The following is a 57,149-nucleotide window of genomic DNA, read 5'->3' as shown; positions in this document are numbered from 1 at the left end:
CTGGAGCGCGAGCGGCAGGAGGAGGCCCGACGCAAGGCGGAGGCGCGGGCCAAGGCGGAGGCGGCCGCGAGGGCGGCGGCCGAGGCCGAGCGCGAGCGGCAGGAGCAGACCCGGCCGGCGCCGGATCCGAGCACCCCGCCGCCGTCCGGTTCGGGCACCACGTACGCGGCGAAGGCCGCCGACGCCCTGGCCTTCGCGCGCGCCCAGATCGGCAAGCCGTACGTGTGGGGCGCGACCGGCCCCAGCTCGTACGACTGCTCCGGGCTCACCCAGGCCGCCTGGCGGGCGGCCGGGGTCGACCTGCCCCGGACCACCTGGGACCAGGTGAAGGTCGGCGACCGGATCGCCACGGAGAACCTGCTCCCCGGCGATCTCGTCTTCTTCTACGACGACATCAGTCACGTCGGCCTCTACATCGGCGACGGCAAGATGATCCACGCGCCGAAGCCGGGGGCGTACGTGCGCGAGGAGTCGATCTACTACATGCCGATCTACGGGAGCGTGCGCCCGGTGTGACGGCCGCGCGCCGGCGGCCGGTGGTCACGCCGTCATCGCGCCGTCACACCGCCACACCGTCACGCCGGCGCTGTCGCCGTCACGCCGGCGCTGTCGCCGTCACGCCGGCGCTGTCGCCGTCACGCCGGCGCTGTCGCCGTCACGCCGTCGGCGTCGGCGTCGGCGTCGGCGTCGGCGTCGGCGTCACACCGTCACACCGTCACACCCAGAGCGTGGCGATGAGGATGTTCGTCACGGTCAGGCCGCCGACCGTGCCGAACAGCGCCTTGTCGATCCGCTCCTCGTCGCGCTTGACGTAGACGAGGCCGAGGATCACGACGAGGAGGGCGAGCTTCACGCCGACCTTGATGTTGTTCACCGTGTGGTCGTCGGCCTGGTGGAGGCCGACCAGAGCGACGCCGGTGACCAGCATGGTCAGGGCGCCGTGCAGCATCGCCGGGGTGAAGCGGGCCGTACCCGCGCCCATCGCCTTCATCTGGGTCAGGAATCCACCGAGCAGCGCGCCGATTCCGATGATGTGCAGGGCGACGAAGACATTGATGAGTACGTCCATGGGGCGGAGCCTAACCGGGGCCATAGCACCGGCCCCGGGGCGGGTCCACCTTCTCCCTGGCTTCGGTCAGGGGGCTGCCGGAAGCACCGCCGGGACCTCGCCCGGCGCGAAAGAGAACGGTCCCGGAAGGCCAACCGGCGCCAATAGCGGTCAACGCACCGCCGACGGACGGCCGCCAGGTTTAGCGTCCTCCCCCAGGTGACCGGCTCCCCACCACCGCCGGACTCCGACGGCTGTCGGTCACCCCCGCCGAGAAAACCGGCGGCGGCGCGTTCCCCTGTGCGGGCCGCCGCCGGCCCCGGCGGGCGGAGTCGCCTACAGGGAGAGGATGTGACCCGCCCTCGTGGCAGCGCACCGCAAGCCCAAGCAGTCCCCGCTCGGCGGCCAGGCCGCCCGCACGGCCGCCACCCTGGCCCTGGCCTCCGCGGCCACCGCGACCGTCTTCGAGGGCTCCGGGCAGGCCGCGCCCCGCCCCACTCCCGCGCAGGTCAAGGCCGAGGTCGACCGGCTCTACGAGGAGGCCGAGGTCGCGACCGAGAAGTACAACGGCGCGAAGGAGCAGGCCGGCCGGGCGCGCGCCGCCTTCGACCGGCTGCGCGACGAGGCCGCCCGCAGGACCGACCGGCTCAACCGCTCACGCGAGGTCCTCGGCGCGTTCGCCGCCGCCCAGTACCGCTCCGGCGGGCTCGACCCCGCCATCCAGCTCGCCCTCACCTCCGACCCGGACCAGTACCTGGAGCGGGCCGCGCTCGCCGAGAAGGCCGGGGACCGCCAGGCGGCGGCCATCGCCGCCGTACGGCGCGAGCTGACCGCCGTACGGCAGCTGCGCGGCGAGTCGGAGGGCCGGCTGCGGGAGCTGCGGACGCACGAGGCCGAACTGCGCCGGCAGAAGGCCGCCGTGCAGGGGAAGCTGAACGCCGCTCGCGCCCTGCTGGCGCGGCTCACCGCCGAGGAGCGGGCCCGCTACGAGGCCGCCGTGGCGGCCGGAGCGCATGACGCGGCCCGCGCCTCGGGCGCCTCCGGGACCGCGGACCGGGCCGACCGGGGCTCGCTGCCCCGCGGCCCGATCACGGCGCCCACCGCCCGCGCCGCCGAGGCGATCGCCTTCGCCCAGGCGCAGCTCGGCAAGCCGTACGTGTGGGGGGCGACCGGGCCGTCCGCCTACGACTGCTCGGGGCTCACCCAGGCCTCGTGGCGGGCGGCCGGAGTCTCGCTGCCGCGCACCACGTACACCCAGATCAACGCCGGCCGCCGGGTCTCCCGCTCCGAGCTGGCCCCCGGCGACCTGGTGTTCTTCTACTCCGGCATCAGCCACGTCGGTCTCTACATCGGCGGCGGACAGATGATCCACGCCCCGCGCCCCGGCGCCCCGGTGCGGATCGCCCCGATCGACGAGATGCCCTTCGCGGGCGCCACCCGCGTCGGCTGACCGACACCCGGGCGCGAGGGCGTCGCCGGGCGCGCGCCGAGGGCGTCGCCGGCGGCCGGCGGCTCACCCGGCCGGCGCCCGCGCCCGGCCTCCGTCTCCGGCGCCCCCGCCCGGCCTCCCTCTCCGGCGGCCGCGCGCAGCCCCGTCCCCGGCCCGCGGCCGGTTTCCGTCCGGGCCCGGGACCGGCCTCGGTCCCGGCCCGCGCCCGAGCTCCGTCCGGCGCTCGCGCCCGGCCTCAGTCCCGGCCCGCGGCCGGCCTCAGCCTCGGCTGGCGCCCAGCCTCGGCGCCCGACCTCCGTCCTGGCCCGGGCGGCCTCAGTCCCGGCCCGCAGCCGGCCTCCGCGCCCGGCATCCCTCCCGGCCTTCGCCCCCGGATTCCTCCCCGGGCGCTCAGACCAGGCGGCGGGCGGTCGCCCAGCGGGTCAGCTCATGGCGGTTGGAGAGCTGGAGTTTGCGGAGCACCGCCGAGACGTGCGACTCGACCGTCTTCACCGAGATGAAGAGCTGCTTGGCGATCTCCTTGTACGCGTAGCCGCGGGCGATCAGCCGGAGCACCTCGCGCTCCCGCTGGGTGAGCCGGTCCAGGTCCTCGTCGACCGGCGGGGCGTCCGTCGAGGCGAAGGCGTCGAGGACGAAGCCGGCCAGGCGCGGCGAGAAGACGGCGTCGCCCTCCTGGACCCGGAAGATCGAGTCGACCAGGTCGGTGCCGGTGATCGTCTTGGTGACATAGCCGCGGGCGCCGCCACGGATGACCCCGATGACGTCCTCGGCCGCGTCGGAGACCGACAGGGCCAGGAAGCGGACCGGGTTCTCGGTCGCCGCCATGAGGCTCGCGCAGCGGCGCAGCACCTCGACGCCGCCGCCGCCCGGCAGGTGCACGTCGAGGAGGACGACCTCGGGGCGGGTGGCGATGATGACCGTCACCGCCTGGTCCACGTCGGCGGCCTCGCCGACCACCTCGACGCCGGTCACGTCGGTCCGGCCGATCTCGGCCTGCACCCCGGTGCGGAACATCCGGTGGTCGTCGACGAGCACGACCCGCACCCGGCGCTCCGCGTCCCGCGCCGCCGCCCCGCTCCCGGTCCCCGTCTCGTCGCTCATCCGTCCGCCCTCTCCATCTCCAGCTCCACTTCGGTACCCCCGCCGGGCACGGATCTCAGCCGCGCCGTTCCGCCGTTGCGCTGCATCCGGCCGATGATCGATTCTCGTACGCCCATCCGGTCGTCCGGTACCGCGTCCAGGTCGAAGCCGGGCCCGCGGTCCCGCACGGAGACGAAGACCGTCCGGCCCTCCACCTCCGCGTAGACCTGCACCGGCCCGCCCTCGCCACCGTACTTGGCGGCGTTGACCATCGCCTCGCGCGCGGCCTGCATCTGGGCGCCCAGCTTCTCGTCGAGCGGGCAGTCGCCGACCACCACGACCTCCAGCGGGACGCCGTGCTTGTCCTCGACCTCGGCCGCGGCCCGCTTGACCGCCTCGGCGAGCGTGGCCGGCTCCTCGTCCTCCTCCTTGCCCGTGCCCTCCGGCTTGTAGAGCCAGTTGCGCAGCTCCCGCTCCTGGGCGCGGGCGAGCCGGCGGACCTCGCCGGCGTCGTCCGCGTTCCGCTGGATCAGCGTGAGGGTGTGCAGCACGGAGTCGTGGACGTGGGCGGCGACCTCGGCGCGCTCCTGGGCGCGGATGCGCAGCGTGCGCTCCTCGCTCAGGTCCTGCGACATCCGGACCAGCCAGGGCCCGGCGAGCAGGGCGATGCCGGTGAGGACGGCGACGGTGGCGGTCAGCGCCGTTCCCAACTGGGCGACCGAGCCGCGGACCACCAGGAAGACGGCGAGGCCGGTGCCGACCAGGGCGACACCGACGAGCCCGCGCACGAGCTGGAAGGCGCGGCGCCGCCGGTCGGGATCGGTCCAGCTGGCCCGGCGGGCGTTGTCCGCCTGCCGCCAGACGAGGACGACACCGACGCCTATCAGCAGGAACGGCCAGAGGTAGCGGCCGGCCTGCCGGTCGACGTCGAGATTGCCGATGAACGCGCTGATCCCGATGGCGAGCGCGACGAGGGCGAAGACCTGGCCCCGGTCGGGCTTGCGGAGGCGTCTGCGGCCGTCCGGCGTGGTCTCGAACATGGGGCGCGGGGCGGAGCGGCCGCCGACGCCGAGCGGCACGACGATCCAGAACACCGCGTACAGCAGCGCGCCGAGGCCGTCCGCCAGCATCAGGGCCACGAAGAACGCCCGCACCCAGATCACGGGCAGTCCGAGGTGCCCGGCGAGACCGCGCGCGACACCGCCGAGCCACCGCCCGTCGGCGCTGCGATACAGCTTGCGCACGGGCGGTTCGTCGAGCTCGGGGACACGGGCTGCTACGGGCATGCACTGATCGTCACACGTTCGGCCGTCCCCGGACATCAGGGTCGGCCCGGATATCGACCCTGGAACCGTCTCGGGGTCCGGGCCGGCCGGAAGATCAGGGTCAAGGCAGGGTCGGTCCCGGTGCCGCGGGGCGTCACGGGCGGTCACCATGGACGCATGACGAGTACGACGCCTTCGCCCCCCGAGGCCCCGCCGCCGGCGGAGGCCCCGCCCGCCCCGCCGCTGCGGCGCTCGCGCGGGCAGAAGGTCGTGGCCGGCGTGTGCGGCGGTCTCGGCCGGCAGTTCGACCTCGACCCGGTGATCTTCCGGATCGCGCTCGGCGTGCTCTCCGTGACCGGCGGCGTCGGGCTGATCTTCTACGGCTTCGCGTGGCTGCTGATACCGCTCGCGGGCGAGGAGGAGAGCGAGGGCCGCCGGCTGCTGACCGGCCGGGTCTCGGGCTCCTCGCTGACCGCGGTGCTGATGGCACTCGTCGGCTGCGGTGTCTTCCTGTCGATGCTGCACAGCGGGGGGACGCTGGCGTTCGCGCTGATCCTCTCCCTCGGGGTGAGCGGCGCGGCGGTCTGGTCGCAGCGCCGGCAGTCGGTCGTGGCGACCGCCGAGGAGGGCGGCCGGATAGACGGTGCGGCGGCGCTCGCGGTGGCCGAGGCGCCGCCGGAGACGAAGGCGCCGCCGCTGGTGGAGTTCCCGTCGTGGTGGCGGGACCCGATCGTCAAGGACGGCTCGACCGGCAAGGTGGCCGTCGGCTATCTGTGGGGTCCGCACGGCGTGCTCGACGAGGACGGCACGATCGACGGCGTGGTGCCGACGCCGGGCAGCCAGTGGGGCCCGGATCCCGGGCGGCCGAGCCGGCCGACGCCGTCGGCCCGGGTGCGCACGAGCCCGCCGTCCATCGGCGGCCTGGTGTTCCTGCTCGCCCTGATCGCGGGCGGCCTCGGCACGGGCCTGTCGTGGGACGGGCATCCGCTGGGCACGAGCCTGCAGATCGGTCTCGCGGCGGCCCTCGCGGTGTTCGGGCTCGGCCTGGTCGTCAGCAGCCTCGTCGGCCGGACCGGGTTCGGCACGGTCTTCCTCATGCTCGTGACGGCGGGACTGCTCACGGTGGCCTCGGTGCTGCCGAAGGAGATCTCCACGGTCTGGGCGCGCGAGACCTGGCGTCCGGTGACGGTCGCGGCGGTGCAGCCGCGGTACGAGCTGGGCACGGGCGTCGGCACGCTCGACCTGTCGGGCCTCGTCGTGCCGGCGGGGACGAAGGTGACGACGCGGGTGGAGGTCGGTGCCGGGAAGCTGGAGGTGATCGTGCCGCGGAACGTGACGGTGACGCTGCGCGCCCAGGCGGGCCTCGGCGACCTCCGCCTGCCCCCGAACGGCCCGGCGCCGGCCCCGGCCACACCGCCGGCTCCGGCCACCCCGGGCGAGCCGTCGGCCACGGCCTCGCTCCGGCCGTCCGGGCAGTCGCCCGTGCCGCCGGCGGCGTCCGCCGTACCCTCGCAGCGGGGCGACATCGACATCGCGCCGGACCTCGACGAGACCCGTACGCTCACGCCGCCGCCGGGCGTCGCCCCGGGCGGCACCGTCGACCTCTTCCTGGAGGTCGGCCTCGGACAGGTGGAGGTCATCCGTGCTGGTTCATGAGTTCCGCCCCGGCCGGCTGATCCTCGGCATGGCCGCGCTGACCCTCGCCGCGCTCTTCGCGGGGGACGCGGCCGGCGCGTGGTCCGTCGCCTGGTACGTGGTGTTCCCGGTGCTGGGCGGGTCCCTCGGCCTGGCCGCGTTCTCCTCGTGGGTCGCCTATCTGATACGCCGGCGGTCGGCGAGGAGCGCGTCCAGCGACAGCACGGGCGCACCGGCCAGCAGCAGCGGGAGCCAGGCCATGAGATAGGCGAGGTCGTTGCCGAGGTAGTACGGGTTCACCTGCCAGCTGACGGTCGTCCACAGGCTCAGCGAGATCAGCGCCCCGCCGAGCGCGGCCACGCGGGCGAAGAGGCCGAAGAGGGTGCCGATGCCGACGGCCAGCTCGCCGAGGGCGATGGCGTAGCCGAAGCCGACCGGGTTCTTGAGGGCCAGGTCGACGAGGGCGGGCAGCGCCGAGGTGTCCCGGACGCCCCGCATGACCTCGCCGATCGACCCGGAGCCGGTGTCGGCGAGGAAGCCGGGTTCGGTGAGCTTGTCGAGCCCCGCGTAGATGAAGGTGATGCCGAGGAAGATCCGCAGCGGCACCAGGGCGTAGCGGGAGGCGAGGGCCTTCCAGCCGTCGAGGCCGCCGACGCCGGCGGGGGCCTCGTCACCACCGGTGCTCCCGGAGCCCCGGCCCGTCGTTCCGTCCGTCCGTCCCGTCATCTCCGGCCGCCTCTCCACGCCCCTACCTCTGATACGGGGAACGATTCTCCTCGGATTCCCCGCGCGGGCACATACCCGGTGGGAGGCGAGGGGCGCGGGCGGCCGAGGTGGCTCGGGCGGGTCAGTCGAGGACGTCGATCGCGACCCGGTTGGTCTCCACGCCGGCGGCCGTCACCACCGACACCTCCACCCGGCCCGGTTCCACGTCCGCCGGGAGGGGGACGGTCAGGGCCGTGTCGGTGGGGTTGGCGAATCCGCCGGGGACGGGGACCAGCGGGACATGGGCGTGGACCGGGCCGATCCGGACGACGAGCCGGGTCAGCGGATCGGGGCCCGCCGCCCCCGCCGGGACGAAGCCCGTGCCGCGGATCTCGATGTCGTCGCCGGTGCGGATCGGCGCGTCGAGGTCGCCCGCCTCGCGGGCCCGGACGATCGAGAAGATCTTGGGCCGGCCGCCCTCCGCGCATTTGCCGGCGAGGTAGCAGGCCACGGAGACGGCGACGAGCAGCACCAGTGTCCAGGGCAGCTCGGGCAGCCGGTCGGGGGCGCGGCCCAGCCGCACCGCGGCCACGAGGAGGACGGCGGCGGACACCAGGACGTACTGGACGTCGGTGAGGGAGGCGCGGCCGTCGTCGTCGCAGAGCAGGTCGGCGGGTCGGGGGCGGTCGGCGCGGACCTTCTGCAGCCGCCGGGCGGCCACCCGCAGCGCCACGATCAGCCGGGCCGTGACCGTGGTCAGGCCGAGCAGGGTGAGGACGGTGAGCAGTCCGGCGCCGCGCCGGAGGCCGAGGTCCACGTGCGGCGCGCCACCGGCCAGGCGCAGGGAGAGCAGGAGTACGGCGAAGACGGCCAGGAGGAGCCAGGCGGCGGCGACGGTACGGGAGGTGGAGAGCCGGTTGTCCTCGCCGAGCAGCGGGGCGAGGACCCCGCTCCGGTCGCGGTGCAGCCGGGCGACGGCGGTCAGGGCGGCGGCGAGCAGCACGGCGGTGCCGAGGGCGGCGGTGCGGCTGCCGGTCCAGCCGGTGCCGAGGGCGGTGAGGGCCTGGCCGAGGAGCAGCGCGAGGACGCCGCCCCACACGGCGGCGAGGGTGCCGCGGTACACCCGCCCGTGCCGGGCGCCGCCGGCCTCCCGGCCGCGGGCGGCGACGGTGCGGGCGGACTGGGCGAGTTCGTCGGAGACCCACTGGCGGGAGGCGACCGGCGAGTGCGCGAGGGCGGCGGGCACCCCGTGACCGGCGGCGAGCTCGTCGCGTCGGGCGAGGAAGGCGGCGACCGCCCTCCGGTGGCCGGAGCTTCCGCAGTGCGGGCAGCCGCCGTCCGCCGCGTCCGCCCCGCACTGTCTCGCCTCTTGCACCGCCACGGCGCCGCCCACTTCCCGATCGGTCGACCGGCCTCAGGTGCCGTCGTCGTCAACTGGCTGTTGATTCCTGGGAATTGTGCCGCACCCATTGCCCGCACGGAGGGCTCCGCACCCCTCACGAAAGAGTGATTGAAGAGTCATCACATTGACGTAAGGGCTGCCAAGCGCGCGTACTACGACAACAGTTCGGGCTCCGAGCGGCTGATCCGCCGCCACAGCGGCTGGTAGTTGATCCAGGCCACCAGGTCGCTGCCGATCTGTTCGCGGGTGGCGACGGCGTCGCGGTGGTCGATGAGCACGGGCTTGCCGGCGGCCCGGGCGGTCAGCTGCACCTGGGCGCACCGTTCCATCGCGATGAACCACCAGGCCGCCGCGTCGACCGAGGAACCGACCGTGAGCAGCCCGTGGTTGCGCAGCACGATCCCCTTGAGGCCGCCGAGGGCGATCGCGATCCGGCGGCCCTCCTCGGGGTCGACGGTCACCCCGGTGAAGGCGTCGTAGAGGGCGTGGTCCTGGTAGAAGGCGCAGGCCTCCTGGGTGATCGGGTCGAGCAGTTCGCCGAGGGCGGCGAGCGCCCGCCCGTGCGGGGAGTGGGTGTGCGCGACGGCCACGACGTCGGGCCGGGCGCGGTGCACCTGGGCGTGCACGGTGAAGGCCGCCTGGTTGACGTGGTGGGCGCCGTAGACGACCTGGCCGTCGCCGTTGACCAGGATCAGGTCGCTCGCCGTGAGCTCGGCGAAGGGCGCCCCGAAGGGATTCACCCAGTAGCAGTCGAGGTGCTCGGGGTCGCGGGCGGTGATGTGGCCGGACACCCCTTCCTCGTACCCGAGCTGCCCGAAGACCCGGAGCGCGGCGGCGAGCCGCTGCTTGCGGTGGGCGCGCTCCTCGCCGGCCGTCGCGTGGACGGGCGGCATCGCGAAGTGGAGCTGCTCGACGGGGACGGGGGCCGGGAGGGGCGCCGGTATCTCGGTCATGCGCCGGAAGGTAACGCCCGGCCGGTCAACTCACCAGATCCCGTACGCAGATCCCGTACGCAGATCGCGGCAGGCGGATGCCGCGGCCGGTCCCGTACGGAAAAGGAGCCGCCGCCCCCGATGCGGTCCGGGGGCGGCGGCTTCATGCGCTCAGGGGAGGGGTCACTCCCACTCGATGGTGCCCGGCGGCTTGCTGGTCACGTCGAGGACCACGCGGTTGACGTCGGAGACCTCGTTGGTGATGCGGGTCGAGATCCGGGCGAGGACCTCGTACGGCAGCCGCGACCAGTCGGCGGTCATGGCGTCCTCGGAGGACACCGGGCGCAGCACGATCGGGTGGCCGTAGGTGCGGCCGTCGCCCTGGACGCCGACGGAGCGGACGTCGGCGAGCAGCACGACCGGGCACTGCCAGATCTCGCGGTCGAGACCGGCGGCCGTCAGCTCCTCGCGGGCGATGGCGTCGGCCTCGCGCAGCAGGTCCAGGCGCTCCTTGGTGACCTCGCCGACGATGCGGATGCCGAGGCCGGGGCCGGGGAACGGCTGGCGCTGGACGATCTCCTCGGGCAGGCCGAGCTCCTGGCCGACCATGCGGACCTCGTCCTTGAAGAGCTGGCGCAGCGGCTCGACGAGCTCGAACTCCAGGTCCTCGGGGAGACCGCCCACGTTGTGGTGGGACTTGATGTTGGCGGTGCCGGTGCCGCCGCCGGACTCGACGATGTCCGGGTAGAGCGTGCCCTGGACGAGGAAGGCGACCTCCTCGCCGTCGGCGGCGCCCTCGGCGACGATCTCGGCCTGCGCCTGCTCGAAGACGCGGATGAACTCACGGCCGATGATCTTGCGCTTGGTCTCCGGGTCGGAGACGCCGGCGAGGGCGGTGAGGAAGCGCTCCTGCGCGTCGACGACCTTCAGCTGGACGCCGGTGGCGGCCACGAAGTCCTTCTCGACCTGCTCGGTCTCGCCCTTGCGCATCAGACCGTGGTCGACGTAGACACAGGTCAGCTGCGAGCCGATGGCCTTCTGCACGAGCGCGGCGGCCACGGCGGAGTCGACGCCGCCGGACAGGCCGCAGATGGCGCGCTTGGTGCCGACCTGGGCGCGGATGGCCGCGACCTGCTCCTCGATGACGTTGCCGGTCGTCCAGGTGGGCTCGATGCCGGCGCCGCGGTAGAGGAAGTGCTCCAGGATCTGCTGGCCGTGCGTGGAGTGCAGCACCTCGGGGTGGTACTGGACGCCGTACAGCTTCTTCGCGTCGTTCTCGAAGGCGGCGACCGGCACGACGTCCGTGGACGCGGTGACGACGAAGCCCTCGGGGGCGGCGGAGCAGGCGTCGCCGTGCGACATCCACACCGACTGCTCGACCGGGGTGCCCTCGAAGAGCGTGGAGCCGGCCTTGCTGACGTGCAGCGGCGTACGGCCGTACTCACGGGCGCCGGTGTTGTCCACGGTGCCGCCGAGGGTGGTCGCCATCAGCTGGAAGCCGTAGCACATGCCGAAGACGGGGACGCCCGCCTCGAAGATCTCGCGGTCCAGGCGCGGGGCGCCCTCCGCGTACACGGAGGACGGGCCGCCGGAGAGGATGATCGCCTTCGGCTTCTTGGCCAGCATCTCGGCCACCGGCATGGTGGACGGGACGATCTCGCTGTAGACCCGGGCCTCACGGACTCGACGGGCGATGAGCTGGGCGTACTGGGCCCCGAAGTCGACAACGAGGACTACGTCCGGGTTGGTGACGTCGGGCGCGGCAGCGGGGGGCGCTGAGGACACTACGGCGGCCTTCCGGCGGTAGGAGCGGTTCCCCCGAAGGGGGCTATTTGTCGATTCTACCGGCGCGCCGCCCTTGCGCTTCGTCTCACCATCCGAACCGGGGTGGCTTTCGTCTCACCATCCGGGCCCGGGTTGTCGCCGGGGGCCGGGCGGGGTCCATACTGACGCCATGCGCAAGCTCACGACCTTCGTCTTTACCTATGGCACCGGCCGGTCCGGATGCCATGGTCGTGCTGCTTGAGCAACTGACAAGCGACTTCCCAGGCGCCCCGGGCCGACAAGGCCCGGGGCGCTCTGCGTTTCCCGGGCCGTGTCGCTCCGGGGCAGACCCCGACCACCACGAGGAGCCCCCATGAGCACCAGGACCGCCACCAGGACCGCCGCCGAGCAGACCGGCGCCCGCACCGACGAGGCCGCCGCCCTGATCGGCGACGCCCGCGAGCGCATCGACGCGCTCGACGACCGGATCATCGGTCTGATCCAGGAACGGATGGCCGTCTCGGCCGTCATCCAGGAGGCCCGCGTCTCCTCCGGCGGCCGCCGGGTGAACCTGGCCCGCGAGATGGAGGTGCTCGGCCACTACCGCGACGCCCTGGGCAAGCCGGGCACGGCGCTCGCGATGACGATGCTGGAGCTGTGCCGCGGCCGCATCTGAGAGCACGGACGGGCAGACCCGGGCGCGGGCGCGCCGCCCCGGCGCGGGCGCGAGGCCCCGGCGCGGGCGCGAGGCCCCGGCGCGGGCGCGAGGCCCCGGCGGGCGCGTCGCCCCGGCGCGGGCGCGAGGCCCGGGACGCGGGCGCGAGGCCCAGGCGCGGGCGCGGGCGCGAAGGCACCGGCCCCCGTGCGCCCCGCGCATGTGAGTGCCGTCCCGCACCCGAGTTCGGTCGCATCCTCACCCGTACGGAGCGTGACCGGGCGCCGCGCCGCTTCGTTGGTCGTGGTGTCCGTGCCAGCCAGGGGCGGGCCCGATTGAGACCACGCGTGGCTTCGCTGGGGCGTGTGGCGTACCTCCGGTACGTCGTGGGACCTCGCCTCAGCGCGCGTGACCGGACGGCAGGGGACAGCAGCCCGGTCACCCAGAAAGGGCGGTCGGTCCCGGGGACGCCCGGGACCGACCGCAACCGGCGAACGAACGATCCGAGACCCCGCCGTCCCGCTCCCCCACACTTCCCGCCTCCCCCTCCCACCGCGGCGCCCCACCCCCCGGCGCCGCGTCCTCGGCACCGCTCACAGCCCTGACGCCGGTGCCGCCCCAGGGGCCCCGCGCCCGCGACCGGAATCGCGACGCGGGGCCCCTGTGTTGTGGGCCCCCGACCGACGTGACGCGCGTCACATAAAGATCTCGTGAGAGGGCTACAACCAATCCCCCAGGTCACGGGTCATCTATGCAGCACCACCCAAAAGCTGGAGGGGCGCTGCACTCGGAGGGGGGTGCAGCGCCCTTTCATCTTTTCCGGAGTTCTTCCGGTGCTCTTCCGGAGTGCTTCCGGAGTCCGCCCGGAGGCATGCTCGCCGGCAGCAGCTGCCGGGCCTCGCGACCGTCCCCGGGCCCGGCCTCAGGCCTTCTTGGGCGGGACCGCCGGAATGCCCAGGAACGGCAGCTTCAGCGCGCCGAAGGCCTCCGCCGGGACGGCCGGCGACTTGGGCTCGACCGGGGCCAGCCGCACGTACGCCTCGCCCTGACGGGGGCGCGGGTCCTCGTCCCCCTTGTTGGGCCAGAAGGACATCGCCCGCTCGGCCTGCGCCGTGATGGTCAGCGAAGGGTTGACGCCCAGGTTCGCGGAGACCGCCGCGCCGTCGACGACGGAGATGCCCGGGTGACCGTAGAGGCGGTGGTATGGGTCGATGACGCCCGTGGCCGCGTCCGCGCCGATGGGGCAGCCGCCCAGGAAGTGCGCGGTGAGCGGGGTGCCCATGAGCTCGCCGATGTTGGAGCCGGCGAATCCGTTGATCTCCTCGGCCATCAGGCGGGCGGCCCGGGTCGCGGCCTCGATCTGGGTGGGGTTCGGCGCGCCGTGCCCCTGGCGGGCGGTGAGCAGGCCCTTTCCGAGGCCGCCGGGCTTGCGGTAGGTGGTCAGCGAGTTGTCGAGGGACTGCATGACCAGGCCGATGATGGTCCGCTCCGACCAGCGGCGGTTGGACAGCGAGCGGACGGCCAGCGCGGGGTGCTTGACCAGTTCGAGGAGCCAGTTGCGGACCCGGTGCGCGCCGTAGGGCACCTGGAGGACGGTCATGCCGCCCATGGAGTTGGAGCCTTTGCCGTAGCGGACCGGCTCGATGTGGGTGTTGTCGTCCGGGTGGATCGACGAGGTGATCGCGACGCCCTGGGTGAAGTCGGCCCGGTCCTTGCCGTGCCGCTTGCGGTAGCGGCGGTCGGTGGTCTGCGCGCCGACGAGCGCCTCGGAGTTCGTCCGGGTCAGCTCGCCGAGCCGGCCGGAGACGTGGGGCAGCAGCCCGGTGTCCTTCATCCGGTGGAGCAGGGTCTGGGTGCCGTAGGTGCCGGCCGCGATCACCACCCGGCGGGCGGTGAAGGTCCGGCCCGCCCCCTTCTTCCTGTTGTCGGTCGGCAGCGTCCTGACCGCGTAGCCGCCGCGCGAGTCCTCGGTGACGGCGACCACGGAGGTCATGGGGTGGACGACGGCGCCGGCCTTCTCGGCGAGGTACAGGTAGTTCTCGTTGAGGGTGTTCTTGGCGCCGTGCCGGCAACCGGTCATGCACTCGCCGCATTCGGTGCAGGCCTTGCGGGAGGGGCCCGCGCCGCCGAAGTAGGGGTCGGCGACCTCGCCGCCGGGCCGCGCCTTGGCCGTGCCGGTCCCCTCCCCGGTGACGGCGTCCTTCCCGTCCCCGAAGAAGACGCCGACCGGCGCCATGTGGAAGGTGTCGCCGATCCCCATCGCCTGGGCGGTGGCCTTCAGATGCACGTCGGAGGGCGTCATCGTCGGGTTGAGCCGCACGCCGAGCATCCGCTTGGCCTGGTCGTAGTAGGGCGCGAGCTCGGCGCGCCAGTCGGTGATGTCCTTCCACTGCGGGTCGTCGAAGAACGGCGCGAGCGGCTCGTAGAGGGTGTTGGCGTAGTTGAGGGAGCCGCCGCCCACACCGGCCCCGGCGAGCACCATCACGTTGCCGAGCAGATGGATGCGCTGGATGCCGTAGAGGCCGAGGGCGGGGGCCCACAGGAAGTTCTTCAGGTCCCACGAGTTCTTCGGCAGGGTCTCGCGGGTGTAGCGCCGGCCGGCCTCCAGGACGCCGACGCGGTAGCCCTTCTCGGTGAGCCGGAGGGCGGTGACCGAGCCGCCGAAGCCGGAGCCGACCACCACGACGTCGTAGTCGTAGGCGTCGTCCGAGCCTTCCTCGGCCTGATTCTGGGCAGGGGGTACCGCGGTCATGGCTCTCCTCGTACGAGAAAGGGGCGGGTGGGGCGGTCGGTCAGCGCAGCCGCAGGGCCTTCATGACCTTCAGGGAGGTGCTCATGAAGGCCGCGTACCTCTCGTCGTCCATCCCGAAGGAGGGCGCGAGCGGGATCAGCCGCTGCTGGGCCACGGTCTGGGCCTCGGTGTACTTGAGGATGCCCTCGGAGCCGTGGCGCCGGCCGAGGCCGGAGTCCTTCATGCCGCCCATCGGGGACTGCACGCTGCCGTACGCGGGGGCGTAGCCCTCGTTGATGTTGACGGTGCCGGTGCGCAGCCGGGCGGCCACCGCGTGGCCGCGGCGGGAGTCGGTGGTCCAGACGGAGGAGTTGAGGCCGTACGGGGTGGCGTTGGCGAGCTCGACGACCTCGTCCTCGTCCCTGAAGCGGTAGATCGAGACCACCGGTCCGAAGGTCTCCTCGGCGCAGACGGCCATCGGGGACTCGACGCCGTCGAGGATGGTCGGCTCGAAGAAGTACGGGCCGATGTCGGGGCGGGCCTGGCCGCCGGCGACCAGCTTGGCGCCCTTGGCGACGGCCTCCTCGACGTGCCGGGTGACGGTCTCCAGCTGGCGCTCGCCGACGAGGGAGCCCATGTCGGCCCCGTAGGCGAGGGAGTTGCCGAGCCGCATGGCCTTCGTCCGGGCGGCGAAGCGGTCGAGGAAGGCGTCGGCGACCGACTCGTGCACGTACAGCCGCTCGATGGAGATGCACAGCTGGCCGGCGGAGGAGAAGCAGGCGCGGACGGCTCCGGCGGCGGCCTTCTCGATGTCGGCGTCCTTCAGGACCAGCATGGCGTTCTTGCCGCCGAGCTCCAGGCTGACGCCGACGAGGCGGGCGGCGGCGCCCTGGGCGACCTCGCGGCCGGTGCGGGTCGAGCCGGTGAAGGAGACGTAGTCGGCGTGCCGGACGACCTCGGGGCCGACGACGGGGCCCTCGCCGAGCACGATCTGGAAGACCTCGGCGGGCAGTCCGGCCTCGATCAGCAGGTCGCGGGCCCACAGGGCGGTCAGGGCGGTCTCGGTGTCCGGCTTCATGACGACGGCGTTGCCGGAGACGAAGGCGGGCAGGGCGTCGCCGACCGACAGCTCCAGGGGGTAGTTCCAGGGCGCGATCTGGCCGACGACCCCGCGCGGCTGGCGCAGCTCGGTGACCTTGGTGAGGGTCGGCACGACGCCGGTGTGGTGCCTGGGGCGCAGATAGGCGGGGGCCTTGCGGCCGTAGTGGCGCGCGGCGACGGCGACCGCCTGCACCTCCTCGTGGGCGTGCAGGCGGGCCTTGCCGGTCTCCAGCTGGATGAGGTCGAGGACCTCGCCCTGGCGCTGGAGGACCAGGTCGTGGAAGCGCAGCAGCACGGCCGCGCGGGCCTTGACGGCGGTCGCGGCCCAGGCGGTCTGTGCCGCGCGGGCGCGGGTGAAGGCGGCGGCGACGTCCTCGGGGGTGGCCTCGGGCAGGTCCGCCAGCTTCGCCCCGGTGAACGGGGTGTGGTTGGCGGTACGGCCGGATCCCGCGACCCCGCGGGTGAGCCGGGCGACCAGCTCGGGCGTGACCACGTCCCCGGCCGTGCGCGCCCCGGCAGGCGCGGGGGCGACGGGGTTGGTACGGAGGGGGGCCGCGTCGGCGACCAGGGCCGGGGTGGGAAGTGCCTGCGAGTCCGTCATGAGGGCGAGCGTAGGGCGCATTCCGCCCTTTGGGTACCCGTGAGTAACGCGTTTTCACCACCCGCCCACATCGCGCCAGCGATCACTGGCACATAAGCCCTGATCAGGGGCTTACGGCATCTTCAGGCGCCCTCCAGTACTTCTTCACGATGTCGAACTGCTCCCGGGTCCGCTCCCAGCTCTCCTCCGGCGCGGCCATGTACAGCGCGTACTCGACGCCGTCGTCGCCGTAGTACACCTGGTCGATCGCGTGCCGGGGTCCCGGGAAGGTCTGCTTCTCGATCCAGGTGAACTCCCAGACGCAGGAGTCGACCTGGTCACGGAAGGTGTTCTGGGTGAGCCGGATCCGCTGGTACTGGGCCCGCTTACGCACGATCTTCTCGAGGTCGAGCATGTGCATGTACGGGTTCTCGAAGTCGGGCGACCGGTCGATGCTGATGCGGATGCGGTGCCGTCCGTTGTCCGGCGTGTAGTCGATCTGGTCGCCGTCCATCTGGCGCTTCCAGCCCTTGGGGACCAGCAGGCTGAAGCCCTCCGGGTCCTCGACCCGGATCCAGCCGGCGGGGACGCCGCCCTTGGCCGGATCCTTGCCGTCCTTGCTCGCTTCCTGGGTGGCGGGCGTGTCGCCCCCCTTGTTCCCCTTGTCCCCCATATGGGTCATCGCAGCGAAGACCGCGCCACCCGCGAGCAGCCCGGCGACGACGGCCGCGAGCAGCGCGGCGCGCCAGCGGCCGCGGCCCCCGGAGCCGCCGGAGCCGCCCGTACCGCCCGGCAGACCGGGGACGGTGGCGCCCACGGAAACCGGGGCGGGGTTCGCGGCGGCCTCCGCCGACGCCGGGGAGGCGGGCGTGCCCGCCGGGACGGCCGCGGCGTCGTCGTGCGGCACCGGCAACGGCGTCGTCACCGAGGGGGCGGCGGCGGCCAGCTCCTCCGCGCCCACCCGCTGGGTCGGCACGAAGGCCTGGGCGGCCTGCGGCGCCCGGCCCTCCATGGCGTCGAGCAGCATCCGCTCGGCCTCGTCGGCCCGCGGCCGCTGCTCCGGGTCCTTGCGCAGCAGCGCCACGATGACCGGGGCGAGCGCGCCCGCCTTCTCCGGGTACGGCGGCTCCTCGGTCACCACCGCCTGCATGGTGCTGATCGGCGAGCCGCGGCGGAACGGCGAGCTGCCCTCCACCGCCGAGTACAGCGTGGCTCCCAGCGACCACAGGTCGGACGCGGGACCGGGGTCCCCGCCGCGCACCCGCTCGGGTGCCAGGTAGTCGATGGAGCCGACGAGTTCGCCCGTGCGCGTGATGGAGGAGTCGCCCTCGATCGCGGCGATGCCGAAGTCGGTGATGAGGACCCGGCCGTCGCGCGCGAGCAGCACGTTTCCGGGCTTCACGTCCCGGTGCAGCACCCCGGCGGCGTGCGCCGCGCGCAGGGCGCCGAGCACGTGCAGCCCGATCCGGGCCGCCTCGCGGGGCGCGATCGTGCCGGCCTCCTTCGCCGCGTCCGCCAGCGAGGGGCCGTCCACGTACTGCATGACGATCCACGGCCGGTCGTCGTGCTCCAGGACGTCGTGCACGGTGACCACACCCGGGTGGGTGATCCGGGCCGCCGCGCGCGCCTCCTTCTGCGTCCGGGCGTGCAGGACCAGCCGGTCGGCCTCCGCCACGAACCGGCCCGCCGTCAACTCCTTGACGGCCACGACCCGGTGCAGCACCTCGTCGTGAGCACGCCAAACCTTGCCCATGCCGCCGCGCCCGATGGACTCGCCCAACCGGTAGCGTCCGGCGAGCAGCAGCCCGGTGCCGGTGCTCTCAGAATGTTCCACGTGCCCCCGCCTGTTTGCTTCCGAGGCAAGGGTACGGAGGGGGAAGCGGCACGCGAAACCTCGGGGCGCCTTTGGGAACAAGTCTGTGACCAGCGGCGGTTTTCGGCCACTGGCGGTGCACGGACCCTTACAGGACAGGGGGGTTCGGCGTACCGCCCGGTAGGTGCGGGGGTACGGCGCGGAGGTCAGCGGGGAGTCAGCGGGGACTCAGCGCGTGGCCCGGTAGGCCTTCACCGCCTGGTCGTAGATCTCGGAGACCTTGTCCCGCTCGTTCTCCGGGCCGATGACCTGGACGATGTGATAGCGGCCGCCCTCGATCAGCGCCATATTCCGCACGAACACCTCGCGCCCGGTGCTGTCCTGCCAGGTGAACTGACCGACCGCCATGGCCTGTCGGCCCACGTCGATCCGCCGCAGGCCCGAGGCGCTGGACCAGGAGGAGTCCCGCCAGGGCTGGAGCTCCCGCTCCCTCGTCCGCTGGTACGCCATCGGGTCCGCGCCGTTCGCCTGCACCGTGTCCCGACCGGGCACCACGATGAGCGTGAAGTCGCCGCCCGTCCAGCGAACTTGCCCGGCGTCGTTGATGGGGCTGCGCCGCCAGTCGCGCGGCACGCCGACCTGGAAGCCCTCGGGGTCCTTGCGCAGCACGTAGCCGGCGGCGAGCGCGGGCGCGGAGGGGTCGGTGGCGGGCGGCGTGGTGCCGGTCCGCGGGGGTGTGGGCGAGGGGGACGGGCCGCCGGTCGCGGGCGGAGCCGTACTCCGCGGCGGATTCTGCGCCGGGGAGCCGGACTTCGCCGGCGGTGTCGCCGTACCGCCGCCTTCCTCACCCCGACCGGGCATGAACCAGACGGCGTACGCCACCACCGCGCCGAGCAGCAGCAGGACCAGGAGCAGCAGCGTGCGGCCCAGGGCGCGCGGGGAGCCCGAGGGGCGCCCCGGTGCGCGGGGGGCCCGCGAGGCGCGCTGCGGGATCTCCTCGTGCACGGGCGCGTCGAAAGGCGGCGCCTCGGCGTGCTGCCCCGCGAGGGGCGCGTACGCCGTCGCGCGCGAGGAGCGCCCGCCCCTGCCCTGCCGGTGCCGGCCGCCCGCCGCACCGCCGCGCCGGCGGCGCACCAGCTCGCCGCGGCGGCGCACGATGGGCAGCTTGGTGGCGTCCGAGGACGGCAGCGGTATGACGCCGATCCCGGCCTCCGGCTCGGGCGCCGAACGCACCAGCGAGCGCAGCCAGCCGCTCAGCTCCTCCATGTCGGGGCGCTCGGTGGGGTCCTGACGCAGCAGCGACTCCACCACCGGCCGCAGCGGTCCGCACTCCTCGGCGAAGGCGGGCGGCTCCGCGCAGACCAGCTGGACCAGCTCGGCAGCGCTGTCCTCGGGGTACGGGGCGTGGCCCTGGACGGCCCGGTAGAGCAGCGCGCCGAGCGCCCACAGGTCCGTCGCGGGGCCGATGGGCGGGGCGAGACGCCAGTGCTCGTGCACCGGGCCCGCCTGCTCGGGCGCCCAGCGCTCGGTGACCGCGCCGACGACGGCCATCCGGGTCTGACGGGCCCGCTCGGCGGCGAGCCGGGTCGCCGGGCCCCGGTACGCGTCGCCGGGGCCGCCCGGCGGACGGGACGCGGCGGCGGGCACGAGCGCCGGCTCGGGGGTGGCCGCGGTGTACCCGGCGGGGAGCGCGGGCAGCACGGGACCCTGGCCCCCGCCGCCGGCCGGGACGGAACGCCCGCCGTCGCGCGCGGTGTGCGGGCCGTCGCTCCAGCTGCCGGAGAGGTAGGCGCGCGGCGGCGGCGTGCCGTAGGTGCCGCCCGTCTCGTCCTCGTCCTCGTCGTCGACGTCGTCCTCGTCGTCGCCCACCCGGGACCACCACTGCGGCGCGGACGTCGCGGAGGTCGCGGACCGGGCCGCCGGAGGACCGGCGGGCGGATCCGCGGGCGGGACCTCTGGCGGCCCCTCGGGCGGGGTCGACGGGGTGGGGCGCTGGACCGGAAGGGCGCCGGTCTCCCCGATCCGCGCCGCGGCCCGCGCTCCCGCCCGATAGGCGGCGATGGCCCCGGCCCGCGCCGCCCGTACGTCCGCGGCGGGCGGCACGGCGGGCGCGGCGGGCGTCCTGGTCTCGTCGGGCGTGGGCGAGGCGGGCGACTCCGCCCGGTCGGTGCCGCGTCCGGGGCCGTAGGGGGTGCCGCCGTCGGGGCCGTAGCCGGCGCGGAGCGGCCCGTCGGGGGCAGCGGACTCCGGGCCCTCGGGGGCTTCCGGCTCGTCGTCCCGGGCGGTCCAGCCGGCTCGGCCGCCGTCCACGGGTTCGAGGCGCGCGGGCTCGCGCGCGGCGGGCACGTGGCCGTACGCCTCGTCCTCGTCCTCGTACTCGTACTCGTACTGCTCGACGGACTCGACGGACTCGACCGACTCGACCGACTCGGCGGGCTCCAGCTCGTGGACGTGCGCGCCGAACCCGGCGGCGCCGAGGGCCTCCTGCCCGTCGTGCCCGTGGGCCGCGTACGGCTCACCGAGCTCGCGGTACGTACCGGACTCCCCGTCCCCGTACGACTCGGGCTCCCCGTACGTCCCCGCCTCCGCGTACGCCTCGGGCTCCCCGTACGCCTCGGAGTTCCCATACGCCTCGGGCTCCCCGTACGCCTCGGAGTTCCCGTACGCCTCGGAGTTCCCGTACGCCTCGGAGTTCCCGTACGACCCGACCTCCCCGTACGCCTCCCGCTGCTCGTCGTACGGTGCGTACGGCGGTGGGTCCTCCTCGACCGGCACGGGGGCGTAGCCGCAGAGGGCCTCCTCGGCGGCGCCGGCGGCGAGGCCGGTGAGGACGACACGGCCGTCGTCGCAGACCAGGACCGTGCGGGCGGTGACGTTGCGGTGGGTCCAGCCGTGCGCGTGCAGGGCGCGCAGGGCGGTGAGGAGGTCGGCACCGATCTCGGCGGCGCGGTACGGGGTCAGCGGCCCCTCCGCGAGGAGCTCCGACAGCCGTGTGGCCGCGACGAACTCGCTCACTATCCACAGCGAACCGGCCTCCGCGAACACGTCGAAGACCTGGTCGAGGCGCGGGTGGTCGGGGATGCGGGCGGCGGCCTGGGCCGCCTCGACGGCGCGGCGGACGGCCGGGTCGGCCGGGCTGCGCGTGGCGCGGCCGGGACCCGCGTACGGCTCGTCGTCGACGAGTTCGGCGTCGACGACCTCCGGCAGCGGCACCTGACGGATGCGCACTTCCTGGCCGCTGTACGTGTCGAAGGCGCGCGTCTCGACGAGGTCGTCCGCGTCCGCCGACGGCAGGGGCAGGCGGTAGCGGTCCGCCAGCACTCTTCCCGCGTAGTCGTCCACGACGCCTCCCCACGCGCCCTACGTCCCCCGTGCCCCGCCCTCGCGGACGGGGCCTCTCACGATACGTGCCGCCTGTCAGTCCTTGGGGCTGAACGTGGCGAACGCGGTCTCCCGCAGCGTCTTGCACTCCGCGGCGTCCCAGGCGTCGGCACGGCAGCTCACCATGATCGAGTAGCCGTGGTCGGCGTCGACCTTGAAGCCCCGGTTGAGTATCCGGATGCGCTGGCCGTTCTGGGTGCGTTCGAACTCCCAGTCGGCGACGGTCGGGTAGCCCTTGTAGGCGACCGGGTGGATGCCGATGTGCCGATAGCCGTTGCTGGTCGCGGCGACGGCGGCCAGGGCGGCGCGCCAGGCGGCGGCCGCGTCGTCCTTCGGGCTGTCGTTGAAGTCGACCTGGACGCGGGGGAACGCCCCCTTGGAGGCGTTGAAGATGCCGCCGGAGTTCTGACCGGCTATGTCGGTCATCCGGAAGGACGCGGGCATCGCCATGGTGAAGTGGAAGCGGGCGTTCGTCACCATGACGTAGCCGGGGGGCAGCTGCGGGCCGGTGCCGCCACCGCCGGGCTGGTCGCCCCCGGGCGTTCCGGTGGGCGTGATGCCGCTCTGGCCTCCGCTGTTGGCGGCCGGCTTGCCGCCGCCCTGCTGGGACGCGTCGCCGGGCGACTTGTCGGTGTTCTGGCCGTCGGCCCCGCGGGACGCGCTGCCGGCCGTGGCGGTGGTGCCGCCGGACGTCTTGCCCTTGCCCTGGTCGGCGGCGTCCCGGCCGCCGCCGAGGGCGACGTACAGGATCGTGCCGAGCAGCGCGACGAGCACGACCGCGGCGATGATCACCAGCGTGCGGCGCGGAACGACGTCGGTGAGCGAGGCCCTGCTCGACACCGGCCGGTCCGGAGCCCCGGAGCCGTTCCCGCGCGCGGGGTCGGCCTTGGCCGCGGCGGCGGCGTCGCGCACCGACTTCAGGGCGCCCAGCATCCGCTCGGCGGCCCCGTCGGCGGTCTTCTCCCGGGCCGGCTTCCGCGGCGCGGGCGGGACGGGCGCCGAGGGGGCGCCGATCGGCGGGCCTTCCGGGAGCGGGGGCAGCGGCACGACCCGGGTGGTCTCGGGCGAGGGCTTCGGCGGCGCCTCCGGCGCGTCGAGGACGGCGCGCAGCAGCACCCGCGCGCCGGCGTCGTCGAGCCGCTGGGCCGGGTCCTTGGCGAGCAGGCCGTAGATGACCTTCTCCAGCTCCGGGCCCGCGTTCTTCGGCGGGTCGACGGGCTCGGTCATCACCGCGGTGAGCGTGGCGATGGCGGAGCCCTTGTCGTAGGGCGGGCTGCCCTCGACCGCCGCGTAGAGCAGTCCGCCGAGCGACCAGAGGTCGGCGGCCGGACCGGGCTTGTGACCGCGGGCGCGCTCGGGCGAGATGTACGAGGGCGCGCCGACGAGCATGCCGGTGGAGGTGATCGAGGGGTCGCCCTCGACCTGCGCGATGCCGAAGTCGGTGAGGACGACCCGGCCGTCCTCGGCGATCAGCACGTTGGACGGCTTCACGTCGCGGTGGAGGATGCCCTCGCGGTGGGCGGAGCGCAGCACGTCGAGGATGGCGAGACCGACCTCGGCGGCGCGGCGCGGGGTGAGGGTGCCGTCCTCGCGCACGGCGTCGGCGAGGGACTTGCCCTCGATGAGTTCCATGACGATCCACGGGCGGTCGTCCTCGTCGACGACGTCGTAGACGGTCACGGCGCCGTTGTTGCGGATCCGGGCGATGGCCTTGGCCTCGCGGAGGGTCCGGGTGATGAGGCGTCGCTTCTCGTCCTCGTCGATGCTGTTGGGGAAGCGCAGCTCCTTGACGGCGACCGTCCGGCCGAGCGTCTCGTCGACCGCGCGCCACACCGTGCCCATGCCGCCGCGGCCGAGCACCACGCCGAGCCGGTAACGGCCGGCCAGCAGCCGCCCTTCGGCCGACGACGCGTCAGCGCGCCCGGTCCCCGAGCCGGTCCCGGTGGCGTCCGCCCCGAACCCGGCGGCCGGCGCGGCTCCGTCGGTCGACCCGCTCCGCCCGCTCTTCGCGAGGCCCACGCCCGCCCGGGGATCCCGCCCAAGCGCCCCGTCGGCAGCGCGACCCTCACCCGGCAGCCCCTCCGCGGGCTTCACGTCCGCGGGCTTCACGTCGGCAGGCTTCGCCTCCGCCGGCTTCGGATCCACCGGCTTCGCGTCCCGCGGCTCAGCACCGGTCGACTTGGTGAGGTTCGGCCCGGCGTCCCGCGGCTGCGCGGCCTGCGGCTCCTCCGCGCCCGTCACCTTGCCGGGCCTCGGCTCCGCGTCCTTCGGCTCCGCGTCCTTCGGCTCCGACTGCTTCGGCTCCACTCTGCTCGGCTCCGCCTCCCGCGGCTCCGCCGCGTCCGTGGCACCGTCCGCGGACGTGCCCGCCGACGCGGCGTCACCGGCACCCGCCGGTCCGCTCTCCGCCGTGCCCGAAGACCCGCCCGCGCGCGCCTTCGTGTCCTCGTTCCGCTCCGCCGTGCGCGCGGCCGGGACCGTGCCCCGGTCGCCGTCGGTGGCGGCGCCCGAGGCGGCGTCCCGCCGGGGGGCCTGCCCCGTGTCCCGCGACTGCTCCGCCTCCGACATGCGTCCCCTCTGCGATCCCTTTTTCCCGCCCGCGTCCGGAGCTCCCGCGCAATGCGGCAACCCGCCCTGGAAGAGAGCTCATTGTCCCTCACTCCGCGACCGCTGACTCCCCCGGGTCCGGAGTCCGAGAAGCCCCACTTTCAGATCGGCACGATGTCCGGCGCTCCGAGGCGGGCCGCGTCGGCCGTCAGATCGTCGGGCTGGCGCTGGGATTCGCGCTCCGCCTCGACCCGCTTCTCGTAGTGCTCGACCTCCTTGTCGATCTGGCGGGCGTCCCAACCGAGCACCGGCGCCATGAGTTCGGCGCACTCACGGGCGCTCAACGTGCCCCGGTCGAAGGTCTCGATGGAGATCCTGGTGCGCCGCGTCAGGACGTCGTCGAGGTGGCGCGCGCCCTCGTGCGAGGCGGCGTAGACGATCTCGGCCTTCAGATAGTCCTCGGCGGCCGGCAGGGGCGCCGCGAGCGCGGGGTCGGCGGCGACGAGGTCGAGGATCTCCTCCGTCAGGGAGCCGTACCGGTTGAGCAGATGCTCGACCCGGGCCACGTGGAGTCCGGCGCGGGCGGCGATGCCGGCCCGGGCGTTCCACAGCGCCCGGTAGCCCTCGGCGCCGAGCAGCGGGGTGTCCTCGGTGACGCAGGCGGCGACGCGCTTGTCGAGCGCGTGGACGGCCTCGTCGACGGCGTCCTGCGCCATCACCCGGTAGGTCGTGTACTTGCCGCCGGCCACGACGACGAGGCCGGGCACCGGGTGGGCGACCGTGTGCTCGCGGGACAGCTTGCTGGTGGCGTCCGACTCGCCGGCGAGCAGGGGCCGCAGGCCCGCGTAGACGCCCTGCACGTCGTCGCGCGTGAGCGGGGTGGCGAGCACGCTGTTGACATGCTCCAGCAGGTAGTCGATGTCGGCGCTGGAGGCGGCCGGGTGGGCCTTGTCCAGGTCCCAGTCGGTGTCCGTGGTGCCGATGATCCAGTGGCGGCCCCAGGGGATGACGAAGAGGACGGACTTCTCGGTGCGCAGGATGAGTCCGGTGGTGGAATGGATGCGGTCCTTGGGCACGACGAGGTGGATACCCTTGGAGGCGCGGACGTGGAACTGGCCGCGCTCGCCGATGAGCGCCTGCGTGTCGTCGGTCCACACCCCGGTGGCGTTGACGATCTGATGGGCCCTGATCTCGTACTCGCCGCCGGTCTCGACGTCCTGGACCCGGGCGCCGACCACCCGCTCGCCCTCGCGCAGGAAGCCGACGACCCGGGCGCGGCTGGCGACCTTCGCGCCGTAACTAGCGGCGGTGCGGACGAGCGTGGTGACGAAGCGGGCGTCGTCCATCTGGGCGTCGTAGTACTGCAGGGCGCCGACGAGGGCGTCCTTCCTGAGGCACGGGGCGACGCGGAGGGCGCGCCCGCGGCTGAGGTGGCGGTGGACCGGGAGGCCGCGGCCGTGCCCCGAGGAGACCGACATCGCGTCGTACAGGGCGACGCCGGAGCCCGCGTACAGCCGCTCCCAGCCCTTGTGCTGCAAGGGGTAGAGGAACGGAACGGGTTTGACGAGGTGGGGGGCGAGGCGTTCGAGGAGGAGGCCGCGCTCCTTGAGTGCCTCGCGGACGAGGGCGAAGTCGAGCATCTCCAGATAGCGAAGGCCTCCGTGGATCAGCTTGCTCGACCGGCTGGAGGTGCCGGACGCCCAGTCGCGGGCCTCGACGAGGCCGGTGGAGAGGCCTCGGGTGACGGCGTCGAGGGCGGTGCCCGCGCCCACCACCCCGGCGCCGACGACCAAGACGTCCAGTTCTCGCTCGGCCATGGTCGCGAGCGCCTCGGCACGCTCGGCGGGTCCCAGTGTCGCTGTCCTCACGGTTGTTGCCTCCCGTCGTCCCCCGTCTGTCCAGCACGCGAACCGGGCCCCGTGTGGTCCGGCTCACAGTCGATTCTGTCCCGGGCCTCCGACTTCAGCCACCGCCTCGACCCCACCCTGTGGATAACACTCGGCGACCTTCGGCCGCACAATGCCGCATATCGGTCATATTTACGCCTAGTCTGACATTGCGTTCGCCCCCTTCGGTCCACCGGGCTTGCGCACCGCGTCCCCTCCGGCTACTGGGAAGGACGGCCCACCCCCCATGCCCGCTGATCTCGCCGTCATCGGCCTCGGCCACCACGGACTCCCCCTCGCCCAGGCGGCCACCGCGGCCGGCATCACCACCGTCGGCTACGACACCGATCCCCGCCCCCTCGCCGAACTCGCCGCCGGACGTCCCCCCGTCGACGGCTCCCTCAGCGCCGCCGAGATCCGCCGGATGCTCGCCAGCGGCTTCTCGCCCGCCGGCAACCCGGCCGAACTGGGCCGGGTGCGCACCGCCGTCATCTGCGCCCCCACCCCGCCCGGCCCCGACGGCGGGCTCGACCTCACCGCCGTCACCGACGCCGCCCGCGCCCTCGCGGCCCGGCTGCGCCCCCACACCACCGTCGTCCTGGAGTCCCCGGTGCCGCCCGGCACCACCGAGGGCCCGCTGCGCGACCTGCTGGAAGCGGGTTCGGGGCTGCGCGCCGGACGCGACTTCCACCTCGCCTACTCCCCCGGCCGGCTCGACCCCGGCAGCCGTGGCCACGGCGCCCAGGGCGCCCACGCCCTCGCCGGCACGCCCAAGGTGATCGGCGGCCTGACCCCCGCCTGCACCGAGTCCGCCGCCGCCTTCTACGGCCGGCTCACCGACAAGGTGGTCCGCGCCCGCGGCCCGCGCGAGGCCGAGACCGTCAAGCTCCTGGAGACCAACTTCCGGCACGTCAACATCGCCCTCGTCAACGAGATGGCGGTGCTCTGCCACGAACTCGGCGTCGACCTCTGGGACGTCATCCGCTGCGCCGAGACCAAGCCCTTCGGCTTCCAGGCCTTCCGCCCCGGCCCCGGCGTCGGCGGCCACGGCGTACCCGTCGACACCATCGGCGGCCACCGCCCGCTGCGCCTGGTCGAACTCGCCGGCCAGGTCAACGAACGCATGCCGCAGTACGTCGTCCAGCGCTGCGCCACGCTCCTCAACGAGCACGGCAAGTCCGCCCGGGGCGCCCGGATCCTGCTGCTCGGCGTCACGTACAAGCCCGATCTCGCCGACCGCCGGGGCTCACCCGCCGACGAGATCGCCCGCCGCCTCATGGACCTCGGTGCCGCCGTCAGCTACCACGACCCGTACGTCCTCGACTGGCGCGTCCGCGACCTGCCCGTCCCCCGCGCCGACTCCCTCCACGAGGCCACCGCCCACGCCGACCTGACCCTCCTCCTCCAGCACCACCGCACCTACGACCTCCAGGGCCTCGCGGTGAAGGCCCAGCTGCTCCTCGACACCCGCGGCGCGACCCCGGCGGGCGCGGCGCACCGGCTCTGAAGAAGCCTTCCGGAGGAAAACCCCTGGGCGCTGTCACAGCGAGCTGCTAGCCTCCGGGCGCTTGATCGCACACTCGTGCGGCACCGTCCCAGGGGGGATTCCGTTTCATGAGCCAGTCCGTTCCGCCGCCCGGCAACCCGTTCGCGCAGGGTGCCGCGCCCGGTCAGGTGCCGTACGCGCCGCTGCCGCCCGCGCCGCCCGCCCGCTCCAACGTGGGGCTCGGCCTGGTGGCGGCCCTCGTCGCCGCGCTCGTCGCGGGCGGCGTCTACGGCGCCATCGCCGGCGGCATCGAGCGGGAGATCGGCTGGGCGGCCGTCGGCGTGGGCTTCCTCGTCGGCTTCGCGGCCGGCAAGGCCGGCGGCAACAACCCGGCCCTGCCGGTGGTCAGCGCCGTGCTCTCGCTCGGCGCCGTCTACTTCGGTCAGCTGATCGCCCTCGCGATCATCGGCGGCAAGGAGCTGCACGTCTCCGCCACCACGATCTTCTTCGACCACTTCGACGTCCTGACGCAGGCGTGGAAGGAGGAACTGGACCCGCTGAGCTTCCTGTTCTTCGCACTCGCGGCGTTCGCCGCGTTCAGCGGCTCGAAGAAGGCCTCGGCCTGATCCGTACGCGCCCGGGAAGACCCGTACGGGAAGGACGCGTACGAGACGACGCCCGGACGGAGAAGGGCCCCGCACCGACCGGTGCGGGGCCCTTCTCGGGTACGGGGAAGGTCAGCGCTTGTGCTGCGCGTCCGCGACCGTGACCTCGACGCGCTGGAACTCCTTGAGCTCGCTGTAGCCCGTGGTGGCCATCGCGCGGCGCAGGGCACCGAAGAAGTTCATCGAGCCGTCCGGGGTGTGCGACGGACCGGTGAGGATCTCCTCGGTGGTGCCGACGATGCCCAGGTCGACGAGCTTGCCGCGCGGCACGTCCTCGTGGACGGCCTCCATGCCCCAGTGGTGCCCCTTGCCGGGGGCGTCCGTGGCGCGGGCCAGCGGGGAGCCCATCATGACCGCGTCGGCGCCGCAGGCGATGGCCTTCGGGAGGTCGCCGGACCAGCCCACGCCGCCGTCGGCGATGACGTGGACGTAACGGCCGCCGGACTCGTCCATGTAGTCGCGGCGGGCGGCGGCCACGTCGGCGACGGCGGTGGCCATCGGGACCTGGATGCCGAGCACGTTACGGGTGGTGTGGGCGGCGCCGCCGCCGAAACCGACCAGGACGCCCGCGGCGCCGGTGCGCATGAGGTGCAGGGCCGCCGTGTAGGTGGCGCAGCCGCCGACGATGACCGGGACGTCGAGCTCGTAGATGAACTGCTTCAGGTTCAGCGGCTCGGCGGCGCCGGAGACGTGCTCGGCGGAGACGGTCGTGCCGCGGATGACGAAGATGTCCACGCCGGCGTCGACCACGGCCTTGGAGAACTGCGCGGTGCGCTGCGGGGAGAGCGCGGCGGCGGTGACCACACCCGAGTCGCGCACCTCCTTGATGCGCTGCCCGATCAGCTCCTCCTTGATCGGCGCGGCGTAGAGCTCCTGCAGACGGCGGGTCGCGGTGGCCTCGTCGAGCTCCGCGATCTCGTCGAGCAGCGGCTGCGGGTCCTCGTAGCGGGTCCACAGGCCTTCGAGGTTCAGCACGCCCAGGCCGCCGAGCTCGCCGATGCGGATGGCGGTCTGCGGCGAGACGACCGAGTCCATGGGGGCGGCCAGGAAGGGCAGCTCGAAGCGGTAGGCGTCGATCTGCCAGGCGATCGAGACCTCCTTCGGGTCCCGGGTGCGCCGGCTCGGTACGACGGCGATGTCGTCGAACGCGTACGCCCTGCGGCCGCGCTTGCCGCGCCCGATCTCGATCTCAGTCACGTTGTGTGGCCTTTCCCTCTGTGTCTGCGCCTACCAGTATCCCCGACACATGCCGAAGGGGTGGTTCCGGCCACATGCCGGAACCACCCCCTCCACGCCGGTGGACCGGTCGCCGCTACTTCGTCCTGCTGTAGTTCGGCGCCTCGACCGTCATCTGGATGTCGTGCGGGTGGCTCTCCTTGAGGCCCGCGGCCGTGATCCGGACGAAGCGGCCCTTGGACTCCATCTCCTCGATGGTGGCGGCGCCCACGTAGCCCATGGTCTGGCGCAGACCGCCGACCAGCTGGTGCAGCACGTTGGCCAGCGGGCCGCGGTAGGGCACCTGGCCCTCGACGCCCTCGGGCACGAGCTTGTCGTCGGAGGCGACGTCGGCCTGGAAGTAGCGGTCCTTCGAGTAGGACCGGCCCTGGCCACGGGACTGCATGGCGCCGAGCGAGCCCATGCCGCGGTACGACTTGAACTGCTTGCCGTTGATGAAGAGCAGCTCGCCGGGCGACTCCTCACAGCCGGCGAGGAGGCTGCCGAGCATCACGGTGTCGGCGCCGGCGGCCAGCGCCTTGCCGATGTCGCCGGAGTACTGCAGGCCGCCGTCGCCGATCAGCGGGATGCCGGCGGCGCGGGCGGCGAGGGAGGCCTCGTAGATGGCGGTGACCTGCGGGACACCGATACCGGCGACCACCCGGGTGGTGCAGATCGAGCCCGGGCCCACGCCCACCTTGATGCCGTCGACGCCGGCGTCGATCATCGCCTGGGCGCCGTCACGCGTGGCGACGTTGCCGCCGATCACGTCCACGTTCACGCTCGACTTGATCTTCGCCATCCAGCTCAGGGCGTTGCTGTTGTGGCCGTGGGAGGTGTCGACGACCAGGAAGTCCACGCCGGCCGCGGCGAGCGCCTGGGCGCGCTCCAGGGACTCCGGGCTGGCGCCGACGGCGGCACCGACGAGCAGCCGGCCCTCGGCGTCCTTGGCGGCGTTCGGGTACTTCTCCGCCTTGACGAAGTCCTTGACCGTGATCAGGCCCTTGAGCACGCCCTTGTCGTCGACCAGGGGCAGCTTCTCGATCTTGTGGCGGCGCAGCAGCTCCATGGCGTCCACACCGGAGATGCCGACCTTGCCGGTGACCAGCGGCATCGGCGTCATGACCTCGCGGACCTGACGGCTGCGGTCGGTCTCGAAGGCCATGTCGCGGTTGGTCACGATGCCGAGCAGCTTGCCGGCCGGGTCGGTGACGGGGACACCGCTGATGCGGAACTTGGCGCACAGGGCGTCCGCCTCGCCGAGCGTGGCGTCCGGGTGGACCGTGATCGGGTCGGTCACCATGCCGGACTCGGAACGCTTGACGAGGTCGACCTGGTTCACCTGGTCCTCGATGGAGAGGTTCCGGTGCAGGACGCCGACGCCGCCCAGACGGGCCATCGCGATCGCCATCCGGGACTCGGTGACCTTGTCCATCGCCGCCGAGAGCAGCGGGATGTTGACCCGGACGTTCCGGGAGATGCGGGACGAGGTGTCGACCGCGTTCGGGAGCACCTCGGAGGCACCCGGCAGCAACAGCACATCGTCGTAGGTCAGCCCGAGTGTCGCGAACTTCTCGGGCACTCCGTCGACGTTGGTCATGACACCTTCCCCAATGGCCTTGATCGGTGCGGATGTCCATGCTAACGGGCCGCGACCGTGTCTCATTCCACGAGCAAGATCAGCGGGAAGCTTTGGACGATCGTACGTGTACGTGAGGGACAGGAGGCCCTCACAACCCTTACTGCTCGGCCAGCGCCCGCAGTCGGCTCAGCGCGCGGTGCTGCGCCACCCGGACGGCCCCCGGGGACATGCCGAGCATCTGCCCGGTCTCCTCGGCGGTCAGCCCGACGGCCACCCGCAGCACGAGCAGCTCGCGCTGGTTCTCCGGCAGGTTGGCGAGCAGCCTCTTGGCCCATTCGGCGTCGTCGCTGAGCAGCGCCCGCTCCTCGGGGCCGAGCGAGTCGTCGGGGCGCTCGGGCATCTCGTCGGAGGGCACCGCCGTCGACCCCGGATGCCGCATGGCGGCCCGCTGGAGGTCGGCGACCTTGTGACCCGCGATGGCGAAGACGAAGGCCTCGAAGGGCCGGCCGGTGTCCTTGTAGCGCGGCAGCGCCATGAGGACGGCCACGCAGACCTCCTGGGCGAGGTCCTCCACGAAGTGGCGGGCGTCACCGGGAAGCCGGTTCAGTCGCGTACGGCAATAGCGCAGGGCGAGGGGGTGCACGCGCGCGAGGAGGTCGTGCGTGGCCTGCTCGTCCCCCTCGACGGCACGGTGAACGAGGGCACCGATCTCCCCCTGCCCGGCGGGCACGGGCGACCCCACGGTCTCGTCGTCGCGCATCGCTCCATGGTGCCTCGGCGCCGCTTCGTTCGCGGCACCGCGTCCGTAGTTGTGCACCGAAGCGTTATGAGCAGGTGCGCCGGGACTCATCTCCTGCGCCCTCCCCTTCCGCTTGTCTTCCGCCGGCTCGCTCGTCTCGTCCCCGAGGAACTCCACGCCTTCAAGGATGCGGCATTCCGCGGGGAAGTGACACAAGCCCACCCCGTCCGCCCCGCGGCGGACGGGGATGCGGCCGGCGGCCGCGGGTCAGCGGACCAGGCCCCAGCGGAATCCGAGCGCCACGGCGTGCGCCCGGTCGGAGGCGCCCAGCTTCTTGAAGAGGCGCCGGGCGTGGGTCTTGACCGTGTCCTCGGAGAGGAAGAGCTCGCGCCCGATCTCCGCGTTGGACCGGCCGTGGCTCATGCCCTCCAGGACCTGGATCTCGCGGGCGGTGAGGGTGGGCGCCGCGCCCATCTCGGCCGAGCGCAGCCGGCGCGGGGCGAGCCGCCAGGTCGGGTCGGCGAGCGCCTGGGTGACGGTGGCCCGCAGCTCGGCGCGCGAGGCGTCCTTGTGCAGATAGCCCCGGGCGCCGGCGGCGACCGCGAGGGCGACGCCGTCCAGGTCCTCGGCGACGGTGAGCATGATGATGCGGGCGCCGGGGTCCGCGGACAGCAGCCGGCGGACGGTCTCGACGCCGCCCAGGCCGGGCATGCGCACGTCCATCAGGATCAGGTCCGAGCGGTCCGCGCCCCAGCGGCGGAGGACTTCCTCGCCGTTGGCCGCGGTGGTCACGCGCTCGACGCCGGGCACGGTCGCGACCGCACGGCGAAGAGCCTCTCGGGCAAGCGGGGAGTCGTCGCAGACGAGGACGGATGTCATGACTGACCTCCGCGGCTCTCGCAGCTGATGCGCGTCACCTTGAGCCTCCAGGGGCTGGTACGTCGGGTCACCTGTGCGGTTGACGCCCTCGGACACCTGCCCGAGCGCTTGTTCCTTCAACCGCCTCCGCACTCTCAACGATGGTCACTCGAAAGAGTTACGGGTCGGACGGCCGCCTTCGGCACTCTACGTGAGCGACCGTACGCGGAGGAGAGCGTCGCAGGTCATCCGTCCTTCGCTTCGAAGCTATGCCCCATTTAGCGGGTTTTCTTCCCTTTTCGCGGTGTCTGTGGCTAGATTCGCAATGAGTCATATTTACATCTACTCAGTCAGTAGTTGTACGGTCGGGTCGAACCCGCGAGAGCGGGTACCCGAGTCCCACGGGGGGCGAAGGGCCCCCAACCGATCAGCCATCCACCCGCCCACCAATCCGTTCGACACGGTTTCAAGGGGACTAGCGCAATGGCAGATTTCTCCCGCCTTCCCGGACCCAACGCCGATCTGTGGGACTGGCAGCTCCTCGCGGCCTGCCGAGGGGTCGACAGCTCCCTGTTCTTCCACCCCGAGGGAGAGCGCGGCGCGGCACGGAGTGCGCGCGAGAACTCGGCGAAAGAGGTCTGCATGCGGTGCCCGGTACGCGCGGAGTGCGCGGCACACGCGCTCGCCGTACGGGAGCCCTACGGCGTCTGGGGCGGCCTCACCGAGGACGAACGCGAGGAGCTCATGGGACGGGCTCGCAACCGCCTGGTCGCGACGTCGGCCACGACCGCGGCCACGACGGCCGCGACGCGGGCGTCGACAGCGAGCTCGGCAGGCGTGGCCCACGCCTGAAGGAACGTTTCTGCTCCGTGAACTGACGGAGGGTCGCACGGAGGGACACATCGGGCCCGGTCACCGCGCCGCGCGCGGCCCGGGGGCGCGCGGCGCGTGACGCCCGCGCGTGACTCCGGTCCGTACGGGCGGCTCAGGGCGCACGGGCGCCGGAGCAGGGGTCCCGTACGGCCGTCACCCGGTCGGCCCGACCCCGGGAGACCGAACGGCCGGACCCGGGAGGGCACTTGTCCCCCGTACGGCGGTGGGGCCGGCACCCGGACGGACGCGGGGCGCTCACTCCGACGGCCCGCACGCCGTCACACCGACGGCCCCGGGCCGGTCACGCGAACGGCCCCTCACGGGTCACCCGGACGGCCCCGTACGCAGGGCCGAACGGGGCGGCGGATCCACCCGTACGGCCGGTGGGCGGACCACCCGTACGGCCGTACCGCCGGATCACTCCAACAGCCCTACGCAGGGGCCGCCGTGGCGCCCGTGCCGCGCGTCGCGGCGCGGGCCAGTTCGTCGAGAGTGGCGGCGACGGCCGGGACCTGGGCCAGGTCCGGAAGGGTCAGCGCCACGATCTCGCGCTCCACGGCGGGCTCCACCGTCACGGTGACGGCTCCCTTCGGCCGAACGGACTCGATCGCGAGCTCCGGCAGCACGGCCACGCCGAGGCCCGCGCCCACCAGGCCCACCACCGCGGGGTAGTCGTCGGTCGCGAAGTCGATCCGGGGCGTGAAGCCCGCGTTCTCGCAGACGTCCACCAACTGGCGGCGGCAGCGCGGGCAGCCCGCGATCCAGGACTCCTCGGCGAGCTCGCCGATCGCGACGGACTCGGCACCGGCGAGCCGGTGCCCCTCCGGGACGAGCCCCACGAGCCGGTCGGCGAGCAGCGGCCGGACCACCAGGTCGTCCCAGGCGTCCGGGCCCGCGCCGTAGCGGAAGGCCAGGGCCACGTCGCAGTCGCCCTCCCGGAGCATCTCCACCGAGCGCGGCGGTTCGGCCTCCACGAGGGAGACCCGGGTGCCGGGGTGGGCGGCGCGCAGCGCGGCGAGCGCGGTGGGGACGAGGGTGGAGCTGCCGCTGGGGAAGGAGACGAGCCGGACCCGGCCGGCCCGCAGGCCCGCGATGGCGGCCACCTCCTCCTCGGCCGCCGTCAGGCCGGCGAGGATGCCGGAGGCGTGCCGGACCAGGGCCTCGCCGGCCTGGGTGAGCCGCATCTCGCGGCCGGTGCGGACGAGCAGCGGGGTGCCGGCGGAGGATTCCAGCGCCTTCATCTGCTGGCTCACCGCGGGCTGGGTGCAGCCCAGCTCCCGCGCGGCGGCGGAGAAGGAGCCGGTGGCGGCGACGGCGCGCAGGACGCGGAGGTGGCGGGCCTCGATCATCTTTCGAGCATAAGCGCCCCTTGGGTGCGGCGGCGAATTTCACAGGTCACCTTTGAGGAACGGCACCGCACGGTCCCCTAGGGTGCGCCCATGGAGCTCTTGAGTGTGAATGTCGGACAGGCCCGGCCGGTCGCCTACACGAACGCCCCCTCGGGGACGACGGGCATCGACAAGCGCCCGGTCACGGGACCCGTACGGGTCGACGGCCCCGCCCCCGGCGCGGCGAGCGGGGTCGCCGGGGACGCCGTGTGCGACCTGCGCTTCCACGGCGGCCCCGACCGGGCCGTCTACGCCTTCGCCCGCGAGGACCTGGACGCGTGGGAGGCCGAGCTCGGCCGCCCGATCACCCCGGGCTCCTTCGGCGAGAACCTCACCACGCGCGGTCTGGACGTCAACAACGCCCTCATAGGCGAGCGCTGGCGGATCGGCGAGGAGGTGGTCCTGGAGGTCACCGGCGGCCGCATCCCCTGCCGCACCTTCGCGGGCTTCGTCGAGGAGGACGGCTGGGTGCGCCGCTTCAACGACTCGACGGCCGGACCGGGCGCGCTGCTCCGGGTGATCGTCCCCGGCGAGATCCGGGCCGGGGACCGGATGGAGATCGTGCACCGTCCCGCCCACGACATCACCGTCGCCCGGCTGCACCACGCCGCGACCGCCGACCGCTCGCGCCTGCCGGAGACGCTGGTGGCGGCCGAGTGGATGGAGTCCGGCCTGCTGGGGCTCGCGCGCACGTACGCGGAGAAGTACGGCGCGCGATAGGGCGGGGGACTGAAGGGCGGCCGCCGGCGCGCGGGCCCGGGTGGGCGCGCGGGCGCGGGTGGGCGCCTCTGGCCCGGGTGGGCGCTCGGACGCGGGTGGGCGCCTCGGGCGGGGGTGGGCGCTCGGGCGCGGCGTTCTCCCACACACGCCGTTCACACGCCGCGGGCTAACGTGCCGCGTATGACGACTGCATTGATTACGGGTGCGACCGCCGGCATCGGCGCCGCCTTCGCGCGGCGGCTCGCCGCGGACGGACATGACGTGGTGCTCGTGGCGCGCGATGTGAAGCGGCTGCGGGAGCAGGCCACCGAGCTGCACGACCGGCACGGGATCGAGGCCGAGGTGCTCGCCGCGGACCTGTCCGAGGAGGAGGGCATCGCGGCCGTCGAGGCGCGGCTGTCCGACGACCGGCGCCCGGTCGATCTCCTGGTGAACAACGCCGGGTTCGGCAACAAGGGCCGCTTCCTCGAGGTCTCCATGGCCGACGAGCTGCGGATGCTGAAGGTGCACTGCGAGGCGGTGCTGCGGCTGACCTCGGCGGCGACCGGGTCGATGCGGTCGCGTGGCCGGGGCGGGGTGGTGAACGTCGCCTCGGTGGCCGCGTTCGTGCCGCGCGGCACGTACGGGGCGTCGAAGGCCTGGGTCGTGCAGTTCACCCAGGGCGCGGCCCGGGACCTGGCGGGCAGCGGGGTGCGCCTGATGGCGCTGTGCCCCGGCTTCGTCCGGACGGAATTCCACGAGCGGGCGGGGATGGGGACGGACAACATCCCGGGCTGGATGTGGCTGGACGCGGACAAGCTGGTGGCCGCGGCGCTCGCCGATCTGGCCCGGGGGCGGACGCTGTCCATCCCCGACCCCCGCTACAAGGCGCTCATGGGCGTGGTGAAGCTGGCCCCGCGCGGGCTGCTCGGCGGGGTGTCGTCGAAGGCGGGGCGCAAGTACGGCCCGCAGTAGGCCCGTACGGGGCCGTCGGCGGGGTCGGTTCACGGAGGCCCGTACGGGGCCGTGAGCGGGTCAGTTCACGCCCGGGCCCTCGTAGGCGCCGATGTTGGGGGGCGACGTCGCGGACACGTCGTTCCCGAACCAGTCCCTGCCGCCGTTGTCCTCGATCGGGGTCCCGGCGGACAGGGCCGGGGAGCCGGGGGCGAGCCGCAGGTCGGGGCGGAGCAGCGGGTCGGCGTCGACGCCTCCCGGATCGGGCCGCGTCATCGCGACGCCGTGGAAGAGGTTGTGGGAGAAGGAGAGCCCGGGGGTCGGGTTCTTGAAGCGGTAGCCGCCGGCCGCGCCCTCGTTGACGAAGATGTTGTTGCTGACGGCGAGTTCGTGGCGGGTGGTGGCGGGGCTGCCGGCGTCGTCCTGGACGAGGTAGCCGGGGACGGTCGTCCGGTTCACGAACGTGTTGTTGTGGATCCTGGTGTCGAGGATGGGGCCCCAGCAGTTCTGGATCAGCCGGGCGCCGTCGTCGACGCTCATGTTGTAGCGGACGACGGTGCCGAGGGTCATGGCGCCGCTGTACGGGCAGATCAGCAGGAAGCCGCCCTTGTTGTCGTGGCTGTGGTTGTACTGGAAGACCGTGTTCCGTGAGGCGCCGTCGGCGTCGAAGGACATGCCGTCCTTGGTGTTGCCGCCGCCCGAGACCTCGTTGGACTCGATCGTGGTGTGGTCGGTGTTGAAGGTCCAGATGCCGGCGTTGGCGGCCTGGGAGCGCAGCTGGAAGCCGTCGACGCGGTTGTGGTCGATCCGGGCGCCCCTGGTGGTGTCGATCTTGATGCCGTCGCCGGCGATCGAGGTCAGGGTGTTGTGGTGGACGCGGACGCCGAGGCTGGGCGTCCAGGGGCCGGGGAAGGCGTTCGGGTCCTGCTGGTTGCCGACGAGCGCGCGCTTGGAGAAGCGCGATTTGAAGTAGACGCCCTCGCGGTCCACGTTCCTGATGTCGTTGTGGTGGATGTCGAGGTCCTCGTACCAGCTGGGCACGGTGCTGCCCTCGACGGCGACGTGGATGGCGCTGGAGCCGGTGAGGGTCTTGAAGTCGCCGCCGCGTACGTCGTGGATGGCGAGGTGGTCGAGCGTGATGCCCCGGGCGGCGCCGTAGTCGGCGAGGCGGAGGCGGACGCCGTTGCGCTCGGTGCCCGGGGCGGCGGCGTTGGTGATCTCCAGGCGGGTCAGCCGCACGTGCTGGGTGTCGGCCAGGAGGACGGTGTCGTGGGCGCCGGCGCCATCGAGCACGGCGCGGCCCGGGGCGTCCCCGTAGTCGGCGATGGTGAAGGGGTACGCGGCGGAGCCCGCGCCCCGCGGCTGGAGCGTGCCGGTGCAGGTGGTGCCGCGCTTGAACAGCAGCCGGTCGCCCGGCCCGTAGGGGTGGGCGTTGGCCTCCGCGAGCGTGGTCCAGGGGTGCCGGACGGTGCCGTCGCCCGGGTCGGCGGGGCTCGTGGCGGCCGAGCAGTCGACGTAGTGGCCGGCGCCGGGCGGGGCGGCGGCGGGGGCGGGGGCGGGGGCGGGGGCGGCCGCCAGGAGTGGCAGGGCGAGAGCGGCGAGGGCGGCGTACGTACGGCGTCGGGTCACTGGTCCTCCGGGGCGGGGGCTTCGAGAGCGAGACGTGCGGTGGTGCCGTTCTGCCAGGTCACGCGCAGCGTGCGGGGGCCCGTGAGCTGGACGGTCGCGAGGGTGGGGGCGGGGGCGGGCTCGGGCTCGGCGGTGAGCGAGGCGAGGGCCACGAAGAGGGTCTCGGGGCCGCTGGTGGTGCCGTGCACGGCGGGGGTACGGGTGGGGCCGGGGCCCTGGAGGGTCGCTCCGGTGGGGAGTTCGGTGACCTCGGGGCCGTAGCCGTGGAGGGGGTGCAGCTGGGAGACGGGCCCGTCGGCGTGCGTGGCCCAGCCGGTCTGCCGTACGGGGGTCCCTTCCGGGGCGCCGAGCACGAGATGCGCGCGGACCTCGGCGCGACCGTGGGCGAGGGTCGCGGAGAGGACCCGGACGCCGGGCAGCGGGGTGTGCAGGGAGGCGGCGCGGTCGGGCCCGGCGCCCAGCGGGGTGGCGGGGCCGCGGGCGGTCGCGGTGCCGTCGGCGCGGAGCAGCGCGAAGTGGTTGTCGGCCGGGTCGGGGGCGGTGGTGGGTCCCGTACGGGTGGAGTAGGCGTGGCGGGCGTAGCCGGCGTCGTCCTCCTCCCCGACGTGGTTGCTGCCGTGGTTGTGGAGGCGCACGAGTCCGTCGGCGGCGGTGCTCTGGACGAGCAGTCCGGTGGGCCCGAGGGGGCGTACGGCGTCGGCGCGTTCGGCGGGGAGCGGCTCCTCGGTGGCGGTCCACACGGGATGGTCGGCGGGGAGCAGCAGGCCGAGGAAGCCCTTGGACGCCCAGTAGGGGGAGCCGGGGCCGGAGTAGGACTGGAGGACGGGCTCGTACGGGCCGTGCCAGCCGAGGGTGAGCCGGCCGCGGGCGTCGGTGGCGCCGCGGTCGAGGAAGTACCGCAGGGCGCCGGAGGCGAGGCGGCGGGTGGCGCCGGGGGTGAGCGGGGTGTGGCCGGTGAGGGCGCCGAGCCAGGGGGCCGCAGCGGCGGCGAAGCGGTAGGTCAGGGAGCGCCCGTACGGGAGCGGGGCGCCGTTGGCGTCGAAGAGGTGGACGTGGTGGTCGAGCTGGGCGCGCAGGCGCGGGCCGTAGCGGTCGAGGAGGGCGCGGTCGCCCGCGAGGTGGGCGTGCAGCACGGGGTAGAAGTGCAGGGCCCAGGCGTTGTAGTGGTCGAAGGCGCGGTTGTCGCCGTCGCTGTACCAGCCGTCGCCGAGCCACCACCGCTCGACGCGGTCGAGGGAGCGCTCGACGGTGGCGGCGGCGCGGTCGGTCTCGATGCCGGCGTCCTGGAGGAAGCCGGCGACGGTGAGGCCGAAGAGCCACCAGTTGTTGTCGACGGGGGACGGGCCGAGGGCCGGGAGCAGCCAGTCGACGGCCCGTTGGCGGACGCGGTCGTCGAGCCGGTCCCACAGGCGGGTGCGGGTGAGGCGCAGGGCGAGGGCGACGGAGGCGGACTCGACGACCGCCTGGCGGGTGTCGGCCATGAGGGGCCAGGACTCCGGGCCGTCGGTCCCGGGCCGTTCCGTGCCGGCGGCGAGTCCTTCGGCGTAGCGGTCGAGGTGGGCGGCGTCACCGAGGAGGGCGGCGAGGAGGAAGGTGCGGGCGTAGCCCTCCAGGCCGTCGGAGCGGGGGCCGGACCAGCTGGGGCGGGGTCCGGGGAGGTCGATGAGGCCGCCGCGGGGCGAGGCGTGCGGGCGGACGGCGTGCAGGAGACGCCCGGCGGTGTCCTCCCAGTGCGCCCGGGTCCAGCCGGTGTACGGGCTGAGCTCACGGTTCTCGGGCGGCGTGGGCATGATGCTCCCTGGAACTCGCTGGGGACCTCGGCGTCGCCCGGAATCCTGGAGACGGTTCGATCGAACGTCAAGAGGGAACGGAGCGAATGATCGAAACTCCTTCCGTTCGATCATTTCGCCCGAGCCTGGTCTAAGGTCGGGTGACCACCACCACCGCAAGGGGGAACGCACCGTGCGCGAGAGTGCCGCCGAACGACACGACCGACTGCTGGCCCTGGTGCGCGAGCGCGGCACGGCCCGCGTCTCCGACCTGGCCGGACTGCTCGGGGTCTCCCCCGTGACCGCGCGCCGGGACGTCGAGGCGCTGGCCGCGAAGGGCCTGCTCGACCGGGTGCACGGCCAGGTCTCCTGGCCCGGCGGCACGGCCACGGGCGCGGGCGCCGGGCCCGCCGGCGGCGGCCTGGTGCTCGGCCTGCTCGCGCCCTCCGCCACGTACTACTTCGCCGAGGTCATCCGGGGCGCCCACGAGGCCGCGGCCCGGGCCGGCGCCCGACTCATCCTGCGGATCTCCGACTACCGGCCCGAGGAGGACCGGGCCCGCACCGAGGGCCTGCTCGCGGCGGGCGCCGAGGGCGTGCTGGTCGCACCCGGCTGGCGCGGCCCGGAGGACCGGCGCGCGTACGGGGACTGGCTGGCCGAACTGCCGGTGCCGGCCGTGCTCCTGGAGCGCCGGGCCGCGCCGGGCACCCCGATCGACGGCCTGGACCGGGTGTCGTCGGACCACGCGCACGGGGTGCTGCTCGCCGTGCGCCACCTGCTGGGACTCGGCCACGCGACCCCGCTCCTGGTGGCCCGCGGGGACAGCCCGACGGCCCTCGCCGTGCGGGCCGGGTACGCGGAGGCGCTGGAGGCCCTGGACCTGAAGGCGCCGCGCGCCGTGATCGACTCCGTACCGGCCGAGACCGATCCGGAGGGCTTCGAGCGGGCGGTCCGGGCCCTGCACGAGGCGGTGACCTCGGGACGCGCGAGCGCGGCGCTGGTCCACAACGACGTGGACGCGATCCAGATGGTGCAGCGGCTCGCCGAGCTGGGCGTGCGGGTGCCCGAGGACCTGGCCCTGATCGCGTACGACGACGAGGTCGCCGCGCTGGCCGACATCCCGCTCACGGCGGTCGCCCCGCCCAAGCGGCAGGTGGGCCGGCACGGTACGGAACTCCTGGTCGAGCGGCTGACGGAGGGGGCCGGCGAGGAGTCCGCGCGGCGGCATCTGAGCCTGCTCCCGCGGCTGCGCGTGCGGGACTCGTGCGGGGCGGGCGCGGAGGCAACCGCACCACGATCGGTCTGATCTTTTTTCGATCAATCAATCTTTCGCTCTTGACTTCGCTCAGGAAGCGCCCCAGGATCACGGCCATCCCCGTCCACGCCCCCGTGTCAGGAGCCGTGCCGTGAGCCGTAGTTGGAATCCCCGGAGCAGAGCCGCCCGCGTCATGGCCGGCACCGCCACCGCCCTGGCCGTTCTCACGGCCTGCGGCGGCGGTGGTGGTGCCGACGCCGGCAAGGGCACCGCGAACGAGCCGGTCACCATCACCTTCTGGGGCTGGGCCAAGGGCTCCAAGGACGTCGTCCAGGCCTTCAACGCCTCCCACAAGAACATCCAGGTGAAGTTCGAGGAGATCCCCTCCGGCACCGCCGGCGGCTACGCCAAGATCTCCAACGCGGTGAAGGCGGGCAACGCCCCCGACCTGGTCTCCATCGAGTACTCCTCGCTCCCCGAGTTCGTCTCCTCCGGCGCGCTGCAGGACATCGGCGGCGAGTTCACCGAGCAGGACCGCGCCAAGCTGCTGCCGCAGGCCGTGGACCTCACCACCCTCGGCGGCAAGACCTGGGCGGTGCCCTTCGACGCCGCCCCGCAGGCCTTCTACTACCGCAAGGACCTCTTCGCGAAGTACCAGGTCGCCGTCCCCAAGACCTGGGACGAGTTCAGGTCGGCCGCGGAGAAGGTGCGGAAGGCCGACGCCAAGACCCGCATCGCCACCTTCTTCCCCGACGACCCCACCACCTTCGAGGCCATGGCCTGGCAGGCGGGCGCCCAGTGGTTCAAGGCCGAGAACGACACCTGGAAGATCGACACGACCGACCCGGCCACCACCAAGGTCGCCGCCTACTGGCAGGGCCTCCTCGACGCCGACCTCGTCCACAAGAACGCCTCCTTCAGCCCCGAGTGGACCGGCTCCCTCAAGAACGGCACCACCATCGGCTACCTCGGCGCCTCCTGGGGCGCGGGCGTCCTCAAGGGCACCCTGCCCGAGCAGAGCGGCAAGTGGGCCGTCGCCCCCATGCCGAACTGGGGCACCCCCGCCAGCGGCATGCTCGGCGGCACCTCCTTCGCCGTGACCAAGGACAGCGACAAGAAGGCCGCGGCCGTCGAGTTCGCCGAGTGGATGTCCACCACCGAGGCCGGCGTGAAGGCCCGTATCTCCTCCGGCACCTCCAGTGCCTTCCCCGCCGCCACCGCGCTGCGCCCGGTCGCCAAGTCGGTCTTCGACGCGAGCTACTACGGCGGCCAGGACATCTACGCCCTCTTCGAGGAGGCCGGCGCCTCCATCGACGAGAACTGGGCGTGGGGCCCCACCACCGGCACCACCAACACCACCATCAAGGACCAGTTCGGCAGGATCGCCAAGGGCGGCCCCGGCATCACCGACGCGATCAAGGCCGGCCACGACGCCACCGTCGCCGAACTCACCAAGCGCGGCCTGAAGGTCGAGGGCTGACCCGGTGAAGGCCCGCACCCGCGCGGCGGCGACCCTGCTGACCCCGTTCTTCCTGCTCTTCACCGCGGTGATGGTGGTGCCGATCGGCTACGCGGTCTGGCTCAGCCTCTTCACCGAGAAGCAGTCGGGACTCGGCTTCGGCGGCACCGAGACCGTCTTCAGCGGACTCGACAACTACACCGCGGCGCTGGGTGACCGGGCCTTCCGCGAGGGCTTCGGCGTGCTGCTCGGATACTGCCTGCTCTACATTCCGCTGCTGCTCGCCGGGGCCCTCGGCCTCGCCCTGCTGCTCGACTCCACGCTGGCCCGCGCCCGCCGCTTCTTCCAGCTCGCGCTCTTCCTGCCACACGCCGTCCCCGGCATCATCGCCGCGCTGATCTGGGTCTACCTCTACACGCCCCAGCTCAGCCCGGTCGTCCAGGCCATGGAGACCGGCGGCGTCGGCTTCGACTTCTTCTCCCCCGAGGGCTCCCTCCCCTCCGTCGTCAACATCGCGCTGTGGGAGTGGCTCGGCTACAACATGGTGATCTTCTACGCCGCCCTGCAGGCCATCGACCGCTCCGTCCTGGAGGCCGCCACCGTCGACGGCGCCGGCGCCTGGCGGACCGCCCTCGCCATCAAACTCCCGCTGATCAAGGCGTCCCTGGCGATGGTCGCCCTCTTCACCGTCATCGGATCGCTCCAGCTCTTCACCGAGCCGCTCATCCTCAACAAGGGCACCGGCTCGGCCGTCACCTCGACCTGGACCCCCAACATGTACGCCTACACCGCCGCGTTCGACCGGAACGACTACGGCCTCGCCGCGGCCGCGTCCGTCCTGCTCGCCCTGACGGCCGCACTGCTCTCCTTCGCCGTCACCCGCCTGACCGGCCGCCGGAAGGGGAAGACCGCGTGAGCACCCCCCGTACCGCCCGCACCCGCTCCGTCTGGATGTCGACGACGGCCGTCAACGGCGCCCTCCTCCTCGCCGTCGTCTACATGGTCTTCCCCCTCGTCTGGCTGCTGACCGCCGCCACCAAGGACGCGGGCGGGCTCCTCGCCGGAAACGCCTTCTCCTTCGAGGGCTTCGACCTCGGCGGCAACCTCTCCCGGCTCGCCACCTACAACGACGGCGTCTACTTCCACTGGTACCTGAACAGCCTGCTCTACGCGGGCCTCGGCGCCCTCGCCTGCTCGCTGATCAGCGTCGCCGCCGGCTACGCCTTCGACAAGTACGACTTCCGGGGCAAGGAGAAGCTGTTCGGCGTCGTGCTGCTCGGCGTGCTCGTCCCCACCACGGCCCTCGCGCTGCCCATGTACCTGCTCGCCAGCGAGGTGGGCATCGTCAACACCTACTGGGCCGTGCTCGTCCCCGTCCTCGTCAACCCCTTCGGCGTCTACCTCGCCCGGGTCTTCAGCGCCGGCTACATACCCGACGAGGCCCTGGAGGCCGCCCGTATCGACGGGGCCGGTGAGCTGCGGACCTTCTGGTCCATCGGGCTCCGCATGGTCATGCCCGGTTTCGTGACCGTCTTCCTCTTCCAGTTCACCGCGATCTGGAACAACTTCTTCCTCCCCCTGGTGATGCTCTCCGACCAGAAGCTCTTCCCGCTGAGCCTCGGCCTCTACGCGTGGAACAGCAACGCCCACGCCGAACCCGACTTCTACCCCCTCGTCGTCACCGGATCCCTGCTCGCCGTCATCCCCCTGGTCGTCGCCTTCGTCTCCCTCCAGCGCCACTGGAAGGCGGGTCTGACCGCCGGCAGCGTCAAGTGAGGAACACAGGTCCCACGATGCACCCGACCACCGACAACCGCCCCTCCCTCCTCCTCGCGATGGGCCCGGGCGTCGCCGAACGCCTCCTCACCGAGGACCACCGGGCCCGGCTCGCCGGGCTCACCCGCACCGACCCGCACCTGGTCGGCCACGACCTGACGGCGCCCACCCCCGAGGTGGCCGCGGCCCTCGCCGAGGCCGAGCTCCTCCTCACCTGCTGGGGCGCCACCCCGCTCACCGCCGAGGTCCTGGGTCGCGCCCCGCGCCTCAAGGCCGTCGTCCACGCGGCCGGCTCGGTCAAGCACCACATCACCGACGCCTGCTGGGACCGCGGCATCCGCGTCACCTCGGCGGCGGCCGCCAACGCGCTGCCCGTCGCCGAGTACACGCTCGCCGCGATCCTCCTCGCCGGGAAGCAGGTGCTGCGCTCCGCCCAGCGGTACGCCGCGCTCCGCACCGACCAGGCCTGGCTCACCGAATCCGCCGGCTGGGGCAACTACCGCAGGACCGTCGGCATCGTCGGCGCCTCCCGCATCGGCCGCCGGGTCCTCGACCTGCTCCGCCCCTTCGACCTCCGGGTCCTCCTCTACGACCCGTACGTGACGGCCCCACCGCCCGGCGTCGAGCTGGTGGGCCTCGACGAACTGTGCGCCCGCAGCACGGTCGTCTCGGTCCACGCGCCCCAACTCCCCGCCACCCACCGCATGATCGGCGCCGCGCAGCTCGCCGCGATGCCCGACGGCGCGACCCTGATCAACACCGCCCGCGGCTCCCTCGTCGACGAGGACGCCCTGCTCCCCCACCTCCGCTCGGGCCGCCTGCACGCGATCCTCGACGTCACGGACCCCGAACTCCCCCCGCCGGACTCCCCGCTCTACGACCTCCCCAACGTCCTCCTCACCCCGCACGTCGCCGGCTCCCTCGGCAACGAACTCCACCGCATGGCCGACCAGGCCCTGGAGGAGGTGGCCCGGTACGGCCGGGGGGAGCCGTTCGCGGAGGAGGTACGGGCCTCGGACCTGCAGCGCTCGGCGTAGTCGGCCGGCCTCTTCGAGGGCGACCGGAAGGCATGCGCCCCGTGCTGCCAGGGCACTCCGGCCCCCCGGACCTAAAATGGAAGGGTTCGAGCGGTCCGGGAGCGGCTCCGGGAGGCGCCATGACCTTCGTACAGATCATCGACTGCAAGACCAGCGACGTCGACGGGCTGAACCGGCTCATGGACCGGTGGGTCGAGCAGACCAAGGGCAGGCGCACCGCCACGCACAGCATGGTCGGCAAGGACCGCTCCGACGCCTCGCATGTCGTGGAGATCGTCGAATTCCCCTCGTACGACGTGGCCATGCGCAATTCGCAGCTCCCCGAGACCGATCGGATCTTCCGGGAGATGGTGGCGCTCTGCGACGAGATGCCGACCTTCACGGACCTCGACGTGGTGCGGGACGAGGCGCTGTACAAGGCCAACGCCCGGCGCTTCTTCGAGATGCTCGCCGACGAGCCGGAGCTGGCGCTGCTCGACGAGGTGATCGCCGAGGGCTATCACGACCACGACCCGACCAACGAGCAGGACACCATCGGCATGGACGCCATGCGGCGCGAGATCGAGATGTGGCGGGGCGGCTTCGACTTCTCCTTCACGGTGGAGGACCAGATCGCCGAGGGCGACCGGGTCTGCACCCGCTGGAGCTGGCAGGGCACCCACACCGGGGACTTCATGGGCCTGCAGCCCACCGGCATGAGGGTGTCCATGACCGGCGCGGTCATCCACCGCTTCCGGGACGACGGGAAGATCGTGGAGGGATGGTGGCAGTACGACCTGCTCGGGCTGATGGGGCAGCTGGGGGCCGTGGAGGCCTGAGCGCCCGCGGGCACGGGCGAGGCCCGGTGCTCCCGCGACGGGAGCACCGGGCCTCGTGACGTTCAGGCGTCAGGCCTTGACGTTCGGACGTCAGTGGGAGTGGCCGTGACCGTGGCCGTGGCCGTGGTCCGCCGGCTCCTCCTCCTTCTTCTCCACCACGAGGGTCTCGGTGGTGAGGAGCAGGGAGGCGATCGAGGCGGCGTTCTCCAGAGCGGAGCGCGTCACCTTCACCGGGTCGATGACGCCGGCCTTGACCAGGTCGCCGTACTCGCCGGTCGCGGCGTTGAAGCCCTGGCCCTTGTCGAGCTCCGCCACCTTCGCGGTGATGACGTAGCCCTCGAGGCCGGCGTTCTCGGCGATCCAGCGCAGCGGCTCGACGGCGGCGCGGCGGACGACGGAGACACCGGTCGCCTCGTCGCCGGTCTTGTCGAGGTTGCCCTCGAGGACCTTGACGGCGTGGACGAGCGCGGAGCCACCACCGGAGACGATGCCCTCCTCGACCGCGGCGCGGGTCGCGGAGATGGCGTCCTCCAGACGGTGCTTCTTCTCCTTCAGCTCCACCTCGGTGGCGGCGCCGACCTTGATCACGCACACGCCGCCGGCCAGCTTCGCGAGGCGCTCCTGGAGCTTCTCGCGGTCCCAGTCGGAGTCCGTGGCCTCGATCTCGGCCTTGATCTGGTTGACGCGGCCGAGGACGTCCTCGGAGGAGCCGGCGCCGTCCACGATCGTGGTGTCGTCCTTGGAGACGGTCACGCGGCGGGCGGTGCCCAGCACGTCCAGACCGGCCTGGTCGAGCTTGAGGCCGACCTCCTCGGAGATGACGGTGGCACCGGTGAGGGTGGCCATGTCCTGGAGCATCGCCTTGCGGCGGTCACCGAAGCCGGGCGCCTTGACGGCGACGGCGTTGAAGGTGCCACGGATCTTGTTGACGACGAGGGTGGAGAGGGCCTCGCCCTCGACGTCCTCGGCGATGATCAGCAGCGGCTTGGAGCCACCGGCCTGGATGACCTTCTCGAGCAGCGGCAGGAGGTCCTGGATGGAGGAGATCTTGCCCTGGTTGATCAGGATGTACGGGTCGTCGAGGACGGCCTCCATACGCTCCTGGTCGGTCACCATGTACGGGGACAGGTAGCCCTTGTCGAAGGCCATGCCCTCGGTGAAGTCGAGCTCCAGGCCGAAGGTGTTGGACTCCTCGACGGTGATGACACCGTCCTTGCCGACCTTGTCCATCGCCTCGGCGATGAGCTCGCCGACCTGCTGGTCCTGCGCGGAGAGCGCGGCGACGGCGGCGATGTCCGACTTGTCGTCGATCGGGCGCGCGGTGGCGAGCAGCTCGTCGGAGACGGCCTTGACGGCGGCGTCGATGCCCTTCTTCAGGGCGGCCGGGGAGGCGCCGGCGGCGACGTTGCGCAGACCCTCGCGGACCAGGGCCTGGGCGAGCACGGTGGCGGTGGTGGTGCCGTCACCCGCGATGTCGTTGGTCTTGGTCGCCACCTCCTTCACCAGCTGGGCGCCGAGGTTCTCGTACGGGTCCTCGATCTCGACCTCGCGGGCGATCGTGACACCGTCGTTGGTGATGGTGGGGGCGCCGAACTTCTTGTCGATGACGACGTTGCGACCCTTGGGGCCGATCGTCACCTTCACCGTGTCGGCCAGCTTGTTGACGCCGCGCTCAAGGGCGCGACGGGCGTCCTCGTCGAACTTCAGGATCTTCGCCATGGGAGCGATTCAGCCCTCTCGGAAATCGTAGAAAAAACCGCGCCCCTGAACGCCCGCGGAGATACCAGGGGGTCAGGGGCGCAGCTCAAAGCATCTGGTTCAGGTGCCTTGGTGACTTACTTCTCGATGATCGCGAGCACGTCGCGAGCCGAGAGGACGAGGAACTCCTCGCCGTTGTACTTCACCTCGGTGCCGCCGTACTTGCTGTAGAGCACGACATCGCCGACCTTGACGTCGAGCGGCAGGCGCTCGCCGTTCTCGAAGCGGCCCGGACCCACGGCGAGGACGGCGCCCTCCTGGGGCTTCTCCTTCGCGGTGTCCGGAATGACCAGGCCAGAGGCGGTGGTCTGCTCGGCGTCGAGCGGCTGGACCACGATGCGGTCCTCGAGCGGCTTGATGGCAACCTTGGAGCTGGTGGTCGTCACGATCCGACCTCCCCCTTCGGAGATCTCACGGGGTTAACTGTCTGAGGTGGCGACCAGGTGGATCCGTCGTCGCGGGTGCCGGACCTGCCCGTCGCTGTGTTGGCACTCTCCTGTGGGGAGTGCCAGAGCCGAGACTATGACCGCGATTAGCACTCGGTCAAGCGGAGTGCCAATTCACGACCCCGTGGCGCGAACGACCGCGCTCACCTCACCGCTCTCCGGGGGAACGCCCGGGCGGAGCTCGTGGTTCCGTACGAGCGAGGACGCGGGCCGGGACCCGGGCCGGGCCGCGGGCGGGGACGGGTCCGAAGGCGTGGCCGACGCGGGGGGCGCGGAAGGCGCGGAGGGTCCGGCCGCCGGCGGGCGGGCCGCCCGGTCGCGGTGCGGCCGCGGGGAGACCTTCTCGGCCGCCTTGCGGCCGAGCCGCTCGATCGGGTCGACCGAGGACGCGCACGCCGGCAGGGCGAACAGCGCGCCGGTCAGGGCCAGGGCGGCGGTCAGCCGGCGCGCCCGGCTCATACGTAGTCCTCGAGCTTCGCCACCGCGTACCCCTTGTCCGTGACGGTCTTCAGCACCCTCCGGATCATGTCCGGCATCGTGCCCTTCCAGTCGTGCTTGCCCCGGAAGTGCGTCAGGATGATGTCGCCCGGGTGCAGGTCCCGGTCCCACTCGCGCCACTCCATGTGGTCGACGAAGGCCTCGGACGCCCACAGCGGGACCGCCTTGACGCCGCAGGACTTCGCCGCGCGCAGGGTGTCCTCGTTGTAGTTGCCGTACGGCGGGCGGAAGAGCGGAGGCCGTGTGCCGAACTGCTTCTGCATGATGTCCTGCATCCCGCAGATCTGCCGCTTCTGGGCGTCGTAGTCGAGGCCGGGCAGATAGGGGTGGGTCAGGGTGTGGTTGTGCAGGGACACCCCGGAGTCCCGCATCTTCTCGAAGTAGCCGTAGTCGTCCTTGACCAGGTAATTGCTGAGGAACGCGCTGTACGGGATCTTCAGGTCGCTCATCATGCGCAGCAGCTCGGGGTCCTTCTCCGCCCCGTCGTCGATCGTCAGGAAGACGACCTTCTGCTTGGTCGGCACGGTGGTGAAGACCGGCGGCAGGCCCTCCCCGTCGGTCTCGAAGCCCTTGCGGGTGGTGATCCTCGGCTTCACCGCGGGCGGCTCGGGCGCGTCGAGCGGGGGCTTGGCCAGGCCCCACTTCCTGGCCGCGGCGACCCGGGCGGCGCGCGCCTTGCGGACCCGTTCGACATACGCGTTCAGCGCGGCGGCCGCGCCTTCCGCGCGCTGCTGACCGGCGGCCGGCTTCGCGGGCTCGGGCTGATCGCCGGCCCCCGGGTCGGCGCAGGCGGAGCCGAGCGCGGCGACCAGCAGGACGGCCCCGACCGTCCGTACGGACCGGAACACGACCTTCTGTTCTTTTTGTCGTACTAGCTGCATGGCGCCGCATCCTGTCAGCGCCACGCCCCTCCGGGGCGCCGACACCACCGGCGGGCCCGCACCATCCCCCGGGCGGCCCACACCTCCCCCGACCAGCACAATGGGACGGGTGACCGATCTCGCCGCCTTCACCGCCCTGCTCGCACCCGAGGGGCAGGCCCTCCTCGACGCGCTGCGCGACTACGACCCCGCCCAGGAGCTGGCGGTCGCCTCCCGGCTGCGCCGCGACCACCCCGCCGAACTCGTCTCGGCGGCGCTCGGGCAGGCCCGGCTGCGGCAGCGGGCGGTCGCCAAGTTCGGGGCCGAGGACGCGTACCGGATGTACTTCACGCCCAACGGCGTCGAGCAGTCCACCCGGGCGAGCGTCGGCGCCTACCGGGCGGCCCGGCTGAAGGCGCTCGGCGTCGGCAGCGTGGCGGACCTCTGCTCCGGCATCGGCGGCGACGCGGTCGCGCTGGCCCGCGCCGGGATCTCGGTCCTCGCCGTCGACCGCGACCCGGTCACCGCGGCGGCGGCCCGGGCGAACGCGGCCGCGCTCGGGCTCGCGGACCTGATCGAGGTGCGCTGCGCGGACGTGACGGAGATCGACACCAGCCCGTACGACGCGGTCTTCGTCGACCCGGCACGGCGCGGCGGCCGCGGCCGGGTCTTCGACCCCGAGGCCTACTCGCCGCCGCTCTCCTGGGCGGTGGAAGCGGCCCGCAAGGCCCCGCACGCCGCCCTCAAGATCGCCCCCGGCGTCCCGCACGAGGCCGTGCCGGAGGAGGCCGAGGCGGAGTGGATCTCGGACGGCGGCGACGTGAAGGAGGCCGTGCTGTGGTTCGGCACCGAACCCGGCGCCCGCCGCGCGACCCTCCTGCCCGCCGGCACGTCCCTGCTCGGCCAGGGCCTGCCCGACCCCCCGGTCCGCCCGGTCGGCCGCTACCTCTACGAGCCGGACGGCGCGGTCATCCGCGCCCACCTGGTCGCCGACGTGGCCCGGGAGCTCGACGGCGGCCTGATCGACGAGACCATCGCGTACGTCACGGCCGACACGCTCACCCCGACCCCGTACGCCGCCGCCTACGAGATCACCGACGAACTCCCCTTCAACCTCAAGAAGCTGAAGGCCCTGCTGCGGGAGCGCGAGGTCGGCATCCTCACGGTCAAGAAGCGCGGCTCGGCCGTCGAACCCGAGGAGATCCGCCGCAAGGTGAAGCCCAAGGGCCCCCACGCGGCGACGGTCCTGCTCACTCGGGTCGCGGGAGCCCCGACGATGTTGATCGGACACCCGGCCGGCCGGTGAGGCGGATCGCCAGGCGGTAGTGCGCGACGGCCTTCGCGAGGCCGATCAGGCCGGTGATCCAGAGGCCGAGGCCGGCGCCCATGCCGTAGACGACGAGCGGGTAACCGCCGTTGTCCCGCGTGGTGTGGGCCGCGACCGCGAACGAGGCCCAGAGGCCCGTCGCGCACAGGGCGAAGGACAGCAGCAGCCAGCAGGCGCTCAGCACGGGAGCGCGGAGCCGGGCGTCGGTCGGGGGGTCGGAGTCGAGCACGGCCCACTGCACGAGCCGCTCGCGGGCGACCCGGTCGCGCAGCACACCGCGCACGGTCATCCAGACGGCCGGGGTCAGGGCGCAGATCCCGGCGATCCCGCAGAACAGTCCGAACAGCAGGGTGAGCGGATCGGCCCCTCCGCCGCCGCCGAAGGCGGCCAGAGCGATCCCGACGAGCCCCCAGCCGAACTCCAGGAGCAGCAGCCACACCAGAAACAGCGTCAGCCGCCCGATCCCGAGCAGCCGGCGCCCGAGCACGTCCAGCACCAGCGCCCGTTCGGCGAGCCGCGCCTCCCGATCGGGCCGGCTCCGGAACTCGGCGGGCGACGGCGGGGGCGGTGGCAGATTCGACATGCCGAGAAGCCTAGGGCGTGCCCTTCTCCCCACTCACCGCCCGTCCGCAGGCCCCGGGCCCGCCCGCGCAGCCCAGCACCCCGTCCGCAGGCCCCGGCCGGCCGCGCCGCCCGGCGCCCCGTCCGCGAGCCCCCGCCGGTCCGCATTGCCCACCGCCCGTCCGCAGGCCCCGACCGCCCGCGCCGGCAGCACCCTGTCCGCGGTCCCCGGGCCCGCCCGCGCCGCCCAGCACCCAGTCCACGAGCCCCCACCCGTCCGCGCTGCCCACCGCCCGTCCGCAGGCCCCGACCGCCCGCGCCGGCCGGCACCCCGTCCGCGGGCCCCGGGCCCGCCCGCGCCGCCCAGCGCCCCGCCCCCGAGTCCCCACCCGTCCGCGCTGCCCACCGTCCGTCCGCAGGACCCGGCCGCCCGCGCCGGCAGCACCCCGTCCGCGGGCTCCGGGCCCCCCGCGCCGCGCCGCCCACCGCCCCGTCCGCCGCGGGCCCGGCCCCGCCTACTCCCCCGCTCTCGCCGCCCTCTCCCTCAGCAGGGCCCTCTCCCGCTCGTTGCGGGTGAGGGCGGCGGCGCGTTCGAATTCCGCGCGGGCCTCCGTCGTGCGGCCCAGGCGGGACAGCAGGTCGCCGCGGACGCTCGGCAGCAGGTGGTAGCCGGACAGGGCCGGTGCGTCGGCCAGGGCGTCGACCAGGGCCAGGCCCGCCTCCGGGCCCTCGGCCATGGACACGGCGACCGCCCGGTTGAGCTCCACCACCGGGGAGGGCGCGACGGCGGCGAGCCGCCCGTAGAGCGCGGCGATGGTCTGCCAGTCCGTCTCCTCGTACGTGGCCGCCCGCGCGTGACAGGCGGCGACGGCGGCCTGCAGCGCGTACGGGCCGTTCGCGCCGCCCGCCTCGACGGCCCGCTCCAGGGCCGCGAAGCCGCGCCGGATCAGCAGCCGGTTCCACCGCCGCCGGTTCTGGTCCGCGAGCAGCACCGGCTCCCCGTCCGGCCCCGTCCGGGCCGCCGTCCGCGAGGCCTGGATCTCCAGCAGGGCGGCGAGTCCGTGGACCTCGCCCTCCTTCGGCATCAGCGCGGCGAGCTGCCGGGCGAGCCGCAGCGCGTCCTCGCACAGGGCGGGGCGGAGCAGGTCGTCGCCGGCCGTTGCCGCGTACCCCTCGTTGAAGATCAGGTAGATGACCTCCAGGACCGAGCCGAGCCGGGCCGCCCGGTCCGCCCCGTACGGCACCTCGAAGGCGACCCCCGCCTTCGCGAGCGTCCGCTTGGCGCGCACGATCCGCTGCGCGACCGTCGGCTCGGGCACCAGGAACGCGCGGGCGATCTCGTCCGTGCGCAGTCCGCCGACGAGCCGCAGGGTCAGCGCCGTACGGGCCTCGGCGGAGAGCACCGGGTGGCAGGCCGTGAAGACCAGCCGCAGCACGTCGTCGTCGATGTCCCCGGGCCCGGAGGGCTCGGGGTCGTACGCCTCCTCCACGAGCTCGCGCCCGGCCTCCGCGAGCTTCCGCGCGTACGTCTCGCGGCGCCGCACCAGGTCGACCGCGCGGTGCTTGGCCGTGGCCGTCAGCCAGGCCCCGGGCCGGTCCGGGACGCCCGACTCCGGCCATTGCTCCAGGGCGGCGACGAGCGCGTCCTGGGCGATCTCCTCGGCGATCCCCACGTCACGGACGATCCGCGCCACGGTGGCGATGATCCGGGCCGACTCCATCCGGAAGACCGTGTCCAGGGTGCGCCGGACCGCGTCCCTGCTGTCGGTGCGGTGTGCCGTCACGCTTCACATGACAGCACACCGCACCGACAGCGCACCCGGTCTCAGCCGCCCGGCATCTCCTCGACCTCGCGGACCTCCAGGCCCACGGTCCAGTGCGGCGGGTGGACCTCCAGGAAGCGCTTCCCCCACTCGAGCGCCTCGGCCATGTCCTTGCACTGCAGCATGGCGTAGCCGCCGACGACCTCCTTGGTCTCGGTGAAGGGGCCGTCGGTGTACGACAGCTTCCCGTCCTGCCAGGTGATCCGGGTGCTCTCGGCGGTGGGCTTGAGCCCGGCCGTGTCGACCATGGCGCCGGCCTTGGTGATCTCCTCGAAGAGCGCGCCCATGCGCTCCTCGAAGCCGGGGTCGGCGGACGCCATGTCGATGGTGTTCTCCTCGATGCGCACGAGCGACAGGTAGCGGGGCACGGTGACTCCTCGGGTGCGGTGGCGGGGCCGTTCCCCGCCTTCCCACTCATACGTCGATCGGGAGGGCCCCGCATCGACACCACTCCGAGGTTTTTTCCGAGGGTCCTTCGGGGGGTCCTTCCGGGGGTCTTCCGCGGGCCTTTCCGGGGGCCTTTCCGGGGGCTTTCCGGGAGTTCTCCGAGCCGGCCTCCGGCGGCGTCCTAGAGGTAGTCCTCCAGGCGCGCCACGGTGAAGCCCTGCTCCTGGATGTGCCGCAGCAGGTTGGCCGTCATCTGCGTCATCGTCCGGCCCTTGAGCTCGGACGGGCCCCGGAAGTGGGCCAGGATGATGTCGCCGGGGTGCAGCTTCCGGTCGCCGCGCTGGTACTGCATGTTCTGGATCTGCATGGACTCGCGCCACAGCACGATCGCGTCCAGGCCGCACTGCCCGGCGGCGGCCCGGGTGGCCTCGTTCCAGTTGCCGTACGGCGGGCGGAAGAGCCGCGGCCGCTTCCCGTACTCGGCGGTGAGCCGGTCCTGCTGGCCGCATATCTCCCGGCGCTGGGCGTCCGCCGAGAGGGTGCGCAGGTTGGGGTGGGTGAGGGTGTGGTTGGCGACGCCGTGGCCCTGGGCGACCAGCGGGTCGAAGTACCGGTAGTCGGCGCGGATCGCGGAGTCGGTGAGGAACATCGTCACCGGCACCTTGAGGTCCCGCATCATCGCGAGGAACTCCGGGTCCTTCTCCGCGCCGTCGTCGATGGTGATGAAGACGATCTTCTCGTCCGTCGCGATGTCGCTGACGACCGGGACGGGTTGGCCGGCCGCGCGCGTGACGGGCTTCTTCGCGGGCGGGGCCGGCGGGGGCGCCAAGGGCTTCAGGCCCCACTTCGCGTAGGCGGCGGGGCGCGGGTCCCGGGTCGCCGGAACGCCGGGGGCCCCGGTCCCGGTCCCGGCCGAGGGGGTCACGGAGCCGGACGTCGAGGCGGCCGGCGCGTCGGCGTCGGCGGTCGTGCAGCCGGTCGCGAACAGAGCCACGGCGGTCAGCGCCGCCCACAGCGCGAGGGTCTTCTTCACGCGCTGTGGGATGCCCGAGGGGAACGAAAGGTTGCTTCCGGTACGACTATCCGACCGATTCGAAGCGCCAGCGGTGCACCGGACGGGAGATCAGGGCCGGGTCGGGCTCCGGCAGCTCCGGCAGCTCGGCGTCGAGTCCGTCCGGCGTCTCCCACCAGGTGAGGACCAGGACCCGGTCCCCCGGCGCCCGGAAGGTCTCGCGGCGCAGCGGCTCGACCGGCAGCTCCCGCGCCCGCGCCCAGGCGAGGAGTTCGGCGCCGCGGCCCTCGGCCGCGCGCGCCTCCCACATCAGGGTCACCGTGGTCACGGCCGTCACGGGTAGAGGTTCTCCTTGCTGACCTCGTGCACGTGGTCGTGGGCGTGCGCCGCCCCGGGCACGTGCGACTCGGTCACCGGCAGCGAGGAGTCCGCCGACAGCTCCAGGTCGGACGCGGCCCGCCCGCGCGCGACCATCTCGGCGCCGAGGGCGGCGACCATGGCGCCGTTGTCGGTGCACAGGCCCGGCCGCGGCACCCGCAGCCGGATGCCGGCCCGCTCGCAGCGCTCCTCGGCGAGGGCGCGCAGGCGCGAGTTGGCGGCCACGCCGCCGCCGATCATCAGGTGGTCCACGCCCTCGTCCTTGCAGGCGCGTACGGCCTTGCGTGTGAGCACGTCGACGACGGCCTCCTGGAAGGACGCGGCGACGTCCCGGACCGGCACCTCCTCGCCCGCGTTCCGCTTGGCCTCGATCCAGCGGGCCACGGCGGTCTTCAGACCGGAGAAGGAGAAGTCGTAGGCGGGGTCCTTGGCGCCGGTCAGACCGCGCGGGAACGCGATGGCGGCCGGGTCGCCCTCCTTGGCCAGCCGGTCGATCACCGGGCCGCCCGGGAAGCCCAGGTCGAGCACGCGGGCGATCTTGTCGAAGGCCTCGCCGGCGGCGTCGTCGATGGTCGCGCCCATGGGCCGCACGTCGGCGGTGATGTCGCTGGAGAGCAGCAGCGAGGAGTGGCCGCCGGAGACCAGCAGCGCCATCGTCGGCTCGGGCAGCCGGCCGTGCTCCAGCTGGTCGACGCAGATGTGCGAGGCGAGGTGGTTGACGCCGTAGAGCGGCTTGCCGAGGGCGTACGCGTACGCCTTGGCCGCCGACACCCCGACGAGCAGCGCGCCCGCGAGGCCGGGCCCGGCGGTGACGGCGATGCCGTCGAGGTCCTTGGCGGAGACCCCGGCCTGCTTCAGGGCGCGCTCGATGGTCGGGACCATGGCCTCCAGGTGGGCGCGGGAGGCGATCTCGGGCACGACGCCGCCGAAGCGGGCGTGGGTGTCGACGCTGGAGGCGATGGCGTCGGCGAGCAGGGTGGTCCCGTGGACGATGCCGACGCCGGTCTCGTCGCAGGAGGTCTCGATGCCGAGTACGAGCGGTTCGTCAGCAGCCATCTGAATCAGTCTCTGTTCCTTGAACGGTGTGTCGCATCACGAGCGCGTCCACGTTGCCGGGCTGGTAGTAGCCGCGGCGGAAGCCGATCGGCTCGAAGCCGAAGCGCTCGTAGAGCTTCTGGGCCCGGGTGTTGTCCACGCGCACTTCGAGCAGCACCTCTTCGCACTCGAAGGAGGTCGCCGCCTGCAGGAGGTCGGTGAGGAGCCGGGCACCGAGACCGGTGCCCCACTGGTCGCGGGCGACGGCGATGGTCTGCACGTCGCCGAGGCCGCCGGCGGCGGCCAGTCCCGCGTAGCCGACGAGCCGGCCGGCCCCGTCCTCGGCCACGACGTAGTGCCGGGTCGCGCGCGGCCCGCGGGCGTGCGCGAGCTCCGACCAGAACATCCCCTCCGACCAGGCGTCCTCGGGGAAGAGCTCGGCTTCGAGCGCGAGCACGGGAACCAGGTCCCACCAGCGCATCTCACGGAGCACGGTCGTCACTTCGGAGTGACCACCTTGTAGTTCTTCGGCACCTGGGCGTCGGGGCGGCGCAGGTACATCGGCAGCGGGTCGAGGAAGCCCTCGGCGCCCGCGGCCAGCTTCTCGGCCGCGAGGGCGGCGAGCGCGGCGGCCGACTGGTGCTCGGGCTTCCGGGCGTCCGGGAACGCCTCCGGGTAGAGCGCGGCGCCCGCGCCGACCACCGGCAGCCCGGCGAGCTCCTCGGCGATGTCCGCGGGCCGGTCGACGGACGCGTCCGTCACGCGCGTACGGAAGTCGTCGTAGCGCGCCCAGTAGACCTCCTTGCGCCGCGCGTCGGTGGCGACGGCGAAGGGCTCCTGGATGCCGGAGGCGTGGGCGAGCCCGTCGAGGGTACACAGGCCGTGCA

Annotated in this window: 48 protein-coding genes (2 of these 48 only partly in view); 16 read left to right on the top strand and 32 right to left on the bottom strand. The window is 73.3% G+C overall.

The window, feature by feature from the left end; all coding sequences use genetic code 11:
• Positions 1–516, top strand: partial view of an NlpC/P60 family protein gene (locus ACIGXE_RS27060; protein WP_399751467.1) — the final stretch only. The gene continues 642 nt to the left of window position 1, outside the view; only the last 516 of its 1,158 coding nucleotides appear in the window; its start codon lies beyond the left edge, outside the window; it ends in the stop codon at positions 514–516.
• Between the two features lie 199 nt (positions 517–715).
• Here the strand turns inward: ACIGXE_RS27060 and ACIGXE_RS27055 are convergent, their stop codons facing one another.
• Entirely contained in the window at positions 716–1,069 is a 354-nt protein-coding gene (locus tag ACIGXE_RS27055; protein ID WP_399751466.1) for a hypothetical protein, read from the bottom strand.
• A 343-nt stretch (positions 1,070–1,412) separates the two neighbouring features.
• Between ACIGXE_RS27055 and ACIGXE_RS27050 the strand changes: the two genes are divergently transcribed.
• Positions 1,413–2,498 (top strand): NlpC/P60 family protein, encoded by a 1,086-nt coding sequence (locus ACIGXE_RS27050; protein ID WP_399751465.1) that lies wholly within the window; start codon positions 1,413–1,415, stop codon positions 2,496–2,498.
• A gap of 390 nt (positions 2,499–2,888) precedes the next feature.
• Here the strand turns inward: ACIGXE_RS27050 and ACIGXE_RS27045 are convergent, their stop codons facing one another.
• A complete protein-coding gene (locus ACIGXE_RS27045) occupies positions 2,889–3,599 on the bottom strand; it encodes a LuxR C-terminal-related transcriptional regulator (RefSeq protein ID WP_399751464.1) in 711 nt (236 codons plus the stop codon).
• Complete coding sequence (locus ACIGXE_RS27040; RefSeq protein ID WP_399751463.1) at positions 3,596–4,864, bottom strand: PspC domain-containing protein; 1,269 nt, start codon at positions 4,862–4,864, stop codon at positions 3,596–3,598. The genes ACIGXE_RS27045 and ACIGXE_RS27040 overlap by 4 nt, the downstream gene beginning before the upstream one ends.
• Positions 4,865–5,020: 156 nt before the next feature.
• Between ACIGXE_RS27040 and ACIGXE_RS27035 the strand changes: the two genes are divergently transcribed.
• Positions 5,021–6,499, top strand: coding sequence for a PspC domain-containing protein (locus ACIGXE_RS27035; protein WP_399751462.1), 1,479 nt, complete (start codon positions 5,021–5,023; stop codon positions 6,497–6,499).
• A 156-nt stretch (positions 6,500–6,655) separates the two neighbouring features.
• Here ACIGXE_RS27035 and ACIGXE_RS27030 read toward each other — a convergent pair whose 3' ends face one another.
• The 4 genes from ACIGXE_RS27030 to guaA form a co-directional block, all read right to left on the bottom strand.
• Entirely contained in the window at positions 6,656–7,204 is a 549-nt protein-coding gene (locus ACIGXE_RS27030) for a DoxX family protein (RefSeq protein ID WP_399751461.1), read from the bottom strand.
• Between the two features lie 121 nt (positions 7,205–7,325).
• Positions 7,326–8,564 (bottom strand): hypothetical protein, encoded by a 1,239-nt coding sequence (locus ACIGXE_RS27025; protein ID WP_399751460.1) that lies wholly within the window; start codon positions 8,562–8,564, stop codon positions 7,326–7,328.
• 173 nt (positions 8,565–8,737) lie between these two features.
• On the bottom strand, positions 8,738–9,538 hold the full coding sequence (locus ACIGXE_RS27020) for a class II aldolase/adducin family protein (protein ID WP_399751459.1): 801 nt from the start codon (positions 9,536–9,538) through the stop codon (positions 8,738–8,740).
• A 162-nt stretch (positions 9,539–9,700) separates the two neighbouring features.
• Positions 9,701–11,302 carry a glutamine-hydrolyzing GMP synthase gene (gene guaA / locus ACIGXE_RS27015; RefSeq protein WP_399751458.1) on the bottom strand — a complete coding sequence of 534 codons (1,602 nt, stop codon included), beginning with the start codon at positions 11,300–11,302 and terminating at the stop codon, positions 9,701–9,703.
• A 352-nt stretch (positions 11,303–11,654) separates the two neighbouring features.
• Here guaA and ACIGXE_RS27010 point away from each other — a divergent pair, with 352 nt between their 5' ends.
• Positions 11,655–11,957: a chorismate mutase gene (locus tag ACIGXE_RS27010; RefSeq protein ID WP_399751457.1), complete on the top strand. Its 303-nt coding sequence runs from the start codon at positions 11,655–11,657 to the stop codon at positions 11,955–11,957.
• Between the two features lie 901 nt (positions 11,958–12,858).
• Here ACIGXE_RS27010 and ACIGXE_RS27005 read toward each other — a convergent pair.
• The 6 genes from ACIGXE_RS27005 to ACIGXE_RS26980 all read right to left on the bottom strand — a co-directional run bounded on the left by ACIGXE_RS27005 (position 12,859) and on the right by ACIGXE_RS26980 (position 25,957).
• On the bottom strand, positions 12,859–14,688 hold the full coding sequence (locus ACIGXE_RS27005; RefSeq protein ID WP_399751456.1) for a GMC oxidoreductase: 1,830 nt from the start codon (positions 14,686–14,688) through the stop codon (positions 12,859–12,861).
• Between the two features lie 40 nt (positions 14,689–14,728).
• A complete protein-coding gene (locus ACIGXE_RS27000; protein ID WP_399751455.1) occupies positions 14,729–16,369 on the bottom strand; it encodes a succinic semialdehyde dehydrogenase in 1,641 nt (546 codons plus the stop codon).
• Positions 16,370–16,472: 103 nt separating this feature from the next.
• Positions 16,473–18,182 (bottom strand): serine/threonine-protein kinase, encoded by a 1,710-nt coding sequence (locus tag ACIGXE_RS26995; RefSeq protein ID WP_399751454.1) that lies wholly within the window; start codon positions 18,180–18,182, stop codon positions 16,473–16,475.
• 207 nt (positions 18,183–18,389) lie between these two features.
• Positions 18,390–21,503, bottom strand: a complete 3,114-nt coding sequence (locus ACIGXE_RS26990) for a protein kinase (RefSeq protein ID WP_399751453.1) — start codon at positions 21,501–21,503, stop codon at positions 18,390–18,392.
• Between the two features lie 75 nt (positions 21,504–21,578).
• Positions 21,579–23,432 (bottom strand): serine/threonine-protein kinase, encoded by a 1,854-nt coding sequence (locus ACIGXE_RS26985; RefSeq protein ID WP_399751576.1) that lies wholly within the window; start codon positions 23,430–23,432, stop codon positions 21,579–21,581.
• Positions 23,433–24,250: 818 nt separating this feature from the next.
• The gene (locus tag ACIGXE_RS26980; RefSeq protein WP_399751452.1) at positions 24,251–25,957 is read right to left on the bottom strand and encodes a glycerol-3-phosphate dehydrogenase/oxidase; all 1,707 of its coding nucleotides are present in this window, start codon (positions 25,955–25,957) and stop codon (positions 24,251–24,253) included.
• Between the two features lie 265 nt (positions 25,958–26,222).
• Between ACIGXE_RS26980 and ACIGXE_RS26975 the strand changes: the two genes are divergently transcribed.
• Together ACIGXE_RS26975 and ACIGXE_RS26970 are read left to right on the top strand one after the other, a co-directional pair.
• The gene (locus ACIGXE_RS26975) at positions 26,223–27,482 is read left to right on the top strand and encodes a nucleotide sugar dehydrogenase (RefSeq protein ID WP_399751451.1); all 1,260 of its coding nucleotides are present in this window, start codon (positions 26,223–26,225) and stop codon (positions 27,480–27,482) included.
• A 107-nt stretch (positions 27,483–27,589) separates the two neighbouring features.
• Positions 27,590–28,087 (top strand): hypothetical protein, encoded by a 498-nt coding sequence (locus ACIGXE_RS26970; RefSeq protein ID WP_399751450.1) that lies wholly within the window; start codon positions 27,590–27,592, stop codon positions 28,085–28,087.
• Between the two features lie 111 nt (positions 28,088–28,198).
• Here the strand turns inward: ACIGXE_RS26970 and ACIGXE_RS26965 are convergent, their stop codons facing one another.
• From ACIGXE_RS26965 to ACIGXE_RS26950, 4 genes are all read right to left on the bottom strand, one after another.
• Positions 28,199–29,323, bottom strand: a complete 1,125-nt coding sequence (locus ACIGXE_RS26965) for a GuaB3 family IMP dehydrogenase-related protein (protein ID WP_376635499.1) — start codon at positions 29,321–29,323, stop codon at positions 28,199–28,201.
• A 115-nt stretch (positions 29,324–29,438) separates the two neighbouring features.
• On the bottom strand, positions 29,439–30,941 hold the full coding sequence (gene guaB / locus ACIGXE_RS26960; protein WP_399751449.1) for an IMP dehydrogenase: 1,503 nt from the start codon (positions 30,939–30,941) through the stop codon (positions 29,439–29,441).
• Positions 30,942–31,080: 139 nt separating this feature from the next.
• Positions 31,081–31,683, bottom strand: coding sequence for a sigma-70 family RNA polymerase sigma factor (locus ACIGXE_RS26955; protein ID WP_128985087.1), 603 nt, complete (start codon positions 31,681–31,683; stop codon positions 31,081–31,083).
• Positions 31,684–31,929: 246 nt separating this feature from the next.
• Complete coding sequence (locus ACIGXE_RS26950; protein WP_003948568.1) at positions 31,930–32,541, bottom strand: response regulator transcription factor; 612 nt, start codon at positions 32,539–32,541, stop codon at positions 31,930–31,932.
• Between the two features lie 462 nt (positions 32,542–33,003).
• Between ACIGXE_RS26950 and ACIGXE_RS26945 the strand changes: the two genes are divergently transcribed.
• Positions 33,004–33,372 carry a WhiB family transcriptional regulator gene (locus ACIGXE_RS26945; RefSeq protein ID WP_399751448.1) on the top strand — a complete coding sequence of 123 codons (369 nt, stop codon included), beginning with the start codon at positions 33,004–33,006 and terminating at the stop codon, positions 33,370–33,372.
• A 452-nt stretch (positions 33,373–33,824) separates the two neighbouring features.
• Here ACIGXE_RS26945 and ACIGXE_RS26940 read toward each other — a convergent pair whose 3' ends face one another.
• Positions 33,825–34,742, bottom strand: coding sequence for a LysR family transcriptional regulator (locus tag ACIGXE_RS26940; RefSeq protein ID WP_399751447.1), 918 nt, complete (start codon positions 34,740–34,742; stop codon positions 33,825–33,827).
• 90 nt (positions 34,743–34,832) lie between these two features.
• On the opposite strand from ACIGXE_RS26940, the gene ACIGXE_RS26935 reads away from it, so the two are divergent.
• Together ACIGXE_RS26935 and ACIGXE_RS26930 are read left to right on the top strand one after the other, a co-directional pair.
• Positions 34,833–35,501, top strand: a complete 669-nt coding sequence (locus ACIGXE_RS26935; RefSeq protein WP_399751446.1) for an MOSC domain-containing protein — start codon at positions 34,833–34,835, stop codon at positions 35,499–35,501.
• Between the two features lie 180 nt (positions 35,502–35,681).
• Positions 35,682–36,455, top strand: coding sequence for an SDR family NAD(P)-dependent oxidoreductase (locus tag ACIGXE_RS26930; RefSeq protein ID WP_399751445.1), 774 nt, complete (start codon positions 35,682–35,684; stop codon positions 36,453–36,455).
• Between the two features lie 60 nt (positions 36,456–36,515).
• Here the strand turns inward: ACIGXE_RS26930 and ACIGXE_RS26925 are convergent, their stop codons facing one another.
• Positions 36,516–38,063: a right-handed parallel beta-helix repeat-containing protein gene (locus ACIGXE_RS26925; protein WP_399751444.1), complete on the bottom strand. Its 1,548-nt coding sequence runs from the start codon at positions 38,061–38,063 to the stop codon at positions 36,516–36,518.
• Positions 38,060–39,853, bottom strand: a complete 1,794-nt coding sequence (locus ACIGXE_RS26920) for a DUF2264 domain-containing protein (RefSeq protein ID WP_399751443.1) — start codon at positions 39,851–39,853, stop codon at positions 38,060–38,062. The genes ACIGXE_RS26925 and ACIGXE_RS26920 overlap by 4 nt, the downstream gene beginning before the upstream one ends.
• A gap of 172 nt (positions 39,854–40,025) precedes the next feature.
• On the opposite strand from ACIGXE_RS26920, the gene ACIGXE_RS26915 reads away from it, so the two are divergent.
• The 6 genes from ACIGXE_RS26915 to ACIGXE_RS26890 all read left to right on the top strand — a co-directional run bounded on the left by ACIGXE_RS26915 (position 40,026) and on the right by ACIGXE_RS26890 (position 46,177).
• Positions 40,026–41,138, top strand: coding sequence for a substrate-binding domain-containing protein (locus ACIGXE_RS26915; protein ID WP_399751442.1), 1,113 nt, complete (start codon positions 40,026–40,028; stop codon positions 41,136–41,138).
• A gap of 100 nt (positions 41,139–41,238) precedes the next feature.
• The gene (locus ACIGXE_RS26910) at positions 41,239–42,567 is read left to right on the top strand and encodes an ABC transporter substrate-binding protein (protein ID WP_399751441.1); all 1,329 of its coding nucleotides are present in this window, start codon (positions 41,239–41,241) and stop codon (positions 42,565–42,567) included.
• Positions 42,568–42,571: 4 nt separating this feature from the next.
• The gene (locus tag ACIGXE_RS26905; protein ID WP_399751440.1) at positions 42,572–43,462 is read left to right on the top strand and encodes a carbohydrate ABC transporter permease; all 891 of its coding nucleotides are present in this window, start codon (positions 42,572–42,574) and stop codon (positions 43,460–43,462) included.
• A 35-nt stretch (positions 43,463–43,497) separates the two neighbouring features.
• Positions 43,498–44,322, top strand: coding sequence for a carbohydrate ABC transporter permease (locus tag ACIGXE_RS26900; protein ID WP_399751575.1), 825 nt, complete (start codon positions 43,498–43,500; stop codon positions 44,320–44,322).
• A gap of 17 nt (positions 44,323–44,339) precedes the next feature.
• A complete protein-coding gene (locus tag ACIGXE_RS26895; RefSeq protein ID WP_399751439.1) occupies positions 44,340–45,359 on the top strand; it encodes a hydroxyacid dehydrogenase in 1,020 nt (339 codons plus the stop codon).
• A gap of 119 nt (positions 45,360–45,478) precedes the next feature.
• Positions 45,479–46,177: an ester cyclase gene (locus ACIGXE_RS26890; RefSeq protein WP_399751438.1), complete on the top strand. Its 699-nt coding sequence runs from the start codon at positions 45,479–45,481 to the stop codon at positions 46,175–46,177.
• A gap of 90 nt (positions 46,178–46,267) precedes the next feature.
• Here ACIGXE_RS26890 and groL read toward each other — a convergent pair whose 3' ends face one another.
• The 4 genes from groL to ACIGXE_RS26870 form a co-directional block, all read right to left on the bottom strand.
• Positions 46,268–47,896, bottom strand: a complete 1,629-nt coding sequence (gene groL / locus ACIGXE_RS26885) for a chaperonin GroEL (protein ID WP_399751437.1) — start codon at positions 47,894–47,896, stop codon at positions 46,268–46,270.
• Positions 47,897–48,012: 116 nt separating this feature from the next.
• The gene (groES, locus tag ACIGXE_RS26880; RefSeq protein WP_057584642.1) at positions 48,013–48,321 is read right to left on the bottom strand and encodes a co-chaperone GroES; all 309 of its coding nucleotides are present in this window, start codon (positions 48,319–48,321) and stop codon (positions 48,013–48,015) included.
• Between the two features lie 174 nt (positions 48,322–48,495).
• Complete coding sequence (locus ACIGXE_RS26875; protein WP_399751436.1) at positions 48,496–48,840, bottom strand: hypothetical protein; 345 nt, start codon at positions 48,838–48,840, stop codon at positions 48,496–48,498.
• Positions 48,837–49,760 (bottom strand): polysaccharide deacetylase family protein, encoded by a 924-nt coding sequence (locus ACIGXE_RS26870; RefSeq protein ID WP_399751435.1) that lies wholly within the window; start codon positions 49,758–49,760, stop codon positions 48,837–48,839. The genes ACIGXE_RS26875 and ACIGXE_RS26870 overlap by 4 nt, the downstream gene beginning before the upstream one ends.
• A gap of 100 nt (positions 49,761–49,860) precedes the next feature.
• On the opposite strand from ACIGXE_RS26870, the gene ACIGXE_RS26865 reads away from it, so the two are divergent.
• Positions 49,861–51,045, top strand: coding sequence for a methyltransferase domain-containing protein (locus tag ACIGXE_RS26865; RefSeq protein WP_399751434.1), 1,185 nt, complete (start codon positions 49,861–49,863; stop codon positions 51,043–51,045).
• On the opposite strand, the gene ACIGXE_RS26860 is transcribed toward ACIGXE_RS26865, so the two are convergent.
• The 8 genes from ACIGXE_RS26860 to tsaB form a co-directional block, all read right to left on the bottom strand.
• Positions 50,990–51,649 carry a hypothetical protein gene (locus ACIGXE_RS26860; RefSeq protein WP_399751433.1) on the bottom strand — a complete coding sequence of 220 codons (660 nt, stop codon included), beginning with the start codon at positions 51,647–51,649 and terminating at the stop codon, positions 50,990–50,992. The genes ACIGXE_RS26865 and ACIGXE_RS26860 overlap by 56 nt on opposite strands.
• 493 nt (positions 51,650–52,142) lie before the next feature.
• Entirely contained in the window at positions 52,143–53,348 is a 1,206-nt protein-coding gene (locus ACIGXE_RS26855) for an RNA polymerase sigma factor (protein ID WP_399751574.1), read from the bottom strand.
• Between the two features lie 104 nt (positions 53,349–53,452).
• Positions 53,453–53,818 (bottom strand): YciI family protein, encoded by a 366-nt coding sequence (locus tag ACIGXE_RS26850; protein WP_399751432.1) that lies wholly within the window; start codon positions 53,816–53,818, stop codon positions 53,453–53,455.
• 200 nt (positions 53,819–54,018) lie between these two features.
• Positions 54,019–54,870 carry a polysaccharide deacetylase family protein gene (locus tag ACIGXE_RS26845; RefSeq protein ID WP_399751431.1) on the bottom strand — a complete coding sequence of 284 codons (852 nt, stop codon included), beginning with the start codon at positions 54,868–54,870 and terminating at the stop codon, positions 54,019–54,021.
• Positions 54,871–54,916: 46 nt separating this feature from the next.
• Complete coding sequence (locus tag ACIGXE_RS26840; RefSeq protein WP_399751573.1) at positions 54,917–55,159, bottom strand: hypothetical protein; 243 nt, start codon at positions 55,157–55,159, stop codon at positions 54,917–54,919.
• A 23-nt stretch (positions 55,160–55,182) separates the two neighbouring features.
• Entirely contained in the window at positions 55,183–56,283 is a 1,101-nt protein-coding gene (gene tsaD / locus ACIGXE_RS26835) for a tRNA (adenosine(37)-N6)-threonylcarbamoyltransferase complex transferase subunit TsaD (RefSeq protein WP_399751430.1), read from the bottom strand.
• A complete protein-coding gene (gene rimI, locus ACIGXE_RS26830) occupies positions 56,273–56,743 on the bottom strand; it encodes a ribosomal protein S18-alanine N-acetyltransferase (RefSeq protein WP_399751572.1) in 471 nt (156 codons plus the stop codon). Before rimI ends, tsaD begins: the two co-directional genes overlap by 11 nt.
• A gap of 17 nt (positions 56,744–56,760) precedes the next feature.
• Positions 56,761–57,149, bottom strand: partial view of a tRNA (adenosine(37)-N6)-threonylcarbamoyltransferase complex dimerization subunit type 1 TsaB gene (tsaB, locus tag ACIGXE_RS26825; RefSeq protein ID WP_399751429.1) — the 3' portion only. It continues 268 nt past the right edge of the window; 389 of the gene's 657 nt are visible here — the last part of the coding sequence; its start codon lies off the right edge, out of view; its stop codon occupies positions 56,761–56,763.

Origin of the sequence: Streptomyces sp. NPDC053431 (assembly GCF_044544925.1) — a bacterium.
In the GTDB taxonomy this organism is placed as follows: domain Bacteria; phylum Actinomycetota; class Actinomycetes; order Streptomycetales; family Streptomycetaceae; genus Streptomyces.
This window is presented reverse-complemented; position numbering and strand designations above follow the sequence as displayed.

Bases quoted from the DNA above. Each gene is read 5' to 3' on its own strand.
- ACIGXE_RS27055 (WP_399751466.1), bottom strand. From the start codon at position 1,069: ATGGACGTACTCATCAATGTCTTCGTCGCCCTGCACATCATCGGAATC.
- ACIGXE_RS27045 (WP_399751464.1), bottom strand. From the start codon at position 3,599: ATGAGCGACGAGACGGGGACCGGGAGCGGGGCGGCGGCGCGGGACGCG.
- ACIGXE_RS27040 (WP_399751463.1), bottom strand. From the start codon at position 4,864: ATGCCCGTAGCAGCCCGTGTCCCCGAGCTCGACGAACCGCCCGTGCGC.
- ACIGXE_RS27035 (WP_399751462.1), top strand. From the start codon at position 5,021: ATGACGAGTACGACGCCTTCGCCCCCCGAGGCCCCGCCGCCGGCGGAG.
- ACIGXE_RS27030 (WP_399751461.1), bottom strand. From the start codon at position 7,204: ATGACGGGACGGACGGACGGAACGACGGGCCGGGGCTCCGGGAGCACC.
- ACIGXE_RS27020 (WP_399751459.1), bottom strand. From the start codon at position 9,538: ATGACCGAGATACCGGCGCCCCTCCCGGCCCCCGTCCCCGTCGAGCAG.
- ACIGXE_RS27010 (WP_399751457.1), top strand. From the start codon at position 11,655: ATGAGCACCAGGACCGCCACCAGGACCGCCGCCGAGCAGACCGGCGCC.
- ACIGXE_RS27005 (WP_399751456.1), bottom strand. From the start codon at position 14,688: ATGACCGCGGTACCCCCTGCCCAGAATCAGGCCGAGGAAGGCTCGGAC.
- ACIGXE_RS27000 (WP_399751455.1), bottom strand. From the start codon at position 16,369: ATGACGGACTCGCAGGCACTTCCCACCCCGGCCCTGGTCGCCGACGCG.
- ACIGXE_RS26975 (WP_399751451.1), top strand. From the start codon at position 26,223: ATGCCCGCTGATCTCGCCGTCATCGGCCTCGGCCACCACGGACTCCCC.
- ACIGXE_RS26970 (WP_399751450.1), top strand. From the start codon at position 27,590: ATGAGCCAGTCCGTTCCGCCGCCCGGCAACCCGTTCGCGCAGGGTGCC.
- guaB (WP_399751449.1), bottom strand. From the start codon at position 30,941: ATGACCAACGTCGACGGAGTGCCCGAGAAGTTCGCGACACTCGGGCTG.
- ACIGXE_RS26955 (WP_128985087.1), bottom strand. From the start codon at position 31,683: ATGCGCGACGACGAGACCGTGGGGTCGCCCGTGCCCGCCGGGCAGGGG.
- ACIGXE_RS26950 (WP_003948568.1), bottom strand. From the start codon at position 32,541: ATGACATCCGTCCTCGTCTGCGACGACTCCCCGCTTGCCCGAGAGGCT.
- ACIGXE_RS26945 (WP_399751448.1), top strand. From the start codon at position 33,004: ATGGCAGATTTCTCCCGCCTTCCCGGACCCAACGCCGATCTGTGGGAC.
- ACIGXE_RS26940 (WP_399751447.1), bottom strand. From the start codon at position 34,742: ATGATCGAGGCCCGCCACCTCCGCGTCCTGCGCGCCGTCGCCGCCACC.
- ACIGXE_RS26935 (WP_399751446.1), top strand. From the start codon at position 34,833: ATGGAGCTCTTGAGTGTGAATGTCGGACAGGCCCGGCCGGTCGCCTAC.
- ACIGXE_RS26930 (WP_399751445.1), top strand. From the start codon at position 35,682: ATGACGACTGCATTGATTACGGGTGCGACCGCCGGCATCGGCGCCGCC.
- ACIGXE_RS26920 (WP_399751443.1), bottom strand. From the start codon at position 39,853: ATGCCCACGCCGCCCGAGAACCGTGAGCTCAGCCCGTACACCGGCTGG.
- ACIGXE_RS26900 (WP_399751575.1), top strand. From the start codon at position 43,498: ATGTCGACGACGGCCGTCAACGGCGCCCTCCTCCTCGCCGTCGTCTAC.
- ACIGXE_RS26895 (WP_399751439.1), top strand. From the start codon at position 44,340: ATGCACCCGACCACCGACAACCGCCCCTCCCTCCTCCTCGCGATGGGC.
- ACIGXE_RS26890 (WP_399751438.1), top strand. From the start codon at position 45,479: ATGACCTTCGTACAGATCATCGACTGCAAGACCAGCGACGTCGACGGG.
- groL (WP_399751437.1), bottom strand. From the start codon at position 47,896: ATGGCGAAGATCCTGAAGTTCGACGAGGACGCCCGTCGCGCCCTTGAG.
- ACIGXE_RS26875 (WP_399751436.1), bottom strand. From the start codon at position 48,840: ATGAGCCGGGCGCGCCGGCTGACCGCCGCCCTGGCCCTGACCGGCGCG.
- ACIGXE_RS26870 (WP_399751435.1), bottom strand. From the start codon at position 49,760: ATGCAGCTAGTACGACAAAAAGAACAGAAGGTCGTGTTCCGGTCCGTA.
- ACIGXE_RS26865 (WP_399751434.1), top strand. From the start codon at position 49,861: ATGGGACGGGTGACCGATCTCGCCGCCTTCACCGCCCTGCTCGCACCC.
- ACIGXE_RS26860 (WP_399751433.1), bottom strand. From the start codon at position 51,649: ATGTCGAATCTGCCACCGCCCCCGCCGTCGCCCGCCGAGTTCCGGAGC.
- ACIGXE_RS26855 (WP_399751574.1), bottom strand. From the start codon at position 53,348: ATGGAGTCGGCCCGGATCATCGCCACCGTGGCGCGGATCGTCCGTGAC.
- ACIGXE_RS26840 (WP_399751573.1), bottom strand. From the start codon at position 55,159: ATGTGGGAGGCGCGCGCGGCCGAGGGCCGCGGCGCCGAACTCCTCGCC.
- tsaD (WP_399751430.1), bottom strand. From the start codon at position 56,283: ATGGCTGCTGACGAACCGCTCGTACTCGGCATCGAGACCTCCTGCGAC.
- rimI (WP_399751572.1), bottom strand. From the start codon at position 56,743: ATGCGCTGGTGGGACCTGGTTCCCGTGCTCGCGCTCGAAGCCGAGCTC.